General features: G+C 49.0%; 60 protein-coding genes and 1 riboswitch (2 of these 61 running past the window's edge). Of the genes, 31 read left to right on the forward strand and 29 right to left on the reverse strand.

Annotated elements, in window-relative coordinates; all coding sequences use genetic code 11:
• On the reverse strand, window positions 1-96 hold the start of the coding sequence (locus tag ACWJJX_RS00965) for a DUF3311 domain-containing protein (RefSeq protein WP_454022660.1). It extends 105 nt beyond the left edge of the window; 96 of the gene's 201 nt are visible here — the first part of the coding sequence; its start codon is at window positions 94-96; the stop codon falls past the left edge of the window.
• Between the two features lie 120 nt (window positions 97-216).
• A complete protein-coding gene (locus tag ACWJJX_RS00970; RefSeq protein WP_012117241.1) occupies window positions 217-576 on the reverse strand; it encodes a hypothetical protein in 360 nt (119 codons plus the stop codon).
• 153 nt (window positions 577-729) lie between these two features.
• Between ACWJJX_RS00970 and ACWJJX_RS00975 the strand changes: the two genes are divergently transcribed.
• The 4 genes from ACWJJX_RS00975 (at window position 730) to ACWJJX_RS00990 (ending at window position 4105) form a co-directional block, all read left to right on the forward strand.
• The gene (locus ACWJJX_RS00975) at window positions 730-1356 is read left to right on the forward strand and encodes a TVP38/TMEM64 family protein (protein ID WP_003155159.1); all 627 of its coding nucleotides are present in this window, start codon (window positions 730-732) and stop codon (window positions 1354-1356) included.
• A complete protein-coding gene (gene lepB / locus ACWJJX_RS00980) occupies window positions 1353-1868 on the forward strand; it encodes a signal peptidase I (protein WP_003155158.1) in 516 nt (171 codons plus the stop codon). The genes ACWJJX_RS00975 and lepB overlap by 4 nt, the downstream gene beginning before the upstream one ends.
• A gap of 96 nt (window positions 1869-1964) precedes the next feature.
• A complete protein-coding gene (locus tag ACWJJX_RS00985) occupies window positions 1965-3494 on the forward strand; it encodes a monooxygenase (protein WP_454022661.1) in 1530 nt (509 codons plus the stop codon).
• 89 nt (window positions 3495-3583) lie between these two features.
• A complete protein-coding gene (locus ACWJJX_RS00990; protein WP_012117244.1) occupies window positions 3584-4105 on the forward strand; it encodes a MarR family transcriptional regulator in 522 nt (173 codons plus the stop codon).
• A 36-nt stretch (window positions 4106-4141) separates the two neighbouring features.
• On the opposite strand, the gene ACWJJX_RS00995 is transcribed toward ACWJJX_RS00990, so the two are convergent.
• The 5 genes from ACWJJX_RS00995 to ACWJJX_RS01015 all read right to left on the reverse strand — a co-directional run bounded on the left by ACWJJX_RS00995 (window position 4142) and on the right by ACWJJX_RS01015 (window position 8856).
• On the reverse strand, window positions 4142-5299 hold the full coding sequence (locus ACWJJX_RS00995) for an AbrB family transcriptional regulator (protein WP_014304750.1): 1158 nt from the start codon (window positions 5297-5299) through the stop codon (window positions 4142-4144).
• A gap of 167 nt (window positions 5300-5466) precedes the next feature.
• On the reverse strand, window positions 5467-6663 hold the full coding sequence (locus tag ACWJJX_RS01000; RefSeq protein WP_003155154.1) for an MFS transporter: 1197 nt from the start codon (window positions 6661-6663) through the stop codon (window positions 5467-5469).
• Between the two features lie 15 nt (window positions 6664-6678).
• Window positions 6679-7299 (reverse strand): TetR/AcrR family transcriptional regulator, encoded by a 621-nt coding sequence (locus ACWJJX_RS01005; protein ID WP_070081597.1) that lies wholly within the window; start codon window positions 7297-7299, stop codon window positions 6679-6681.
• Window positions 7300-7549: 250 nt separating this feature from the next.
• The gene (locus ACWJJX_RS01010) at window positions 7550-8068 is read right to left on the reverse strand and encodes a ferritin-like domain-containing protein (RefSeq protein ID WP_454022662.1); all 519 of its coding nucleotides are present in this window, start codon (window positions 8066-8068) and stop codon (window positions 7550-7552) included.
• Between the two features lie 74 nt (window positions 8069-8142).
• On the reverse strand, window positions 8143-8856 hold the full coding sequence (locus tag ACWJJX_RS01015) for a DUF421 domain-containing protein (RefSeq protein ID WP_077722028.1): 714 nt from the start codon (window positions 8854-8856) through the stop codon (window positions 8143-8145).
• Between the two features lie 141 nt (window positions 8857-8997).
• Between ACWJJX_RS01015 and addB the strand changes: the two genes are divergently transcribed.
• From addB to ACWJJX_RS01040, 5 genes are all read left to right on the forward strand, one after another.
• The gene (gene addB / locus ACWJJX_RS01020) at window positions 8998-12498 is read left to right on the forward strand and encodes a helicase-exonuclease AddAB subunit AddB (protein WP_454022663.1); all 3501 of its coding nucleotides are present in this window, start codon (window positions 8998-9000) and stop codon (window positions 12496-12498) included.
• Entirely contained in the window at window positions 12485-16189 is a 3705-nt protein-coding gene (gene addA, locus ACWJJX_RS01025) for a helicase-exonuclease AddAB subunit AddA (RefSeq protein WP_454022786.1), read from the forward strand. The genes addB and addA overlap by 14 nt, the downstream gene beginning before the upstream one ends.
• 64 nt (window positions 16190-16253) lie before the next feature.
• Window positions 16254-17426 carry an exonuclease subunit SbcD gene (sbcD, locus tag ACWJJX_RS01030; protein ID WP_094247088.1) on the forward strand — a complete coding sequence of 391 codons (1173 nt, stop codon included), beginning with the start codon at window positions 16254-16256 and terminating at the stop codon, window positions 17424-17426.
• Entirely contained in the window at window positions 17423-20815 is a 3393-nt protein-coding gene (sbcC, locus tag ACWJJX_RS01035; RefSeq protein WP_454022664.1) for an exonuclease subunit SbcC, read from the forward strand. The genes sbcD and sbcC overlap by 4 nt, the downstream gene beginning before the upstream one ends.
• Window positions 20816-20830: 15 nt before the next feature.
• Window positions 20831-21124, forward strand: a complete 294-nt coding sequence (locus ACWJJX_RS01040; RefSeq protein ID WP_003155144.1) for a hypothetical protein — start codon at window positions 20831-20833, stop codon at window positions 21122-21124.
• A 43-nt stretch (window positions 21125-21167) separates the two neighbouring features.
• On the opposite strand, the gene ACWJJX_RS01045 is transcribed toward ACWJJX_RS01040, so the two are convergent.
• The 7 genes from ACWJJX_RS01045 to ACWJJX_RS01075 all read right to left on the reverse strand — a co-directional run bounded on the left by ACWJJX_RS01045 (window position 21168) and on the right by ACWJJX_RS01075 (window position 23516).
• Entirely contained in the window at window positions 21168-21386 is a 219-nt protein-coding gene (locus ACWJJX_RS01045) for a spore germination protein (protein ID WP_003155143.1), read from the reverse strand.
• A 39-nt stretch (window positions 21387-21425) separates the two neighbouring features.
• The gene (locus tag ACWJJX_RS01050; RefSeq protein WP_007409166.1) at window positions 21426-21821 is read right to left on the reverse strand and encodes a spore germination protein GerPE; all 396 of its coding nucleotides are present in this window, start codon (window positions 21819-21821) and stop codon (window positions 21426-21428) included.
• The gene (locus tag ACWJJX_RS01055) at window positions 21821-21997 is read right to left on the reverse strand and encodes a hypothetical protein (RefSeq protein WP_003155141.1); all 177 of its coding nucleotides are present in this window, start codon (window positions 21995-21997) and stop codon (window positions 21821-21823) included. The genes ACWJJX_RS01050 and ACWJJX_RS01055 overlap by 1 nt, the downstream gene beginning before the upstream one ends.
• Entirely contained in the window at window positions 21994-22611 is a 618-nt protein-coding gene (gerPC, locus tag ACWJJX_RS01060) for a spore germination protein GerPC (protein ID WP_031378472.1), read from the reverse strand. Before gerPC ends, ACWJJX_RS01055 begins: the two co-directional genes overlap by 4 nt.
• A gap of 35 nt (window positions 22612-22646) precedes the next feature.
• Window positions 22647-22883 carry a spore germination protein GerPB gene (locus tag ACWJJX_RS01065; RefSeq protein ID WP_003155138.1) on the reverse strand — a complete coding sequence of 79 codons (237 nt, stop codon included), beginning with the start codon at window positions 22881-22883 and terminating at the stop codon, window positions 22647-22649.
• 12 nt (window positions 22884-22895) lie between these two features.
• Complete coding sequence (locus tag ACWJJX_RS01070) at window positions 22896-23117, reverse strand: spore germination protein (protein ID WP_003155135.1); 222 nt, start codon at window positions 23115-23117, stop codon at window positions 22896-22898.
• Window positions 23118-23306: 189 nt separating this feature from the next.
• The gene (locus tag ACWJJX_RS01075) at window positions 23307-23516 is read right to left on the reverse strand and encodes an aspartyl-phosphate phosphatase Spo0E family protein (protein ID WP_025649564.1); all 210 of its coding nucleotides are present in this window, start codon (window positions 23514-23516) and stop codon (window positions 23307-23309) included.
• 215 nt (window positions 23517-23731) lie between these two features.
• Between ACWJJX_RS01075 and ACWJJX_RS01080 the strand changes: the two genes are divergently transcribed.
• Together ACWJJX_RS01080 and ACWJJX_RS01085 are read left to right on the forward strand one after the other, a co-directional pair.
• A complete protein-coding gene (locus ACWJJX_RS01080) occupies window positions 23732-24637 on the forward strand; it encodes a fumarylacetoacetate hydrolase family protein (RefSeq protein ID WP_454022357.1) in 906 nt (301 codons plus the stop codon).
• Between the two features lie 93 nt (window positions 24638-24730).
• Window positions 24731-25087 (forward strand): YisL family protein, encoded by a 357-nt coding sequence (locus ACWJJX_RS01085; protein WP_003155128.1) that lies wholly within the window; start codon window positions 24731-24733, stop codon window positions 25085-25087.
• Window positions 25088-25123: 36 nt separating this feature from the next.
• Here the strand turns inward: ACWJJX_RS01085 and ACWJJX_RS01090 are convergent, their stop codons facing one another.
• Window positions 25124-25303: a hypothetical protein gene (locus tag ACWJJX_RS01090; RefSeq protein WP_229873590.1), complete on the reverse strand. Its 180-nt coding sequence runs from the start codon at window positions 25301-25303 to the stop codon at window positions 25124-25126.
• A 35-nt stretch (window positions 25304-25338) separates the two neighbouring features.
• Window positions 25339-25881, reverse strand: coding sequence for a DUF2777 family protein (locus tag ACWJJX_RS01095; RefSeq protein WP_326360331.1), 543 nt, complete (start codon window positions 25879-25881; stop codon window positions 25339-25341).
• Between the two features lie 175 nt (window positions 25882-26056).
• Here ACWJJX_RS01095 and asnB point away from each other — a divergent pair, with 175 nt between their 5' ends.
• Together asnB and ACWJJX_RS01105 are read left to right on the forward strand one after the other, a co-directional pair.
• On the forward strand, window positions 26057-27898 hold the full coding sequence (asnB, locus tag ACWJJX_RS01100) for an asparagine synthase (glutamine-hydrolyzing) (RefSeq protein ID WP_165408886.1): 1842 nt from the start codon (window positions 26057-26059) through the stop codon (window positions 27896-27898).
• An 85-nt stretch (window positions 27899-27983) separates the two neighbouring features.
• Window positions 27984-28724, forward strand: coding sequence for a squalene/phytoene synthase family protein (locus ACWJJX_RS01105; RefSeq protein WP_173612630.1), 741 nt, complete (start codon window positions 27984-27986; stop codon window positions 28722-28724).
• Window positions 28725-28759: 35 nt separating this feature from the next.
• Here ACWJJX_RS01105 and ACWJJX_RS01110 read toward each other — a convergent pair whose 3' ends face one another.
• Window positions 28760-30127, reverse strand: coding sequence for an MATE family efflux transporter (locus tag ACWJJX_RS01110; RefSeq protein WP_003155121.1), 1368 nt, complete (start codon window positions 30125-30127; stop codon window positions 28760-28762).
• A gap of 122 nt (window positions 30128-30249) precedes the next feature.
• On the opposite strand from ACWJJX_RS01110, the gene ACWJJX_RS01115 reads away from it, so the two are divergent.
• The 3 genes from ACWJJX_RS01115 (at window position 30250) to iolG (ending at window position 33431) form a co-directional block, all read left to right on the forward strand.
• Window positions 30250-31113: an AraC family transcriptional regulator gene (locus ACWJJX_RS01115; protein ID WP_025852008.1), complete on the forward strand. Its 864-nt coding sequence runs from the start codon at window positions 30250-30252 to the stop codon at window positions 31111-31113.
• 35 nt (window positions 31114-31148) lie between these two features.
• A complete protein-coding gene (locus tag ACWJJX_RS01120) occupies window positions 31149-32174 on the forward strand; it encodes a LacI family DNA-binding transcriptional regulator (protein ID WP_454022665.1) in 1026 nt (341 codons plus the stop codon).
• A gap of 225 nt (window positions 32175-32399) precedes the next feature.
• Window positions 32400-33431: an inositol 2-dehydrogenase gene (gene iolG / locus ACWJJX_RS01125; RefSeq protein WP_156735216.1), complete on the forward strand. Its 1032-nt coding sequence runs from the start codon at window positions 32400-32402 to the stop codon at window positions 33429-33431.
• Between the two features lie 45 nt (window positions 33432-33476).
• Here the strand turns inward: iolG and ACWJJX_RS01130 are convergent, their stop codons facing one another.
• Together ACWJJX_RS01130 and ACWJJX_RS01135 are read right to left on the reverse strand one after the other, a co-directional pair.
• A complete protein-coding gene (locus ACWJJX_RS01130) occupies window positions 33477-33971 on the reverse strand; it encodes a DinB family protein (protein ID WP_454022666.1) in 495 nt (164 codons plus the stop codon).
• 54 nt (window positions 33972-34025) lie between these two features.
• A complete protein-coding gene (locus tag ACWJJX_RS01135) occupies window positions 34026-34634 on the reverse strand; it encodes a LysE/ArgO family amino acid transporter (RefSeq protein WP_058906696.1) in 609 nt (202 codons plus the stop codon).
• A gap of 125 nt (window positions 34635-34759) precedes the next feature.
• On the opposite strand from ACWJJX_RS01135, the gene pdxR reads away from it, so the two are divergent.
• A complete protein-coding gene (gene pdxR, locus ACWJJX_RS01140) occupies window positions 34760-36202 on the forward strand; it encodes a MocR-like pyridoxine biosynthesis transcription factor PdxR (RefSeq protein WP_278071718.1) in 1443 nt (480 codons plus the stop codon).
• Window positions 36203-36209: 7 nt separating this feature from the next.
• On the opposite strand, the gene ACWJJX_RS01145 is transcribed toward pdxR, so the two are convergent.
• The 4 genes from ACWJJX_RS01145 to ACWJJX_RS01160 all read right to left on the reverse strand — a co-directional run bounded on the left by ACWJJX_RS01145 (window position 36210) and on the right by ACWJJX_RS01160 (window position 40202).
• Window positions 36210-36836 (reverse strand): pentapeptide repeat-containing protein, encoded by a 627-nt coding sequence (locus tag ACWJJX_RS01145; protein WP_454022667.1) that lies wholly within the window; start codon window positions 36834-36836, stop codon window positions 36210-36212.
• 198 nt (window positions 36837-37034) lie between these two features.
• The gene (locus ACWJJX_RS01150) at window positions 37035-37475 is read right to left on the reverse strand and encodes a GNAT family N-acetyltransferase (protein ID WP_007409151.1); all 441 of its coding nucleotides are present in this window, start codon (window positions 37473-37475) and stop codon (window positions 37035-37037) included.
• Window positions 37476-37556: 81 nt separating this feature from the next.
• Window positions 37557-39398: a bifunctional homocysteine S-methyltransferase/methylenetetrahydrofolate reductase gene (locus ACWJJX_RS01155; RefSeq protein ID WP_046559476.1), complete on the reverse strand. Its 1842-nt coding sequence runs from the start codon at window positions 39396-39398 to the stop codon at window positions 37557-37559.
• Window positions 39399-39487: 89 nt separating this feature from the next.
• Window positions 39488-39610, reverse strand: a riboswitch (SAM riboswitch).
• A 100-nt stretch (window positions 39611-39710) separates the two neighbouring features.
• The gene (locus ACWJJX_RS01160; protein WP_012117263.1) at window positions 39711-40202 is read right to left on the reverse strand and encodes a YajQ family cyclic di-GMP-binding protein; all 492 of its coding nucleotides are present in this window, start codon (window positions 40200-40202) and stop codon (window positions 39711-39713) included.
• A gap of 99 nt (window positions 40203-40301) precedes the next feature.
• On the opposite strand from ACWJJX_RS01160, the gene ACWJJX_RS01165 reads away from it, so the two are divergent.
• The 3 genes from ACWJJX_RS01165 (at window position 40302) to ACWJJX_RS01175 (ending at window position 43993) form a co-directional block, all read left to right on the forward strand.
• The gene (locus ACWJJX_RS01165; RefSeq protein WP_169539338.1) at window positions 40302-41198 is read left to right on the forward strand and encodes a CvfB family protein; all 897 of its coding nucleotides are present in this window, start codon (window positions 40302-40304) and stop codon (window positions 41196-41198) included.
• A 171-nt stretch (window positions 41199-41369) separates the two neighbouring features.
• Window positions 41370-42347, forward strand: a complete 978-nt coding sequence (locus ACWJJX_RS01170) for a BMP family lipoprotein (protein ID WP_265210065.1) — start codon at window positions 41370-41372, stop codon at window positions 42345-42347.
• Window positions 42344-43993 (forward strand): methyl-accepting chemotaxis protein, encoded by a 1650-nt coding sequence (locus ACWJJX_RS01175; RefSeq protein ID WP_077722043.1) that lies wholly within the window; start codon window positions 42344-42346, stop codon window positions 43991-43993. Before ACWJJX_RS01170 ends, ACWJJX_RS01175 begins: the two co-directional genes overlap by 4 nt.
• Window positions 43994-44053: 60 nt before the next feature.
• On the opposite strand, the gene ACWJJX_RS01180 is transcribed toward ACWJJX_RS01175, so the two are convergent.
• Both ACWJJX_RS01180 and ACWJJX_RS01185 read right to left on the reverse strand, forming a co-directional pair.
• Window positions 44054-44176: a hypothetical protein gene (locus tag ACWJJX_RS01180; protein ID WP_003155105.1), complete on the reverse strand. Its 123-nt coding sequence runs from the start codon at window positions 44174-44176 to the stop codon at window positions 44054-44056.
• 48 nt (window positions 44177-44224) lie between these two features.
• A complete protein-coding gene (locus ACWJJX_RS01185; protein ID WP_024085110.1) occupies window positions 44225-45076 on the reverse strand; it encodes a DegV family protein in 852 nt (283 codons plus the stop codon).
• A gap of 125 nt (window positions 45077-45201) precedes the next feature.
• On the opposite strand from ACWJJX_RS01185, the gene ACWJJX_RS01190 reads away from it, so the two are divergent.
• A complete protein-coding gene (locus ACWJJX_RS01190) occupies window positions 45202-46044 on the forward strand; it encodes a YitT family protein (protein WP_003155101.1) in 843 nt (280 codons plus the stop codon).
• 14 nt (window positions 46045-46058) lie between these two features.
• Window positions 46059-46520, forward strand: coding sequence for a BsuPI-related putative proteinase inhibitor (locus ACWJJX_RS01195; protein WP_025851989.1), 462 nt, complete (start codon window positions 46059-46061; stop codon window positions 46518-46520).
• A gap of 37 nt (window positions 46521-46557) precedes the next feature.
• Here the strand turns inward: ACWJJX_RS01195 and ACWJJX_RS01200 are convergent, their stop codons facing one another.
• The 3 genes from ACWJJX_RS01200 to ACWJJX_RS01210 form a co-directional block, all read right to left on the reverse strand.
• Window positions 46558-46755, reverse strand: a complete 198-nt coding sequence (locus ACWJJX_RS01200; RefSeq protein WP_003155097.1) for a DUF3813 domain-containing protein — start codon at window positions 46753-46755, stop codon at window positions 46558-46560.
• Window positions 46755-46904 carry a hypothetical protein gene (locus ACWJJX_RS01205; RefSeq protein WP_003155094.1) on the reverse strand — a complete coding sequence of 50 codons (150 nt, stop codon included), beginning with the start codon at window positions 46902-46904 and terminating at the stop codon, window positions 46755-46757. Before ACWJJX_RS01205 ends, ACWJJX_RS01200 begins: the two co-directional genes overlap by 1 nt.
• Before the next feature lie 85 nt (window positions 46905-46989).
• The gene (locus ACWJJX_RS01210; protein WP_014304770.1) at window positions 46990-47802 is read right to left on the reverse strand and encodes a Cof-type HAD-IIB family hydrolase; all 813 of its coding nucleotides are present in this window, start codon (window positions 47800-47802) and stop codon (window positions 46990-46992) included.
• 120 nt (window positions 47803-47922) lie between these two features.
• On the opposite strand from ACWJJX_RS01210, the gene ACWJJX_RS01215 reads away from it, so the two are divergent.
• Entirely contained in the window at window positions 47923-48690 is a 768-nt protein-coding gene (locus tag ACWJJX_RS01215; protein ID WP_007409140.1) for a prolyl oligopeptidase family serine peptidase, read from the forward strand.
• A 62-nt stretch (window positions 48691-48752) separates the two neighbouring features.
• On the forward strand, window positions 48753-49061 hold the full coding sequence (locus ACWJJX_RS01220; protein WP_003155088.1) for a metal-sulfur cluster assembly factor: 309 nt from the start codon (window positions 48753-48755) through the stop codon (window positions 49059-49061).
• Window positions 49062-49169: 108 nt separating this feature from the next.
• On the opposite strand, the gene fosB is transcribed toward ACWJJX_RS01220, so the two are convergent.
• Entirely contained in the window at window positions 49170-49592 is a 423-nt protein-coding gene (gene fosB / locus ACWJJX_RS01225) for a metallothiol transferase FosB (RefSeq protein ID WP_454022668.1), read from the reverse strand.
• A 342-nt stretch (window positions 49593-49934) separates the two neighbouring features.
• Between fosB and ACWJJX_RS01230 the strand changes: the two genes are divergently transcribed.
• The 7 genes from ACWJJX_RS01230 to ACWJJX_RS01260 form a co-directional block, all read left to right on the forward strand.
• Window positions 49935-51371, forward strand: coding sequence for an FAD-binding oxidoreductase (locus ACWJJX_RS01230; RefSeq protein ID WP_454022669.1), 1437 nt, complete (start codon window positions 49935-49937; stop codon window positions 51369-51371).
• Entirely contained in the window at window positions 51368-51910 is a 543-nt protein-coding gene (locus ACWJJX_RS01235; protein WP_071392004.1) for an MFS transporter, read from the forward strand. The genes ACWJJX_RS01230 and ACWJJX_RS01235 overlap by 4 nt, the downstream gene beginning before the upstream one ends.
• 166 nt (window positions 51911-52076) lie before the next feature.
• Window positions 52077-53114: an N-acetyl-gamma-glutamyl-phosphate reductase gene (argC, locus tag ACWJJX_RS01240; RefSeq protein ID WP_454022670.1), complete on the forward strand. Its 1038-nt coding sequence runs from the start codon at window positions 52077-52079 to the stop codon at window positions 53112-53114.
• A 22-nt stretch (window positions 53115-53136) separates the two neighbouring features.
• The gene (argJ, locus tag ACWJJX_RS01245) at window positions 53137-54354 is read left to right on the forward strand and encodes a bifunctional ornithine acetyltransferase/N-acetylglutamate synthase (protein WP_232213419.1); all 1218 of its coding nucleotides are present in this window, start codon (window positions 53137-53139) and stop codon (window positions 54352-54354) included.
• Window positions 54355-54368: 14 nt separating this feature from the next.
• Window positions 54369-55145, forward strand: coding sequence for an acetylglutamate kinase (gene argB, locus ACWJJX_RS01250; protein ID WP_167860044.1), 777 nt, complete (start codon window positions 54369-54371; stop codon window positions 55143-55145).
• Window positions 55142-56299, forward strand: coding sequence for an acetylornithine transaminase (locus ACWJJX_RS01255; RefSeq protein WP_173612639.1), 1158 nt, complete (start codon window positions 55142-55144; stop codon window positions 56297-56299). Before argB ends, ACWJJX_RS01255 begins: the two co-directional genes overlap by 4 nt.
• A 68-nt stretch (window positions 56300-56367) precedes the next feature.
• Window positions 56368-56484, forward strand: partial view of a carbamoyl phosphate synthase small subunit gene (locus ACWJJX_RS01260; RefSeq protein ID WP_070081617.1) — the start only. 942 nt of this gene lie beyond the right edge of the window; only the first 117 of its 1059 coding nucleotides appear in the window; it begins with the start codon at window positions 56368-56370; the stop codon falls past the right edge of the window.

Consider the following 56484-nt stretch of genomic DNA (forward strand, 5'->3'; position numbering starts at 1 on the left):
CATTCCGAAAACATAAGGCGTCACCCGGTTGGCAAATGGAATGCCGGCGAGAATTCCGAAAAAGGGCAGGGCGGCGAGAACATGAATCAGTTTCATAACATTCCTCCTTTTCATTGAAAACAGCGTGTCCCGATTATAAAGAAAATCATGTCGAATGTATAGTGTGAATAGTCTGAAATTTATCAACTAAAAAGGAAAAGCAGTCCCGGCTGCTTTTTAAATGGTCGCAAGAGACAGGTAATATTCCAATAAGGCGGTTACCTGTTCCCGTATTCTCGGGTTGAAATAACGGTGTTTTTCTTCATAGCCGTTAATGGTGCATATATAAAGCGTAAATGCTTCGTCTCTTTCCGCTTCGTATATTTTAATTTTACGCTTTCTTAACTCTTTTCGAACATCACTCAAATCCTTTTGTGCTAATTTTAAAGAGCAGCTGATAAGCTGTTTATAGGGTTGTTTTAATTTGAACGGGCACGAATCAAGCGCTTCGAGGTCCCGGTTCAGGATGGCAGCCGCCATGGGCAGAAACAGCCCTTTTTCGATGAGATCGCGGGTGCCGCTCCGAATGTCAGGCATAAATACTCCTTCTTTCTTAAAAAAAGAGAACGTTTGTTCTTATTTTATACTCGCTTACACGATATTTCAAGTCGGAAAATCTCGTAAACATTTTCGTTTTTTGGAGATAATGTGTAGAATAAGGATAGACAAACTCGTTAAGGAGTATAAACGTTGGAGCAATTTTTATCATATTTGACTGAGGAACAGCTGACGGAATGGTTCCAAAGCTATAGAGCTTTCGGCCCGGCGGCTGCGGCTGTACTGCCTTTTATTGAAGCGTTTCTTCCGTTTTTGCCGCTCGTTGTATTTGTGGTGGCGAATACGAATGCATTTGGTTTGTGGGAAGGTTTTTTTCTGTCATGGCTCGGGTCTGCGTCAGGATCGATGCTGATGTTTTATGCCGTCCGCCGTTTCGGACAGAAGAGAGCTTTCGGTTTCATCCGCAGGCATCAGACCATAAGGCGGATGATGCTCTGGGTTGAGCGGCACGGTTTCGGTCCGCTGTTTATTTTACTTTGCTTCCCCTTTACGCCGTCCGCTGCGGTTCATATCGTTGCCGGTCTGTCACGGGTAGGGGCGCTGCAGTTTATATCAGCAGCCGCTATGGGGAAAATGGTTATGATCTTTATGATCAGTTTTATCGGGTATGATCTTCACGCACTCATTACACAGCCTTTCAGGATGGCGGGCGCCATAATGGTGATCGCGGTGCTGTGGTATGCCGGAAAGCATATCGAACGGCGTTTACAGACGAGAATCAGTCAGCATGAGAAAGACGGAGGGAGACAGGAATCTTGAAAAAACGATTTTGGTTTATAGCCGGCGTGCTTATCGTTGTTTTGGCCATACAATTAAAGAATGCCATTTTTATTGATTATAAAGTCGAAGGAATCAGCATGAATCCGACCTTTAAACAAGGAAATGAGCTGATGGTCAACAAGTTTTCCCATCGTTACAAAACGATCCGCCGTTTCGATATTGTTCTGTTTAAAGGCCCGCACCGCAAAGTGCTGATCAAACGTGTCATCGGGCTCCCCGGCGAGTCAATCGCATACAGGGAGGATCAGCTGTATGTGAATGGAAAACGGGTGGCGGAACCGTTTTTAAAACCGTTAAAGTCATCATTGTCCGCCGGGAGCCATGTGACCGGTGATTATACGCTGAAGGAAACGACCGGGCGCAAAAGCATACCGAAGGGACAATACTTTGTTATTGGCGACAACCGCATATACAGCCTCGACAGCCGTCATTTCGGTCCGATTAAGGATAAAGACATTGTCGGAGTCATCAGTGAATCAGACGCCAAGTGAACGGCGTCTTTTTTTCGGAAATGATTGTAAAAAAACAGAGGAAAGACTATAATGAAAATTGTTACGCACGAAACAAAAAAGGAGGCGTTTTATTTTATGTTTTTTGTTACGTGTGCAACAAAAATACGAAAGAGGGCTGATGAAATGAAAACACAGGCTGCCATTATCGGGGGAGGTCCGGTCGGGCTTATGCTTGCATCAGAACTGGCGCTGGCCGGAGTGAAAACGACTGTCATTGAACGATTGAAGAAGACGGTGCCATATTCCAAAGCGCTTATCATGCATCCGCGCACACTTGAGCTTTTTGCCATGAGAGGCATATTGGAACGCTTTGCGGATCAAGGGACGAAGGTGTCTTCCGGCCATTTTTCCATGCTGGATACACGGCTGGATTTTTCTCGGCTGGATACGAAGCAGAATTATTCGTTAATGCTGCCTCAGGCAGAAACGGAGCGGATTTTGGAGGAGTATGCATCAAGTCTCGGCGCAAATATCATCCGCGGGGCGGAAGCGGTGGCTGTCACCCAGACGGATGACGGAGTGGAGACGGTGTTCCGGGACGAAAGCGGAATCCGCACTCTTCACAGCTTATATGCCGCGGGTACAGACGGAGCGGGGAGCATTGTCCGGAAACAGGCGGGCATCGCTTTTTCGGGCACTGATGCCGACTTAACAGGAACCCTTTGTGATGCCGCTTTGAAACATCCGCCCGAATCTTCCTTTTTTTCAACGTGCCGCCTGGAGGGATCGGTTGTGATTATCCCTCTTACGGACGGACTTTTCCGCGTCCTCATCGTTTCTCCGCACGTCCTGCAAAAGCGGAAGGAAGAGCCGGTCACCGAAAATGAGCTGAAAGAAGACCTGCGGCGGATATGCGGCACTGATTTCGGATTGAGTGATCCGGTATGGATGTCGCGGTTCGGCAATGCCGAGCGTCAGGCTGAGCAGTACCGCTCCGGCCGGGTTTTTGTGGCTGGGGATGCGGCGCACATTCATTTTCCCGCAGGCGGCCAAGGCCTGAATACGGGGCTTCAGGATGCCGTCAATCTCGGCTGGAAGCTGGCGGCGCAAATGAAAGGAAAAGCGGCGCCTCATCTTCTGGACAGCTATCATCAGGAAAGGCACAGCACAGGAAAAGAAGTGCTGCACAATATCAAAACGCAGATCAAGCTCATGGATTTTACCGAGTCGGGGATGGCATTAAGAGAAACGATGACCGCTTTGCTGGATTTTCAGGAGTCCAACCGTTTATTGGCGGGAAAAGTATCCGCGCTTGATCTGCATTATGAACCGGATGCGGAGCTGCCGCCGCATACCCTGAACGGAAAACGCCTGCCGGATATCGAACTGACCCTTCATGACGGGCGGCCGGCCCAGCTCTATGATTTTCTCCGCGAGGGCGGCTTTGTGCTTCTGTCATTAAGAGGGAGCATTCCCGCCGGTATTGATACGGACAGCGTGGCAGCAGTCAGGGCGGAGCTTGCTGAAACACGTGCCGATTGGAATGATGTCCACACCGTTTTAATCCGGCCGGACGGCCATGCGGCATGGGCAGCCGGCGGCTCGGGACGTGAAGCGGAAGAAGCCGTTCTGGCCGGTTTGGAAAGATGGGGATTATTCATCTGATAACCTTTTTATGCGCCTGTGTGATTGTTTCTTGTGTAACAAAACGTTATAGTAAAAGAAACAATCAATACGGAGGGGTGACTCAGCAGTTGGACAGAAGACAGCCAGACCATGCAAAACACATGATTCTTGAAGGGCTGACAGATATTTTTCACGAGCAGGAGAGGTGTCAGGAGGATATCAGGGCGTCGTTGGCCGGACGGATGGATGAACTCCGTGAAGAAAACGGAAAAAAATTACAATTGACCTTGACGGAAATTCACATTTTGTCGTGTATCGGAGATCATGAACCGATCAATGTCACGTCAATAGCGGAAAAAATGAAGACGACAAAGCCGACCGTGTCGAGAAGCTGCGCGAAGTTTTTGGAAGCCGGCTTCCTGCGCAGAACCCGGCTGAGCGACAATAAAAAAGAAGTCTATTTCCGGCTGACTCCTGCCGGGAAAGAGCTGCATTCCCTTCATCATGAATATCATGAATTGATAAAAAAGCGGCTCTTGGCGTTTTTAGACCGCTATACAGATGAAGAACTGTTATTTGCTGAACGGCTGTTCCGTGATCTTTCAGCAAACTGGCGGTCTGTAAATGGCGGCGGAGAGCTGTTCAAATAAAAAACACGCATATGGATGCGTGTTTTTTTATTCGGATCATGTTCCTCTTTCTGCCCGGCCTCTTTCGCCGTGTGCCCGTTTCAGCTGAGAAAGGTGGTGCAGCAGCCGATAGAAGGGCGGAAGCATGGCGATGACGAGAACGATCCGGATGACCTGAACCGCGACGACGAAAGTCGAGTCTTCGTGCAGGGTGATCGAAGTCGCCGCCATCTCGGCGATCCCGCCGGGAGAAAAGGCGAGAACAGATGTAATCATGGAGATGCCCGTTAATTTAGAAACCGCAACCGCGCTCAGAATCATGGCGGCGATTAATCCGACGGAAGAAATAAATCCGACGGTCAGCACTCTCGTCACGCCGGTGAACATGCTTTTGTACATTTTTGATCCGATTGTGGCGCCGAGAAAAATTTGTGACAGCTGGTTCGCTTCCGGCGGCCACCAGGCCAGCATGTCTTTGCCCGCCAAGGCGGACACGCCGATTTCCGCAGCAGCAACGCCGATCATGCTGCCGAGCAGCCAAGGGGCGGGAAATTTCAGCCGTTTTGCGCCTTTACTTGCAAGCCAGGCAGCCAAAATAAATCCGGCCGTTAACAAGACGGGAATAAGGCCCGGATGTGAAGCTCCTGCTGAAACGGCTCCGGCTGATGTCTGAGCCGCACCGTTTTGTTTGGTAAATAAGAAAATAACGAGAAACGGTATTGTCATGACGACCAAAAGGACGCGCGTCAGCTGAATAAGGCTTACAATCGCGGTGTTTGCGCCGACTTCCTGGGCGATACCGGGCATGGCGGATAAACCGCCCGGCGCCGTGCCTACAAAGCTTGTCATCATGTCCGTCCGGCTGAACCGAAAGAGCACATATCCGGAAACAAGCGCCATCACGATAGAGAAAATCAGCATGAAGCCTACCGGAAGCCAATGCTCCCGCAAAACCGACAGAACGGACAGGTTCAGTTTCTGGCCGAGTTCGATGCCGAGGATCATTTGTCCCGCCGCAAGCCATCTGCGGTGAATCCCTCTTCTGTCAGGCGCCATGAACAGCCAGCGGGGCCTCGTCATGGAGAGGATGCAGCCGGCGGCAAGCGTTCCGAGCATCCAGGCGATCGACATCCCTGTAAGCGAAAGAAGAAACCCCCCTGCCGCACTGATGAGAATAAACCAGATATCTGTAAGGAGATGTTTGTCTTTCTTCAATGAAAACCCTTCTTCCTGAAACATTCATATTAAATTGTTAAGCTCGTTAACCTTACTATTACTATAGTATAGATTTTGAGATAAATAAATAATGAATTATTTCTCATAATCCATTCATTTTTCTTATCACAAACATAAAAAAAGCTCCGGAGATGGGTGAGTGCACACTACTCCGAAACCTCGCCCGCTTTTCCTTTCCACACAAGCGTCAATCCCAGACCGAGAAATAAAACTACACCTGCGAACAGAAATGGGAAGTGAATATTCATATCAAATAAAATACCGCCCAGAGCCGGGCCGAAAATGGTGCCCAAACTCGTGTATGTTGAGTTCATACCGGCAACAAACCCCTGCTGATTTCCTGCGATCTTCGATAGATAAGTAGTCAGTGCCGGGCGCAGTAAATCAAACGCAAGGAAAATGATGCAGGTGACAGCGAGCACGGGCAAAAACCCTGACATCACCGTAGAAACGAAAGCCAGCACAGCGCCGATGATCAGACAAAGCTGAATGACTTTTTTCTCTCCGAGGAAGTTGACAAGTCTGCCGAACGCGAGCACTTGAATGAGGACCGCCACAATGGAGCTGAACGTAATAATAATGGCGATATCCTTTGGCGTGAAGCCGAATTTATGGTTTGTAAATAAGCTGAATACCGTTTCGTACGCCGACAGCCCGAATGCCAAAACAAAAACGATGATAAAGGCGATCAAGTAGCTTGGATGAATCGACTTTTTCAAATCTTTTAAGAAGGTTGATTCTTTGGCGCTTTCCATCTGCTTTGCGCGTTCTTCTTTAGTTAACGGCTCTTTCAGCATAAAGACAGAGGAAATCACTGCGATAAATGCAATTCCCGCCGCAAAGAAAAACGGCATACGAACGCCGTGATCGGCAATAAATCCTCCTATGCCGGGCCCGATGATAAACCCTGTGCTGATGGCGGCAGATACATAGCCCATCGCCTTCGATCTTTCCTGCACCGTCGTAATATCTGCGACATACGCTGTAACAGCGGGCATGATAAAAGCGGCACTGATGCCCCCCAGCACCCTTGCGAAATATAAAATGGAGACATGTGTGCCCAATCCGAAGGTCAGTTCGGATAATGCGAACAAAAACAGTCCGGCGAGAATCATGATTTTTCTGCCGAAGCGGTCAACCCATCTCCCCGCAATGGGGGATGCAATTAATTGCGCGACGGCGAAGGCAGCGACAAGGTATCCCATTGTGCTGCCCGTCAAGTGCATCACATTCATAAACAGCGGCATAACGGGAATGATCAATCCGATGCCTAAAAACGCAATAAATATGTTGCTTAATAAGATGATGAGTACAGCCTTTTGTTCTCTGATCGGTTTTTGCATGTTGTTTCTCCTTTGTCAGCTGTCATTCTGTTTATCAGCGTTGATCGACCCGTGAATAAACACGGAGATGGCTTCTTTTTGCAATTCGATTCTTTGCTGAATGGTATCGTTTTTATATAACACATCTAAACCGTAGAAGACGGATAGCAGGATTTTTACTTTTGATTCGACATGAGGAATGGACCAGCTGCCGTCTTGATTTCCCTCTTCTAAGATCTCTCTCATCACATCGTCATATTCAATATCAATTTTGTTGAGCCGCTTTACGACCTCCTCTGACGTAAACGCACTCGCATAAAACTCTTCACTTGCTCTCATAAGCGGGTAATTGATGCTCATCCGGCTCAGCAGCTCCGCAAAGCCCGTCAGCTTTTCGGCAGCATCTTTCAGATCGGATTCCATTTCCCTCCACGTCTCGATCATCACGCGGTGATCCTCTTCCATGATATGAAGAAACAGAAACTCTTTTCCTTTAAAATGGTGATATAGATTGCCTTTACTGATCTCGGCCGCCTCTAAAATATCCCGAATCGATGTTTCTGAATATCCTTTTTTTGCAAATAAGTCACGCGAAGCGGATACGAGCCTGTTCTTCGTCTTTTCGCTCTTTCCGGCACCGCCTTTTGTATTTGTCACTTCACACAGATCCTTTCCGCCTCATTCATATCGTTGTCCCGGCAAAGCGGGTTCGGGTCGTTTAAAACCGACCAGTTGGTTTATTTTATTATAAAGGGTTTTTGCTGACTATACAATGAAGAAGTTATCCATTGTTTAGTGGAAGTATAAAAACGGCTCGAAAAATAAACCCCATTCTCTCCTGTTGAAAGAACGGGGTTTGTCAGCCGTCTGAAGACTCCCGGCGGGGGAGCGTGATCTGCCTGAATCGTTATTTTCCGGTATTTACCTCGGTGTAGCTTGTGTTCGGCGCGTTTGATACCGTTCCCCCTGTATGGTGGAAAGGAGAGTGGGCAGAGTGGGCCATATCGTATAAAAACCAGACGGCATGACGCTGCTCGTCAATTGCCGTGCGGGCAAATAACCGTTTCGCTTCCGGATGCACCGCTCTATCGGATGCCTGCAAATAAAAATCATTCGTTTTCTGCTCATCATAAAACGCCGCCCTCAGTCCTTCTCTGTATGTGTGCGGACAATGCTCCGTCTGTTTCGGCGTCAACTGTTTTCCGGTAATTGACGTATACAGTGAAGAGAAAGCGTGCATGTGGCGCACTTCTTCCTCTCTGATATGTTCGATTCGTCTTCTGATTTCTGCGGTTGGCGCTTTTTCGGCTAATATTGAGTAGCAAATCACAGCGCTGTATTCACCGTTTATGGATTTTACCAGATCCTTTATAAGCACAGAATCGTCACTGCAGATGGCTGTATAATGAAAAAAATTCTCGTGCATTGGACTCACCCCCGGATGTTTATAGGGTATTATACGGCGGCAGCCCGTGACATGTGCGGATGTCATTCTTATTCTTATTCTTGATCCAGCGGCGATGTAATATGGTCGTCGTATGTGTCGACAAAAAGCCGGCCGTTGCTTCCGCGCACAGCGTATACGACGTCTTCCGGTTTGAGGTTTCTCTTGTCCAATTCTTCTCTCAGCCATTTTTCCGATACGTGGTTTTCTTCCAGATTTTTCATCACCAGCCGGCCGTCCATAATCAGCTCAACGGCAAAGTTCTTTTCATGTCCGGCAAAGATGCCGAGATCCTGTCTTGTAACGGGCGCAAATTCCGGTTTGACCTCCACTGACATGCTGCCGTTTGTTTCAATGATGGCAGTCTGAACCTGAGAAATGTCAAATACATCATTTTCACGAAGCTGCTGGTTCAAGTAGTCGAGGGTATAGCGCATCGTTTTCATATTATGCTCAAGTATTTTTCCGTTTTGAATGATAATGGTCGGTTTGCCCGCAAAGAAACCCCTGGCGGTTCTGTTTTTCATAGAAAGATATGCGACGAGATAAATAATGACCACGAAAATCGTGTAAGCACTGACAGTAAAATGAATCGGCAGTTTTGTATTAAACGACAGATTTGCCGTGATGGCGCCGAGGGAGATGGCCGCAATGAAATCAAAAAGCGTCATCTGTGAAATGGTTTGTTTTCCGAGTATACGGGCGCCGATAAACAGAATGCTGAACGACAGAATCGTTCGCACAATCACTTCGAGATATTCTGACATCATATTTAATCCTTTTTTTCTTTAATTTGGTCAAAAACGATATATTTTAAAACAGTCATCCCGTTTTTACCAGCAGATGAGATTGGTCATTTTCGTCAACTTTCGATAAAATGTAGAAAGATAAAAAGAGAGGGGTCTTCTAATTTGGGTGTTGAGTTTTTAGTAGGCAGATCGGGGAGTGGGAAAACGAGGCTGATTATCGACAGCATTCAAGATGAACTGCGCCGGGAGCCGTTCGGGAAACCGATCATTTTTCTAGTCCCGGATCAAATGACGTTTTTAATGGAATATGAGCTTGCTAAAACGCCGGATATCGGCGGCATGATACGCGCTCAAGTGTTCAGTTTTTCGCGTTTGGCGTGGCGCGTGCTTCAGCATACCGGGGGCATGAATCGCCCGTTTGTGACGACGACGGGTGTGCAGATGCTTTTAAGGAAACTGATTGAAGAACATAAGCACGATTTTAAAGTGTATCAAAAAGCGAGTGACAAAGCCGGATTCACTGAGCAGGTGGAACGGATGCTGACAGAGTTTAAGCGATACTGTATTGAGCCTGAAGACGTCCGCCGCATGGCGGAAAGCGGAACGGCGTCAGAATATCGCGGAGAGCGGATGCTGTCTGAAAAACTTCATGATTTAGGGATTTTATATCAGCAGATGGAAAGAAGCCTCGCCGGACACTATTTGCATTCAGAGGACTATTTGACGCTGCTCGCTCAGCAGATTCCTTTGGCGGACGTTGTAAAAGGCGCCCGTGTTTACGTCGACGGATTCTATCAATTTACGCCGCAGGAATTAAGGGTGCTGGAGCAGCTGATCATGCATGCTGAACATGTCACATTCTCGCTGACGGCGGACAGCCCTTCGGCGGAACAGGCACCGGATGAGCTCGATCTGTTCAGAATGACGGGAAGCACATACTATAAGCTTTATCAGACGGCAAAGGAATTGAATGCCGATATTTCCTGCAAGGAACTGCATGGCACGAAGCGGCATCGGCATGTGCCGGAGCTTGCCTGTATAGAGTCGCAGTACGATGTGCGTCCCGCCGCGGCATATACCGGCGGACAGGAAGCTTTTACCGTCATGCAGGCGCAAAACAGAAGAGCTGAGCTTGAAGGTATTGCCCGGGAAATTCAATCGCTTGTCCGGGACGGAGGATACCGGTACAAAGATATGGCGATTCTCATCCGCCAGCCGGAAGATTATAAAGATTTGCTGAAGGAAGTGTTTGCCGATTACGGGCTTCCTTATTTTATTGACGGAAAAGCTTCTATGCAGCATCACCCGCTTATTGAATTCATCCGTTCAAGCCTGGATGTCGTGAAGGGGAACTGGAGATATGAAGCGGTGTTCCGCTGTGCGAAAACCGAACTGTTATTCCCGCTTGATCAGCCGGAGCAGAACATAAGAGAGCAGGTAGATCAGCTTGAAAATTACTGTATCGCCTACGGCATTAAAGGGGAGCGCTGGACGAACGGCGAGCGGTTTGTATACAGGCGCTTCGTATCGCTCGATGAGGATTTCGCGCAGACGGATCAGGAAATCGAGATGGAACACATGCTGAATGAGACGAGAGAGTGGATAGCTGCACCCCTTGTCCGGCTTCAAAACCGGATGAAAAAAGCGAAAACGGTTCAAAGTATGGCGGAGGCTCTTTATCTCTTTTTGGAAGATACCGATGTTCCCCTGAAGCTGGACCGGAAAAGGCAGCGGGCCGAAGAGGCCGGAAACATGATCGAAGCGCAGCAGCACGGCCAGGCGTGGGACGCCGTTATCCAGCTTCTCGAGGAGTTTGCCGGCATGATGGGTGAAGATGAAATATCTTTGGCGCTGTTCCAGCAAATGCTTGAAACGGGAACGGAATCGCTTCATTTTTCTTTAATTCCTCCTGCGCTTGACCAAGTATTTGTAGGGAATATGGATCTCTCAAGAATATACGGCACGTCCTGCACATTCGTCATCGGGGCCAATGACGGCGTTCTTCCGGCGCGCCCGGATGAAAACGGCGTGCTGTCTGATGATGACCGGGAGTGGCTGAAAGCAGTCGGAGTGGAGCTGTCTTCCGCGGGGCGTGAGCGGCTGCTTGATGAGCATTTTCTCATCTATATGGCGCTGTCGAGTCCGTCTGACCGTCTTTATGTGTCATACCCGATTGCCGATGCGGAAGGAAAAACGCTCCTGCCGTCAATCGTTGTAAACAGGCTTGGCGAGCTGTTTCCCGATCATCAGGAAAAGCTGTCAGCGGCTGATCCCGAGCAGGTAAGCGAAGAAGAGCAGCTTCAGTATCTCGTCAATAAACAGGTGGCTCAGACGTATACGGCAAGTCAGCTCAGGCTGTGGACAAGAGAGTACGAGATCAGTGACGTATGGTGGAGCGCATACAATGTGCTGATGAAAGAGTCTGATCACCGGCGTGCGAAAAAGCTGTTTTCAAGCCTGTTTTTCCGAAATGAGGCGAAGCGTCTTGAACGGCCTGTTTCGCGCCAGCTTTACGGCGAGCATATTAAAGGAAGCGTCTCCCGGATGGAGGCGTTTAATGCCTGCCAGTTTTCTCATTTTGCATCTCACGGGCTGCAATTAAAAGAGCGGCAGTTTTTCAAGCTGGAAGCGCCGGATATCGGCCAGCTGTTTCACTCCAGTCTGAAGCTGATTTCAGACCGGCTTCGTGAGCAGAAGCTGGAATGGCGCGATCTGACGAAAGATCAGTGCCGGCATTTCTCCTATGAAGCGGTGGAACGGCTTGCGCCAAAGCTGCAAAAAGAGATTCTGCTCAGCTCAAACAGACACTTTTATGTGAAGGAAAAACTGCAGAAGATCGTCACGCGTGTTTCTGGCATATTAAGCGAGCATGCGAAGGCGAGCGGTTTCGTCCCGGTCGGTCTTGAACTCGGTTTCGGCGGAAGCGGACCGCTGCCTCCGCTCACTTTCACGCTGAAAAACGGCTGTACGATGGAACTCGTCGGACGGATCGACCGCGTGGATAAAGCGGAAAGTTCAAAAGGCCTGCTGCTGAGAATCGTTGATTATAAATCAAGCGACAGGGGGCTTGATCTGGCTGAGGTGTATTACGGGCTCGCTCTGCAAATGCTCACATATCTTGACTTATCGATTACACATTCTGCGGATTGGCTCGGCATGAAAGCGACCCCGGCAGGCGTTTTGTATTTCCATATCCATGATCCGATGATTCAGGCCAGTCTGCCGATGGGGCTTGATGAAATCGAGCAGGAAATTTTCAAGAAATTTAAAATGAAAGGCCTTCTCCTCGGTGACCGGGAGGCGATCAGCCTGATGGACACGACTTTGGAGGAAGGGCGTTCAAATATCGTCAATGCCGGTTTGAAAAAGGACGGGTCTTTAAGATCCGACTCAGCCGCGGTCAGCGAACAGGACTTTCATCTGCTGACAGACCATGTGCGGCGGACATTTGAACAGGCGGGCGAAGCGATAACGGACGGGCTTGTGTCCATTACCCCGTATAAGCTGAAAGATAAGACGCCTTGTACGTACTGTGCGTTTAAATCGGTGTGCCAGTTTGATGAGTCGCTTAAGGAAAATGAATACCGCAGCCTGAAAGCGGAAAAAGACGGCACCATACTGGATTGGCTGAAAAAGGAGGCGGATGATGATGCAAATTCCTAAACCGAAAGACAGCATATGGACGGATGACCAATGGAGCGCCATCGTTTCTTCGGGCCGCGATATTCTTGTCGCTGCCGCAGCCGGATCAGGTAAAACGGCCGTGCTCGTGGAACGGATGATCAGAAAGATAACCGCGGAGGAAGATCCGGTTGATGTTGACAGGCTCCTTGTGGTGACCTTTACAAACGCCTCAGCAGCGGAGATGAAGCATCGGATCGCTGAAGCATTAGAAAAAGAGCTCGCCAAAAATCCGGGATCTCTGCATATCAGACGGCAGCTCTCTCTATTAAATCGGGCGAGCATTTCGACGCTTCACTCTTTCTGCCTGCAAGTGCTTAAAAAATATTATTATATGATTGATCTTGACCCCGGTTTTCGCATGGCTGACCAGACGGAAGGCGAATTGCTCGGAGACGAAGTGCTTGATGAGCTGTTTGAAGATGAATACGCAAAAGGGAATCAGGCGTTTTTTGAGCTTGCGGACAGATATACGACAGACAGGCATGATCTGGATCTTCAAGACCTTGTCAAACGGGTGTACGAGTATTCCCGGTCGCATCCTGACCCGGAAGCGTGGCTGCAAAGCTTTGTCCGCCTGTATGACGTGACGGAAGAAAGCAAAATGGAAGAGCTTCCGTTTTACCAATATGTGAGAGAAGATGCTGAAATGGCGCTCTACGGGGCGAAACAAAAGCTTGAGAAGGCGCTTGAACTGACAAAAGCGCCCGGCGGGCCGGCCCCGCGCGCTGGTGATTTTCTGGATGACCTTCAGCAGATAGAAGAGCTGATCAGCTGCCGGCATGACTTCGATGCGCTGTATGAACGGGTCCCCGCAGTCTCATTTAAGCGGGCGAAGCCGGTAAAGGGTGATGAATTTGACAAAGCGCTTTTGGACGAAGCGACCGATTTGCGAAACGGCGCGAAGAAACTGATCGAAAAGTTAAAGACCGATTACTTTACAAGAAGTCCGCAAGATCACTTGAAGAGTTTAACAGATATGAAGCCTGTCATCGAAACGCTCGTTCAGCTCGTGATATCGTACGGAAAACGATTTGAAGCGGCGAAACAAGAAAAATCAATTATTGATTTCTCAGATTTGGAACATTACTGCCTGGCGATTCTAACTGCGGTTGATGAAGAAGGCCAGCGGGTGCCGAGCGAAGCGGCCGTTTATTATCAAGACCAGTTTCATGAAGTTCTGGTTGATGAATATCAAGATACCAATCTTGTGCAGGAGTCTATCCTGCAGCTTGTGAAAAGCGGGGATGAAGAGGCGGGAAATCTGTTTATGGTAGGCGACGTCAAACAATCGATCTACCGTTTCAGACTTGCTGAGCCGCTGCTGTTTCTCGGGAAATATAAAAGGTTCACAGAAAGCGGGGAAGGCGCGGGGCAAAAAATTGACCTGAACCAAAATTTCCGCAGCCGTTCCGATATTTTGGACAGTACGAATTTCTTGTTTAAGCAGCTGATGGGCGGAAAAATCGGCGAAGTGGACTACGATGAACAGGCGGCATTGAAGCTCGGCGCATCGTATCCGCCGAATGACGCGGCAAAAACGGAACTGCTGCTGATTGACAGCGCTGATGACGCAGACAGCTCCGAGGATGCCGAAGACTTTGAAACCGTGCATTGGGAAGCGAAAGCGATAGCCGGGGAGATCCGAAAGCTTGTCTCATCTCCGTTTAAGGTCTATGACGGGAAAACAAAAACACACCGGAATATCCAGTACCGGGATATCGTGATTTTGCTGCGCTCCATGCCGTGGGCGCCGCAATTAATGGAAGAGCTGAAAAACCAGGGCATTCCGGTGTACGCCAATTTGACGTCGGGTTACTTTGAAGCCGTGGAGGTGGCTGCGGCGCTTTCAGTCTTGAAGGTGATTGATAATCCGTATCAGGATATTCCGCTTGCTTCCGTGCTGCGCTCGCCCATCGTCGGCTGTGACGAAAATGAACTTGCGCTGATACGCCTTGAAAAGAAAAAAGCGCCGTTTTATGAAGCGCTGAAAGCATATATAGCGAACGGTGACAGGCATGATGAACTGTATCAAAAACTGAGAACCTTTTATGACAGTCTGCAAAAGTGGCGGTCATTTTCGACGAATCATTCGGTGTCTGAGCTGATTTGGGAAGTATACCGCGATACCGGATATTTTGACTATGCAGGCGGCATGCCCGGCGGAAAGCAGCGCCAGGCCAATCTGCGCGTCTTGTATGACCGGGCGCGCTCGTACGAAGCGACGGCGTTCCGCGGGTTATTCCGCTTTTTGCGGTTTATTGAACGGATGCAGGAGCGCGGCGATGATCTGGGAACGGCCCGGGCGCTCAGCGAGCAGGAGGATGTCGTTCGGCTGATGACGATCCACAGCAGCAAAGGACTTGAATTTCCCGTCGTTTTCACCGCCGGACTCGGCAGAAGTTTTAATATGATGGATCTCAACAAATCATACCTGCTTGATAAAGAGCTCGGTTTCGGCACGAAGTATATTCATCCGGAACTCAGAATCAGCTATCCGACTCTTCCGCTTGTGGCGATGAAGAAAAAGATGCGCAGAGAGCTCTTATCCGAAGAATTGCGCGTATTGTATGTGGCGCTGACCAGAGCGAAGGAAAAGCTGTTTCTCGTCGGTTCCTGCAAAAACCGGGAAAAACAGCTGGCCAAATGGCAGGCGCAAGCAGACCGGGCCGATTGGCTTCTTTCTGAATTCGACCGCTATCAGGCGTCATCTTATTTGGACTTTATCGGGCCGGCGCTCATCCGCCACCGTGACATGGAGGCGCACAGGACGCCGGGACTTTCTTCGACTGAGGATATCGCGCGCGACCCGTCGCGTTTTCACATCCGGATGCTTCAGCAAAGTGAATTGCTGGAAGAGAATCCAAAAGAACGTGCTGAAGAAAAGAGCAAACGTCTCAAAGCGATACAGCAGGGCGAGCCGATTCCTGGTTCGTTTTCATTTGATGATGAGGCGCGCCGTCTGCTTGAATGGGAATATCCGTACCGAGAGCTGACGGCTATCAGAACGAAGCAGTCAGTTTCTGAGCTGAAGAGAAAGCAAGAATACGAAGATGAATACAGCGGCCGCTCTCTCATCAAACCGTCAGGAGACACGCTTTTATACAGGCGTCCCGGTTTTATGATGAAAAAAGGGCTGACAGCCGCCGAAAAAGGGACGGCGATGCATACGGTGATGCAGCACATACCGCTGACGCACGTTCCGACTGCCGAAGAAGCGGAGCGGACGGTCAGGATGCTTTACGAAAAAGAGCTGCTGACAGAAGAGCAGCAGGAAGCCATTGATATAGAAGAAATTGTCCGGTTTTTCGGAACTGAAATCGGTAAAGACCTTCTCGGGGCGCTGCGGATTGACCGGGAAGTGCCGTTCAGTATGGCGCTTCCGGCCGGCGAGGTGTACAAGGATGCCGAAACGGCCGGTGAACCGCTGCTCGTGCAAGGGATTATTGACTGCCTCTACGAAACTGCGGACGGTCTCTATTTGCTGGACTATAAAACAGATCGGATAGAGGGGAAATTCCGGAACGGATTTGAAGGCGCGGCTCCGATTCTGCAAAAAAGATATGAAACACAAATCGAATTGTATACAAAAGCGGTTGAACAAATTACAAAAACGAAAGTAAAAGGGCGTGCGCTCTATTTCTTCGATGGAGGTCACGTTCTTACACTGTAACAAGATCCGAAGCTCCTTTTTGGAGCGGATCTTTTTTTCTATCAAAAAGTGAGGTGAATGCGGTATGCGCATTTTACATACAGCTGACTGGCACCTCGGCAAAACGCTGGAAGGCAGAAGCCGGCTGAGCGAGCAGGCCGAAGTACTGGAAGAGCTGAATACCATTGTCAAGGAAGAAAACATTGATGCGGTCATTATGGCAGGAGATGTATTCGATACGGTCAACCCGCCTGCGCTCGCTGAACAATTGTATTACGAAAGTCTTTCCGCGCTTTCTGACGGCGGAAAACGCCCGGTTGTCGTCATTGCCGGAAACCATGACAATCCCGACAGGCTGGCGGCGGCTTCTCCGTTAACAAATGAGCGCGGCATTCATTTAATCGGCTATCCGCGGACAGAACCCGTGCATATTGAGGTGCCGTCGGCGGACGAGCTGTTAGCCGTAGCCGCGCTGGCATATCCGTCAGAGGCGAGATTAAACGAAGTGCTTTCTGATACGTTTGAGGAAAAGCTTCTTCGCGATCATTACGATGTGAAAATCAGAGAGGCGTTTGCTCACATGTGCGGACTGTGCCGGAACGATGCCGTGAAAATCGCGGCGAGCCACATTTATGTCGCGGGGGGAAATCAGACTGATTCAGAGCGTCCGATTGAAGTCGGGGGCGCTTACACGGTCGCCGCTGACAGCCTGCCGGCTGATGCGGCTTACGTGGCTCTCGGCCATCTCCACCGTCCGCAAACGATCAAGCGCGCCAAGACGGCTGCCCGTTATTCAGGCTCTCCGCTCGCATACAGCTTTTCGGAAGCCGGTTATGCCAAATCGGTGACGGTGGTAGAAGCGAAGCCCGGCGGAGAAGCGAAGTGGGAAGAGATTTTCCTGTCTTCCGGTAAACCGCTCGTCAAATGGAAAGCGCAGGGGCTGGGCGAGGTTCACGGCTGGCTTGATGAAGGGCGTGACCGGAATGCCTGGATCGACCTTGATATCCATTTGACGGATCAGCTTTCTCTCGAGGAAATTCATCGGCTGAGAAAGGCGCATCCCGGTTTTATCCATATCAGGCCGGTTTTTGAAGAAAAAGAGACCGAAAATGACCGGATTGAAGTGAAACACACATCAATTGAGGATCGATTTAAGAAGTTTTATGAAAAACAAACGGGCGGCGGCGTGCCGGATGAGGAGATGGTCAAGCTGTTTTTAGAGCTTGCGTCAGCAGATGATGAGGAGGATGCGACATGAAGCCGATTCTGTTAACGATAAAAGGGCTCCACAGCTTCAGGGAGGAACAGACCATTGATTTTGCCGGACTGTCAGGAGCCGGGGTGTTCGGGATTTTCGGGCCGACCGGAAGCGGAAAATCGTCGATCCTTGATGCCATGACACTCGCTTTATATGGAAAAGTGGAGCGCGCCGCAAATAATACGCACGGCATTCTGAATCATGCCGAAGATCAGCTTGCCGTCTCATTTACATTCGCGCTTCAATCCGGCCACCGGGTTTCCTACAAGGTCGAGCGCGTTTTTAAGAGAACGGATGAAACGAAAGTAAAAACCGCCCTCTGCCGGCTGATTGAAATCAAAGACGAACAAACGGTGCTGGCCGATAAAGCGAATGAAGTGAACAAAAAGGTGGAGGAGCTTCTTGGCCTGACCATTGACGACTTTACAAGAGCCGTCGTGCTGCCGCAAGGAAAGTTTGCCGAGTTTCTGTCGCTTAAAGGCGCGGAAAGAAGACATATGCTCCAGCGCCTGTTTAATCTGGAACAGTACGGGGACAGGCTTGTCAAAAAATTGCGGCGGCGGGCGCAGGAAGCGGCAGCGAAAAAAAATGAAATGCTGGCCGAACAATCCGGCCTCGGAGACGCAGGAGAAGATGCGCTGAAGCAGGCTGAACAGCAGTTTCACGAAGCGAACGAACGGCTTGAAGCAGCTGAGAAGAAACGGGTCCGGGCAAAAGCGCGTTTTGAAAATCACCAGGAAATTTGGAACTTGCAGACAGAAAGAGATGAATATGAGCGCCGGGAGAAAAAGCTTGAGGAAAGACGCCCGTACATCACGGATTTGACTGAGCGTCTTAAAGAGGCGGAAACAGCTCTCGCCCTTGAGCCGTACGCAGACCGCTGCACCGAAGCCGTCCGCCGGAAGCGGCGCGCCGAACAGGAACACGAACTGGCCAAACGGAAATCAGAGGCGGAAACCGTTTCATTTACCCGGCAAAATGAAGCCTATGAAGCATGGCGGGCCCATAAGGCCGAACAGGAGCCGAAGCTTGTCAAGGAAGAAGAGCTGTATCAAAGACTTTCAGCCATTGAACAAAAACTGCTTGAAGCGAAAAAAGAAGCGGAAAAAACAAATGCGGAGCACAGCAAAAAAGAGGAAGAATACGAAGCCGCCTCGAAACAGCTGGCCGCAGTGAAAGACCGCCTGACCCGCGGCCAAAACAGGCAGAATGAGCTGAAAGAAGAGCTGAAAGCAGTTCAAGTGACCGCCGATGAACGGAAAAAATGCCAGACCGCAGCACAGCTGGCGGCAGGCTTTCAGCAGACACAGGAACAAATCACGAAAGAGCGGGCCAATCTGACAACGCAGCTGAAAAACGTGGAGAAGCTCAACGGAGAAAGCGAGTCGCTCACAGCGAAAGCGAAAACGGAAGAGGAAGACATTACGCGCGCTTATCAAACGCTGCAAACCGTTTACCATATGGTCTGTGAAACGGAACGTTCACTGAAAGCCGCAGCCGAACGGGCTGAAAAAACGCAAGCCGATCTCCGCAGGCGCTCAGAGGAAGCGAGAACGGCCGCATTAACAAAAGAATTATCGGAAAAACTGATCGAAGGAAAGCCTTGTCCTGTATGCGGCTCGACGCAGCATGACCGCCCGCGTTCCGCTCATGAAACATTCTCGCCTGATACCGCTGTGCAGGAACATTTGCAGCAGGTGGAAGCACTGCTTTCTGAGGCGGCGGCTCTTTCTCAGGAAGTGCTGACAGCCAAGGTTGCATTAGAAGAACAGTCGGGACGTTTTACCGAAGAATGTCCGTTTCTGCAAAGCGCCCGGGTTCCGGAGCTGGAAGCCGCTTCTTCCATCAGCGGACGTCCGCTTGATGAAGCGTTCAGCGCCGTCCGCTTGGAATGGAAACAAATGAAACAGGATATGCTGTCGGTAAAAGAGAAGGTCACAAGACTGATCAGCGCGCATCAGCAGACGGTAAAACAAGCTGAGCAGCTTGCCGAACGAATCCGCTATGAGGAAAAAGAAGCCGGCCGTCTCAGACATTCATTAGAAGAGCTTGAATCGCTGTCAGAAAGCCGATTGAATCAGTACAACGAAGTCTGCGGTGATATTCCGCCAAACCGGATTGACGCCTGGCAGGCTTCGATAGATGAGAAGGACAGGCAGGCAGAAGAATGTGAGAAGCGCATTGAAACAAGCATCGCATTCCTCAAGGAACATGAAGAGGAGAAAGAACGCCTGCAGGAGATGAAGCATCGGCTTGAACGGGAACGGCTCGAGCTTCACTATGCGTCTGAGCGCCTGCAGCAGGTGATTGACGGATATGAACAAGAGCTCGGAACAGCAGCTGAAGAAACATCAATTTCCGCAAAGCTTGAAGCGGTGCGGCAGGAATTACAGCTGTTAAAATCGAAAGAACAGTCCCTATTCGATGCGCTGAAGCAGGCGCAGCAATCACTGAATGACGCAAAAGGCAGGGAATCCGGGAGTCTCATGTCACTCAGGGATGCTGAGACCTCCCTTGAGAAAGCGCAAAACGACTGGCGCGTGAGGTCAAAAGACACCGGGTTTACCGAGCCGGACCAAGTTAAAAAAAGTCTGCTTCCGCAAGGGCGTGCAGAGGAAATGAAAAAAGAAATTGATGAGTTTCTGGACACCTCAAAACAGCTATCGGCAAATATCAGCCGTGTTACTGATAAATTAGCCGAGCGCCGGATATCGGAGGAAGAATGGACAGCATCGGTTTCTCTGCTGAAGCAGGCAGAGGCTGAGTCAGGCGCCGCCATGGAGGAAAAAGGGGCACAGGCAAAAGCCTTCGCGGTTATGCAAAAACAGCATAAGCGCTTTAAAGAAATTGAAGCCGAGCTGAAAAGCTGGCAGACACAGATTGACAGGCTTGATAAGCTCCAGTCTGTATGTAAAGGCAATACATTCGTCGAATTTTTAGCGGAAGAACAGCTGGAAAGCGTGGCTCGGGACGCCTCTGCCCGTCTCGGAGCGCTGACAAGGCAGCGGTATGCCATATTAGTCGATTCAGAAGGCGGTTTCGTCATGCGTGATGACGCGAACGGAGGCGTCAAACGGCCCGTATCAAGCCTTTCCGGCGGGGAGACGTTTCTGACATCGCTGTCGCTTGCGCTTGCCTTGTCCGCCCAGATTCAGCTGCGGGGGCAATACCCGCTGCAATTCTTTTTCTTAGATGAAGGATTCGGGACTCTTGACCAAGGGCTCTTAGACACCGTTGTCACAGCGCTCGAAAAGCTGCAATCGGACAACTTATCCGTCGGAGTGATCAGCCATGTGCAGGAGCTGAGAGCGCGTCTGCCGAAAAAATTAATCGTTCATCCGTCCGAACCGGGCGGGAAAGGCACCCGGGTCACATTGGAGATCATGTAGAAAGGAGAAGGAATTATGGCCGATTCTGCCGAGGGCACATGTGAATTATGCGGCCGCCATCATGTGCGGCTGACGGAGCACCACTTAACGCCTAAGGAAGAAGGCGGGACATTCCTTCCGACCGCAATGCTCTGCATCCCTTGTCATAAACAGGTTCACGCGCTCTATACGAATCAGGAGCTTGCGGCAAGGCTCGCGGGAATAGAAGAACTGCGGCGTGACCCGAAACTCGCGCGGTTTGTGAAATGGATCAGAAAACAGCCGCCGGAAAAGCTTGTAAAAACAAAAAAAGCAAATGAACGAAAATAACGCTGAACCAAAAGCAGCCCTCTTCTGAAAGAGCGGCTGCTTTTTAGGCGTTTCCGACCACATTTTGATCGCTGACATCGGGGTCTATATAGTTTGTCGCATTGACAACGTTGTTTAATAACAGGAAATCTCCGGTATTGCCTGCTCCCGAACCGAGCGCAGATTTAGAAGAGCTTTTTGGAGAAAGGTAAAAGGAATCACCAAAGTTTACGACTCCGCCCGATATGGAATTGATAGCTATAGGTCCGGTAATTGCTGGCATAAACGACACCCTTTATAGAAGTCTCACCGTCATTATATGTCAGGGCTGCTGTGATTGTGAGCTTGGCGTGAAGATCTGCCTAATATGTTTCAGCCGCGAATCTCCCAGAACGATCGACGTCGATCCGATTTGAACCACGGACGCTGACGATACCCCTTGAACTTTCACATTCCTTACTCGAATTGAAGGGTTTTCATGGCAGAATGCGCTTTGGACTCCCGTTTCCGGTAACGGCATGACGGCCGGCTGCCGAAAGATCTGGTACTCTTTTTTGTTAAATGAGCCTTCATCATCTCTGTATACAGCAAGACTGCGCTGATCGGCCAATACTTTGATCCGCATATTGATTTCATTCGTATCGCCTGCTTGAAAGACACTCGCAATCCCGACTGAATTGATTTTGGCGTTCCGGAGGCGTGAAATGCGCTTTAACATTATTCCGGCGCCAGCGGCACATAAGGCCCGATAATAAGAGATTCCGGAGGCGTGTCAAAGATGGAAGACAGATAGACGGAATCGGTGTCGCCGATTAATAATAAGGAAGAACTGGATACACCGGTAGACCGGATGTCGCCGACTTCAATATTCCGGTTAATCACTGTAAAAATCATGACGGATCATCACCTTTCATTTCACCAGGTATGTGTTTAATAAAGTGCTCGACGGCCCTGACAATATCACGCTTTACATGTTCGGCAATCTGCTCGGCATATTGCGCGGGCGCCGTATTTTCTTCTTTCGGGACATGGGACAGATAATACTGAATCCGGCTGTCCATCTGCTTTCTGATATCTTCAATAATATGATATTTGTTCGCTTCGTCCAGCCTGCTCTCATACTGAGTTTCGAGCTGCTCTAAAAGCGCGGGGATTTCTTCATTCAGGTACATATCGACGTTTTGACGGATTTGCTGCATTTGCTGGCCCGCCTGTTCCTGCTGCATCATTCCGACCTGCGGAGATGTCTGGCCGACTTCGAAGTTTTGCACGGCATTCGGATCAGTCGGATTCAACCCGATATTCAGCGTTCCTTCCAGCCGTTCAATTTTCAGCTGATCAAATTTATACTCGAGCCGATCGATTCTTGTAGAAGGCTGCTGCTTCAGCGTTGAAATTTCATTTTGGAATTCTTTCAGCTGCCGTTCGAGCTCCTGAATCTGCTGCGCCTGCTGCTGGACGAAAGAATTTAAATTCTGCAGGTAGGATGAAACGGATTGATCATACATGACATTCACCTCGCGTCTCGTTTCCTTCATTAAAACTACCGGCTTGGCGGCTGGAGCGGTACAAATGATGAGGTGCCGGGACCTCCCCCTGTTGTTACAGCCTGCTGCCCCGCGGTGACAGGCGGCGCCGGCTCAACATAACTCCCTGTGTTGTACAGATTGGAAAGAGATTTAATTGAACCGGCGCTTCCGATTTGCAGTATGGAGGAATTGCTGACAGATTCTACACGCATGTAATTGATATGGATCGACTGATTGACGTAAAAATTCATACGGCGCCTCCTTTATGCGTTTCCTGCCATCGGCTGATCGATTACATCATTATCGTACACATTCGTTGAATTCCTGTAATTCGTCAGTGTGAGATTGTCTCCGGTATTGAAGCTGCCCGCTCCGGCAAATGTCTTAACCTCTGCTTTTGGAGAAATGGTGATGCAGTCGCCTATATGAACGACTCCGCTCGTACCGACGGCATTAATTTTAAACGCTCCGACAATTGCGGGCATACGAGCACATCCTTTTCGTGAAGATTTTCATGACTGCACTCCAGGAGCTTATCTGGGCTGCCTGCCTAAAATAGCTTATGACAAATGCACATTTTTGTGAGCGGAAAAAACTTTAGACGTAAAAACACCGGCGCTTTACGCATGCCGGGTCTTATACATAAATGATACAGATTTATATACATATCACGTTTATGAGAAAGCCTCTTTTTTTTCGCGGCCGTGCTGAATCTGTGCGGCCGGGTTCGGCCCGCTGTCTTTCGTTTGTTGGATGAGCCCGCCCCGGCACCCGTTTAAAAGGCTGTCCAGCTCCTGGCTGCACCTGATGGTCTCCGTCGCATTGATTCCGAATTTTTGCGCTGTCTCGAATAAAGTTAATCTTTTTTCTTCAATTTTGTTCATCGTGTGATCTCCAATTCTCGATTATTTTGGAAAACATAGGATGATAATAGTATAACCCATTTTGGCCAAGAAGGTTTTATTTCGTCAATATGACTAAAAAAGTGACAATTTTTGATACTCTTTTACACTTATTTTCAGCCTGTTTAAAAGAGGGATTTCCCGTTCGGAGGAAGAATACATAAAGGAATGCCATTTAAAAATGATGGGGGATTAACATGAAATTTGCGACAGGGGAACTGAACAGCCGAAAATTTGTCGGTCTGATTATTGATGATAACAAAATTTTAGATCTGCAAAAGGCTGAAAAAAAATTGTTTGAACTTGAGACGATTCCGGGTTCGCTGATCGAGTGCATTCAAAAAGGAGATAAGTTTGTCGCGCATGCCGGACAGCTTGCGGAATGGGCGAAAAAACCGAATGACGAGTCGGGTTCATTTATGTATGCGCTGTCTGACGTAAAGCTTTGCGCGCCTATTCCGAGACCTTCAAAGAACGTGATCTGCATCGGGAAAAATTATCGTGATCATGCCGTTGAAATGGGGAGTGAGGCGGATATACCGGAGCATCCCATGGTTTTTACGAAAGCCCCGGCTGCCGTTACAGGACACGGAGAAACAGTGAAGAGCCACTTGGACGTAACGGAGCAGCTTGATTATGAAGGGGAGCTTGCGGTAATCATATCAAAAAGCGGATCGCACATCTCCAAAGAACATGCGCTTGATCATATATTCGGCTATACAATTGTAAATGATATCACAGCGCGCGATCTGCAGAAAAAACATAAACAGTTTTTTATCGGCAAAAGCCTCGATACGACATGCCCGATGGGCCCGGTCATTGTACATAAGTCGGCCGTCAGCGATCCGCAAAGCCTGAAAGTTGAAACGCGGGTGAACGGTGAACTGCGCCAATCAGGATCAACGGGTGACATGATATTTCCGATAGCTGAATTAATCGAGACGCTGTCAAAAGGAATGACGCTTGAAGCCGGTGACATTATAGCGACGGGGACGCCGTCCGGTGTCGGAAAAGGATTTAAGCCGCCGAAATTTTTAAAGCCGGGGGACCGTATTGACATTACAATTGAACCGATCGGCACGCTGTCGAACCAAATCGGATAATTGTGTGTCTTTCGCACGATTGATAATGCTCCGATCGGCTTGTTGTGGTACCATAAGTGAGGCAGATTGATCTGATAGGGGGAATTGAACATAATGACACATTGGCATATTACTTCATGGGTCGTTGCGCTTATCCTGGTGTTTGTCAGCTACGGGCTGTACGGTGCCGGAAAAGCGAAGGGCGCAAAAATTACGCATATGATTCTGCGCTTATTCTACATTATTATTATTCTGACCGGAGCTGAGCTTTTTGTCCGTTTTGCGAATTGGAACGGAGAGTACGCCGGAAAAATGCTGCTCGGCATCATTACCATCGGACTGATGGAAATGCTCGTCATCCGTAAGAAAAAAGGCAAATCAACCGGCGGACTGTGGATCGGTTTTATTATCGTGCTCGTCCTGACGGTGCTGCTCGGCCTTCACTTGCCGATCGGCTTTCACGTATTTTAATCAATCGCTTGAAAAACCCGGATGCATCCGGGTTTTTTAGTTGCGCAACTGTGCCGCTGAATGAGAAATGCCGTGACAGGGGGATGTTGATGAGGCGAAGGAGATGTGCAGGATGCCAAAAGCATCAATCACTCTTGTTGCCGTAAAAGCTACGGCTGTGAAGGGTAAAAGCAAACGCCGTTCGTCAATCAGCGTGAAAAACAAAGCTGGATACATCAGGCAGCACCTATTTAAAAGGTGCCGCCTGTTTGTTACGCGGTGCCGTCTTGTCTTGCCGCTGAATACATAATGGAGCGCCGCCCGTCAGATGCCGTCCATTCAAATCTGTCGTGTTTACCCGAGCTGCCGCGGTGATGCTGCAGGGCGCATTGTGCGTCATCCGCCGAGAAGTGATAAAACGAAACGCCTTCACCGGAAAACAGCGCCTGATTGTAGGAAAATACGCAATCATATACAGACAGGCCGAACCCGTGCAGATGGCTGAGAAACAGCAGAAACGTTTCATCGTCCAGCGAATCGAGCAAGGTTAACAGCGGCCGTTTGACCGCTTTTTCATAACGGATTTCTTCCCCGCCGAGCAGGGGGATGGTGTCTGCGCCGATTTCGGCCGCACCGCCGCAAATCCGTGCCGGCTGCCATCGGCCGTCGTGTTTCATCAATACGGCTGCGTTTCCTAGACTGTCTGCAAGCAGGATATCGCCTTCATCGTTTTCGACGAGGCAGATGCCGTCCTCTATCATCAGGGTGCCGCGCCCCCATTTGTTTTTTTCTGAGAAAAGCTGTTTTCGTTTCATAACCGTGCCGGTCTCCTTTGTTTGTTTCTTCTCTTCCGTTCTTTCCAAATCGGGCTTGTCTCATACAAGTCTTAGTGGGACAAATCAACTATCTGCGTTTCTTTGCATAAACTGGGTAAAGTGCTGATAGAAACGAATTTGAAACCGACAGAAACGGGATTGGAGCTGATATCACATGTGTGGAATTGCGGGTTGGGTCGATTTTCAAAAGCAGCTCGTCCAAGAGAAACATATTATGAACAATATGATAGACACTCTTTCAAAACGAGGGCCTGATGATTCAAACGTCTGGGGAGAGCCCCATGTTTTATTCGGACATAAAAGACTTTCGGTCGTTGACATTGAAGGCGGCCGCCAGCCGATGGCCTGCACGCATCAAGAGGAAACGTACACCATCATTTATAATGGCGAGCTGTATAACACGGAGGAATTGCGGAAGGAGCTTCAGGCGAGGGGCCACCGTTTTGAGAGGACCTCTGATACAGAAGTGCTGCTGCACAGCTATATTGAGTGGCGGGAGGAGTGCGTGGACCGCTTGAACGGTATTTTCGCTTTTGCCATCTGGGATGAAAAGCGCAAGCGGCTCTTCGGGGCAAGAGACCGGCTCGGCGTCAAACCGTTTTTTTATAAAGAACACGGCTCTTCCTTTCTGTTTGGGTCGGAATTGAAAGCCATCCTTGCTCATCCTGATGTGAAAGCCCGCACAGACAGCGGCGGACTTGCGGAAGTATTCGGACTCGGGCCGTCCAGAACTCCGGGCTGCGGGGTGTTTAAAGGAATTTACGAGGTGCGTCCCGCCCATGCGTTCACTTTCTCAAAGGACGGTTTGTCCATATGGCGTTATTGGAATGTAAAGAGCGAAAAGCATACAGACAGCTTCGATGAAACCGCCGCTCACATTCGGTACTTATTTCAGGATGCAGTGACACGCCAGCTCGTATCTGACGTGCCGGTTTGCACGTTTTTATCAGGGGGGCTTGATTCGAGCGCGATAACCGCGATAGCCGCCGCTCATTTTGAGAAACAAGGAAGAGATCCCCTTCATACTTATTCAATTGATTATGAGGAGAACAGCAAATTTTTTAAAGCGAGCGCCTTTCAGCCGAATGATGACGGCCCGTGGATCGATAAAATGACAAATGCATTCGGCACACAGCATCATAAGTGCGTGATTACGCAGGATCAGCTGGTTGAACATCTGGAGGAATCCGTTCTCGTCAGAGACCTGCCGGGCATGGCTGATGTTGATTCATCGCTATTATGGTTCTGCCGGGAAATTAAAAAAGATTTTGTCGTGAGTCTTTCCGGAGAATGCGCGGACGAAATTTTCGGCGGATATCCGTGGTTTCACACCGCGGCAGAAGAAGACGGATTTCCTTGGATGAGGTCGACTGAGGAGAGGGTCACGCTCTTGGATGAAAAGTGGCAAAAACGGCTGAATCTTAGAGAATACGTGAATGCGAGATATGAAGAAACCATTGCGGAAACGCCGCTGTTAGACGGTGAGACGGGAACAGATAAAGCGAGACGGCAGCTGTTCTACTTAAATATGCTTTGGTTTATGACCAATCTGCTCGACCGCAAAGACCGCATGAGCATGGGCGCAAGTCTTGAAGTACGGGTGCCGTTCGCCGACCACAGACTTGTGGAATACGTTTGGAATATTCCTTGGGAAATGAAAATGCATGGCAGCCGGGAAAAAGGCATTTTGCGGAAAGCGCTTGAAGGACTGCTTCCTGAAGATATTTTGTACCGCAAAAAAAGCCCTTATCCGAAAACGCATCACCCGAAATACACGCAGGGGGTCACAGAATGGCTGAAAACGATTTTGCAACAGAAAGATTCCGTGCTTCACACCCTGCTTGACAGAAAGAAGCTGGAAATGCTGCTGGAGACAGAAGGTTCATCTTTTCAGGTGCCGTGGTTCGGCCAGCTGATGAAAGGCCCGCAGCTGATCGCCCATCTTGCCCAGATCCATACATGGTTTGAGGCGTACCGTATCGATATAGAAGAATAACAGTGCCGCGACCGGTTTCCGCTGAAGGATATCGGTCTTTTTATTGTGAAACATATGGTACACTAAAAAACAGAGGAGTGATACCATGACCGAATATGAAACATGCGCCCAGCTTGCCGAGGCGCACTTTCCTTTATATAAACGGACTTTCTCATCCCTGCCGCCAAAAAACAGGCGGGCCGCATGGGTGGTGCTTGCTTTGTTTCACGAAGCTGATCGGCTTGATGTGCAGGAACTTGGAGGATTTGAACAGGCGGCACAAGACTTTCTGAACGGGGCACGCGCCGACGGCTTTTTGTGGGAGGCGCTCACCGATGTGCGGCAGCAATTTGCGCTTGAAGAAGAGCCGTTGCGTGAGTTTATCGCCGGCCACATCTCTGACAGAGAAAAAGTAACGTATCAAGAGTTTGATGACCTGCTGATGTACGCGGGCCAAACAGGCGGAGCCCTCGGCCTGCTTCTGCTGCCGGTTTGCGCGCGCCGGAACCAAGAGAAACTCCGCCATGCAGCCGTTTCATTAGGAGCAGCCATTCAGCTGACCCGGGTGCTTCTGGGGGTCCATACGGATGAGCGGGCGAAAAAGCGTCTCCCGCGCCAGGTGATGAAGCAATTCGGCTATACGGAAGAAGAGCTGGAGAGCCATACCGTCAACAAAGCTTTTATGAATGTATGGGAGTACATCGCATTTGAGGCCGAGGCGTATTTCGAGGAGGCGTCTGAAGAGCTGGAGCTGTTTCCGTTATACTCAAGGCCTGCCGTTACCGGTTTGCTGGCACATTACCGGTCAGAGCTCGGTGACATGAGAAAACGGCTTTCGCAAGCATAAAAAAACGCCCGGCTTCTTAACGAAGCTCCGGGCGTTTATGCAATCCCTTTTTGAATCCAAATCCGCGACCGCCATCTTCTGTACATAAGAATGCCTCTGACCCATTCATCCGCGATAAATGAAATCCAGATGCCCATAAGCCCCAATCCGAAATGGATGCCGAACAGATAAGCGAGAGGCAGTCCGATACCCCACATGGAAATCATCGCCATGTAGACGGGGAATTTTGCATCTCCGGCAGCCCGCAGCGAGTTGATGATAATGACATTAAATGAACGGCCGGGCTCAAGAATGATCGTCATGGCGATCAGCATGCTCGCCGTCGCAATAATGTCAGGGCTGCTTGTGAAAATTCCGATCAGCTGCTTTGAAAACAAGGTCATGATCACGGATGTCAAAGCGGCAATGCCAAGCGCCCAGTACAGACTTTTCATGCAGCGGTCATAAGCGTCGTCAAACCGTTTGGCGCCGATATATCTGCCGATCAAAATCTGTGTGCCCTGGCTGATCGCTGTTCCGAACAGCAGGATAAACATGGTGATGTTTTGTGTATAAACCTTTGTTGTAAGCGCCTGAGCGCCCATAATGGCGATAAAATAAGTGACAACCATTTGTGAAATGTTGTAAGACAGCTGTTCGCCGGCAGACGGAATCCCGATTTTCAGGAGTTTCCGCAAGTGCTCTTTATGGACGTGAAAAATCTTTTGCCATGTCAGACCGAGTCCGATGCGTTTTTTGACGATCACAATCATCGCGATGAGCCCGATGATCCGCGCAAAGGACGTTGACATCGCAACACCGGCGACGCCTAACACCGGAAGGCCGAGCGGCCCGAAAATGACAAGAAAGTTTCCGGCAATATTTAAAATATTCATCCCGATCGTAACGAACATCGTATCCTTCGTATGACCGTAGCTTTTTAAAATGGCGCTGAACGTCATAATCAAAGCCTGAATGAAGGACAGCCCGCCGACCACCTGCAAAAAGACTTTGGCATCCGGCATCAATTCATTGGAAAGACCCATCACATGAAGCAGCGGAACGGCCGCAAAAAATATGGCGGCGCTGATGGCGAGACTGATGACAAAGTTCGCTCCTATTGATACATAAGCCACTTCCTGCGCCTCTTTTTTCTGTTTAGATCCTAAAAATTGTGAAATCACAATTGTCGTACCCGTAGCGATAAAGCTGAACATCACGATAATTAAATTTAAAATCTGATTACTGACACCCACGGCCGCCACACTGTTGTCAGAGTATTGGCTAAGCATAAGAGTGTCGGCGTTTCCCATAAACATATATAATGAAACCTCAATAAATATCGGCCAAGTCAGCGCGTATAATGAGAGTTTGTGATCAGAGGATTGTTTGAATGCAGCCCGTTTTAAAATCGCTTGTTTCATTTCTTTTAACCCCTTTCCTGAAAAAATCAACGTTTAAAAGTGTACCTCCATTTTCTTATAATAAAAAGGGAGAGAAACGAAACTTCTTGCAAAAATCCGACTTAAAAAGGAGGGCCGGAAATATGTCCTTTCTCGAGTTCACAGTCCCTCCGTTCCCGGTCTTTATCGCTGCGGGAGAAGGAGTGTTCAAAAAAGGCGAAACCCATGTGAGACGGGTCTTCCCGGTGTTTGATCTGCTGTATGTGAAAGAAGGCGTCCTCTACATTACAGAAGACGAAAACGCCTTTTCCGTTGAAGCGGGAGAATATATTCTGCTTTCTCCCGGGCTTGAACATTACGGAACAAAAGGCAGTGAAGAAACGACATCCTATTCGTGGCTTCATTTTGAAGGAGCGGATTATGAGGTGACGGAAACCACCGGGAACAACTGGTCGGAGCTGAGGCGAAAAAAAGGGAGCTTTGAAGAGCCGTCCCGCTACCGCTTGTCCCTGCCGCAAAAAGGGAAGGTGAGACGCCCGCAGTTTATGGCCGGGCAATTCAGTGTGCTGACAGATGAAAGCGCCGAGAACTCCGACCTGCCGCTCAGAAAGCAGATTCTGTTTGAAGAGCTGCTGCTCCATCTTCAGAAAGAAGCGTTCCAAATCCCGTCCGCAAAGGAAAGAGTCGCATGGGAGGCCGCCCGGTACCTGCAGGAGCACTATCAGGAGAAAACAACCATCAAAGCGCTCTCTTCGGCTCTTCATTACAACCAAGACTACGTGACCCGCTGCATGCAGCAGGTGCTCGGCGTCACGCCCGGCCAGTATACGAACAAAGTCAGAATGACGGAGGCGAAACGTCTTTTGTCCGCAACCAATGACAAAATGGGGTCGATCGCGGACGCCATCGGCATGGAGGACCCAACCTATTTTTCCAAACTGTTTAAACAGATTGAAGGCATTTCGCCGCTTGAATACCGCAAATTCGTAAGCCGGAAAACGGACTGACCTAATACCAGAGAACAGAAGAGGGATCGGTAAGCATGAAAATGACAATTTACGACGTGGCCGAAAAAGCGGGCGTCTCCATCTCGACCGTCTCGCGGGTCATCAACAATACGGGGAGGATCAGTGACAAAACCCGCCGGATGGTGCTCCGTGTCATGGAGGAGATGGACTATCATCCGAATGTTCACGCATCCGCTTTGACGGGCAAAAAGACGAATATGATCGGCCTGATCACCCCGGACATTTCAAACCCGTTTTTCGGGGAACTGGCGAAAAGCATTGAAGACAGCGCCGGTGTACTTGGGTTTCATATCATTATCTGCAGCACCGATTATCAGCCTGAAAAAGAAACGAAGTATTTTTCGATGCTGCGGCAGAAGCAGGCGGACGGCATTATATTCGCGACGGGACTTGATCATGATGACAGCGTCACGGCGCTTGATGATATTGTGAAATCGGGCATCCCGCTTGCGATGATTACGCAGGATAAACCGCTCGCGCCGATGGACGTCGTCATTATCGATGACTTTCTCGGCGGCTATACGGCGGCTGAGCATCTCATATCTTTAGGCCATGAAAGAATCGCCTGTATCGTCGGAAACGGTTCGACCACGGGTGAAAGAGACAGAATCAAAGGTTTTCAAAAAGCGATGCGGGAAGCGGGGATGACACTAGATGAATCGCTGGTCATACCGACGGAATATTCGCTGGAAAGCGGAAAACAGGCAGCGGGCGAGCTGTTTGACAGAGACCTTCCGACCGCCGTTTTCGCCTTTAATGATGTCTTGTCATGTGCGGCGATACAGGCGGCGCGCTCCCGGGGCATTCGGGTGCCGGAAGACTTGTCCGTCATCGGCTTTGACAATACCATTCTCGCTGAAATGACGGCACCGCCGCTCACGACGATTTCTCAGCCGATCCACGAAATGGGGCGGCGTGTCGTTGAACTTCTCATTGATGAGATTCAAGGGAAGAAAAAAACAAAAAGCAAAATCATTTTATCTCCGGAACTCGTCATCAGGCATTCTACGGCACCGGTAAAAACGCGCCCTCAGCGATAAGGCGCGTTTTTTTCTGTGAAAAACATTGTCAAACGAGCGAAAAGCATTGTAAAATTAAAACAGCTTTTGAGAAAGCGCTTGCGCAAATACTGCGGATTGCAAGCAAAGAAAGCAAACAGCTTGAGTTGTAAATAAAGCGCTTTCAAAATAATGATTTCTGTTTAATAAGAGAAACCGCTTGCGCCATTGCGGCATGCGGCCTCAAGAAAAAAGGAGCGGTGATAGATGACAGATCAAGTCAGGTGTGCGGTGCTGGGATTAGGACGATTAGGGTATTTTCATGCGAAGCATTTAGCCGGCGAAGTGCGGGGAGCCGAGCTTGCGGCCGTCTGTGACCCGATGAAGGGGAAGGCGGAAGCGTGTGCGAAAGAATTAGGAATCGCCAAATGGACGGAGAGCCCGTATGAACTGCTGGAAGATCACACGATTGACGCCGTCATCATTGTCACGCCGACAAGCACACATGCGGAAATGATCATGAAGGCTGCTGAAAACGGCAAGCATATCTTTGTTGAAAAGCCGCTCACCCTGAGTCTTGAGGAATCGATTAAAGTCATGAAAAAAATCGAAGAAACGGACGTCATCTGCCAGGTCGGTTTTATGAGGCGGTTTGATCCGGCATACGCCGACGCGAAAAGAAGAATCGACGCCGGGGAAATCGGCAGACCCATTTATTATAAAGGATTTACAAGAGATCAAGGCGCACCGCCCGCGGAATTTATCAAACATAGCGGAGGGCTTTTCATTGACTGCTCGATTCATGATTACGACATCGCAAGATATCTCATGAATGCCGAGGTTACGTCCGTGAGCGGGCACGGGAGGGTTTTAAAGCACCCGTTCATGGAGGAGTGCGGCGATGTCGATCAGGCATTAACGTATCTTGAGTTTGATTCAGGCGCGGCCGGCGATGTGGAGGCAAGCCGAAATTCTCCGTACGGCCATGACATCCGCGCCGAAATAATCGGGACGGCGGGAAGCATTTTAGTCGGCACGCTGCGGAACAGCCATGTCACCATTTTAACGGAGTCAGGCAGCAGCTACGAAATTATTCCGGATTTTCAAGCCCGCTTTAAAGACGCTTACCGTCTGGAGCTTGAGCACTTTGCCGAATGTGTGAAAAAAGGGGAAACGCCGATTGTGACAGACATCGATGCCGCGATTAACTTAGAAATCGGGATCGCCGCGACGGAATCTTTTAAAACCGGAAGGCCTGTAAAGCTTACCCCGGGCGCCCCCAACTATGCCGGATTATGATAGATTCGAAGTGAAAAAGCAAAGGCACGGGAGGCCTTTGCTTTTTTATGATTCGTATGAGAAAAAAATGTAGTCAGTCGGCACACCTTTATAGCCCATTTGGTGAAGCATCGCGCTTATATTGCCGCGATGGTATGTGCCGTGGTTCACAATATGCCGGATCACATCGGCATATGTCGTCTGGAGCGTTCCCATGCGCGGATGAGAAATGGAGATCGGGCCTTCCGTGTTCTCCAAGTCTCTTAAAAATTCGCTGTATTCTTTGTCCAGTTCAGTCATTCTATGTTCAACCGCCTCAAAATCTCCGTCAAGCTTTTCAAATTGATCAAACTGCGAGACGATTTGTTCGTAAGTTTCTCCGTAAAGCACGTGAAGCCAAATGTAATCCGCCCGGTATATATGCACAAGCACGGCGTTCACAGTCGGAAAAACACTATCCAGTTTCTGCTGTAAGCTTGCCGCGGGCAGGGTCTTCAGATGCTGAATAACTTGCTCATTTGCCCATCTGTGGTAGTGATACAGCTTTAAAATGTCTGACATTCCAATTCCCCCTCTTCCTACCGGTACATTCAACATGACCTGGCCGAATTCCTTTTATCGAAACAAAAGCGCCGCAAAATAAAAAGCAGCACCCCACATCACCAATGCCGAGCATTGATTCAGGATGCCGAGGAGCCGGCCGCCTGTATCCGCCGTTTGGACGAGCCGTCCCGCGAATGCCAGTCCGGCGAACCATACCCAGGAAACCATGATACAAGCACCGGCAAACAGCCATTTATCAATTCCCGGATAGGCGGCGGAGCTTGTGCCGATGACACTGACAGTATCCAAAATCGCATGCGGGTTCAAAAGGGATACCATGGCGGCCGTGACCGCCTGTTTTTTTGCCGTGAAAACTGTTTTTTTCGCCTGTTCGGCCTGCGGTTTGCTTCTCCAAGTCTGCCAGCCTAAAAAACTGAGAAACAAAAAGCCGCCTATAAGCATGACGGTCTGAAAAACGGGAATCTCTGCAATAATCATTGACACGCCTGCGACGGCCGCGCTGATGAGAATCGTATCGCATACCGCCGCGGCAATCACTGCGGGAAACGCCTGCCACACATGTTTTTGCCAGGCTCCCTGCTGAAAAATAAACACGTTTTGCGCGCCCAATGGCAAAATAAGGCCGAAAGCGAGCATCACTCCGTGAAGAATGGCATTCATATCGTAAAACCCTCCAATCGTCAACTACATCTCATTGTAGCCGCACTGTGTGCTGATGTCTCCGGCCATTTGGCTGGTACTTAAACCAGCCAAATGTATAATAAATAAAGAAGGAGGGATGACGTATGAACAGCTGGCGTCCGGATCGGGAGTCGCACATACCGCTTTATCTCCAGATCGAACAGCATATAAAAGAAAAAATACTTCATGGCGAATGGACCATTGGCACGAAAATTCCCTCACAAAGAAAGCTCGCCGAGGAGCTTCAGGTCAACCGAAGCACAGTGACGGCAGCAGTTGATGAGTTAATCGCCCAAGGTCTTCTGGAAGGAAAAAGAGGGGGAGGCACAAAGGTCGTCAACAATACGTGGAGCATCATGGCAGCGGCTAAGCCCCTTGATTGGAGCACGTACGTTACATCGGGGAGTCATCAGCCGAATTCATCCTTGATTCAGGCCATTAATCAAAACGAGCCGCGTCCGGATCTGATCAGGCTGGGGACGGGTGAGCTGAGTCAAGAGCTGCTGCCTGAGCAGGAGATGGGCGAACTGTTCCGTGAAGCGGGAACTAACATTTTTGCGCTCGGCTATGAAGAACCGAAGGGCAGCCTGCAGCTTCGGCAAAGCGTCGCGGAACATTTGAAAACAAAGGGGATTCACGCGTCCCCGGCATCCATCGTAATCGTCTCAGGCGCGCTGCAGGCGCTTCAGCTCATTTCAATCGGGCTGCTAAAACCAAACTCCGTCATGCTGACTGAAAACCCGTCGTATCTCCATTCCCTGCGTGTGTTTCAATCAGCGGGCGTCAGGCTTAAGGGAGTGCCGATGGATGAGAGCGGAATCAAAACGGATCATCTTCCCGCTTACCGTCGGCAATACGAAGCGGGGCTGCTGTACACCATTCCGTCATTCCATAATCCGACCGGAACGGTAATGTCACTCAAGCGGCGGAAGGAACTCATCGCGCTCGCAAGAAATCACCGTCTGCCTGTCATTGAAGATGACGCATACGGTGATATATGGATCGATAAAGAACCGCCGCCTCCGTTAAAATCCATGGACGGTGAGGGGAATGTACTGTATATCGGCACGCTGTCAAAAACCGTAAGCCCGGGTCTGCGCATCGGATGGGTCGTCGCCCCTGAGCCGGTTGCAGACAGGCTCGCCGATATTAAAATGCAGACGGATTACGGCTCCAGCGCTTTATCTCAATGGGCGGCATGTCAATGGCTGTCAAGCGGCCGCTGTGAAGAGCGTCTTTTGCGTCTCAGAAAGGAACTCAAAATCAGGAGAGATGCGGCATTGCGTTTTCTTGAAAGATACGCGGGAGATATTGCGGAGTGGCGTGTGCCGGAGGGGGGCTTTTATATTTGGGTCACCTTCCATAAAGCATTCACCGTTCAGACGCTTTTCATCCGTGCCTTGGAGGCCGGCGTGCTGATCAATCCGGGAGCTCTCTATCTTCCCGAAGACCGGCAAAGCCTGCGTCTTTCCTATTCGTACGCATCTTTACCGGACTTGGAAAAAGGCATTCAAACGATAGCGGACATTGCCCGCCGTTTCGTTTAATAAAAGATCACGTCACAATGGCGCCGAGCGCTTCTGCGAATGTAACGGCATGCGCCGGAGAGATGCGGCATCCTTTCAGCTTATCAAGCGAGACATGCAGATGATCAAATGTGCACGTGCTGATATCCATATTAAAAAGAGACGTGCCGATGAAGTTTGCGCCGTTCAAATCACAGACGTCAAGATCTGTGTATTCAAGAACGGCATCATTCCACTCACTTTCTGAAAGGCCGCACGAGTCAAAACGGACATGCTTCATATTGGAATAGCTGAAGGAGCTGTAATTTGCGAGGCAGTCTTCAAACCGTACATGACGCATGGCGGAATCCGCCAGATTCAAGCCGAGAAGTTTTGAATGCTGAAACGCCGTTCTATGGATGATGCTTCCGCTGAAATCAGCGTTTGAGACATCGCATTTCTCAAACAGGACATCCGTACATTCCATATGTCTGAAAGAGATATCCGTAAAAACGATGTTTCTGAAAATGACTTTTTCGGCACGCAGGCCGTCCAGTTTGCCGTTTACGATGCCGTTTTCAATGATGACTTCTTTGAGCTCCTCATCCTGAAGCGCTTCAGTGAAAGAAAGCACCGGCAATTCTTTCGGGATTTTCGGTTTTTGGATCGTATTCATCTCATACTCCCTTTTCTAAACATAATAGCTGAAATCGGCAATTGGCAGATATCGCTTTCTGCCTGCCAACCTTGCTGTTGCGTGATGTACAAAGGGTATTAAAAAAGCGGGAGGGCGTCAATAGTGTCGCATATAAAAGCAGACGTGACATTCAAGGTAATACCCTTAGAGACATGTCCCCAAGGGCTTTTGTCTGTTTCAGGCGAGTTCTTTATACATGATCACATGCGGGCCGATGCCGGGTATGTCAAAGGGGCTGCCCGTGCTTTTCCAGCCGAGCTTTTCGTAATATCCCTTCACGTGGCATCTGGCGTTGCACCAGACAAGCGCAGCCCCCATATCTGCCAGTTTCCGTTCCGCATAGGCGATTAACGTGCTTCCCGCTTTTTGCGTCCGGTATTCTTCAAGCGTTGCCATGCCGCGCAGCTGGTAGGCGGGCGCCGCCTGTAAAGCCTGCTGGTTCTGCGGGTAGAAAGAAGCGATGCTGATCAATGTCCCGTCGTAAAAACCTCCGAGATGAAATGCTCCTTTGACGCTGTCCTGATCATATTTACAATCCTCAATCGTCTGATGGGGGCGCAGCACGCTGTGTCTGATGGCGTATGTGTCTTCTGCGGTGATGGGTTTTACTTCAACCATAAAAAATCCTCCTTTGTTTGATTCTTTTTCTGTATCGTACCATGAAAAAGCCGCCTGTCATATCAGGCGGCCTCTTCCGCGTCAATGCAAATATACATCAGCCCGCTTTTCATCCTTTTGCTTAATATAAGCTGCAAGCTCTGATGTCAAATCAGAACGGAGAAACGGGGTGATTAAATAAATTCCGTTAAACAGTTCGCACGCCGTGTCGAGAAGCGACTTGGCGATGGCGAGGCCTTCGGCTTTCTGCTTTTGCTTGTCTTCGCCGGCGAGCGCCATTTTTTCCCGGATGCTGTCTGACAGCTTAATGCCCGGGATCTCATGATGAATGAACTCTGCATTGCGGCTGCTCGTTAACGGCATAATTCCGATATACACCGGTGTTTTGAGGTGTTTCGTTTCATGATGAATGTCAATGAGCTGCTGCTCCGAGTAGACAGGCTGGGACACGAAGTAGTCAGCTCCGCACTCGATTTTTTTCTCCAGCCGTTTTACTGCTTTATCAAGATGGCGGACATTCGGATTAAATGCTCCGGCTACGGAAAAGTTCGTTTTCTTGCCGAGCGGTTTCCCTGATAAAGAAATGCCCTCGTTGAATTGCTTAATCAGCCTGATCAAGTCAAAGGACGTTAAATCATAGACGGAGGTAGCCCCCGGAAAGTCGCCGATTTTTGAAGGATCACCCGTGATGGCTAAAATGTCGGTAAGCCCGAGCGTATCCAGCCCCATTAAATGTGACTGAAGGCCGATGATGTTGCGGTCTCTGCATGTAATGTGAACGAGAGAACGGATATCAAGGCGCTCTTTCAGCAATGAACCGCAGGCGGCATTGCTGATCCGCGGTGTCGCCAATGAATTGTCGGCAAGCGTCAGCGCTTCTATGCCGGTTTCTTTTAATTCAGCCGCCGCTTGCAGAAATTTGTCAAAATTCAATTTTTTCGGCGGGTCAAGCTCTACGATAATTGACCGTTTTTGAGCGGCGATTTCGTTTAAACCCGGCTCGGTCCGTTCGTTCCGGACGGAGATGACTTCTTCTTCCCGTCTGATTTTCACTTCTTTATCAGTGACGGGAGAAAGTCCGCGGACCGCTTCAGCCATGGCTCTGATATGGTTTGGCGTCGTACCGCAGCAGCCGCCGATAATGCGCGCGCCCTGAGTGCGGAACTGTACGGCGCTCTCCCGGAAATAGGCATCGTCCGTATCATACACAAGCCGGCCTTCTTCTAAAGACGGAAGGCTGCTGTTCGGGTAGACCGATAAATAAGCGTCACGGAAAATCGGCACTTCGGTGAGCGCTTCAATCATGTGGTACGGGCCGAGCCGGCAATTGATTCCCGTTATGTCAGCGCCGAGATCGGCAATTGACCTGAGGGCTTCCCGAAGCGGCGTTCCGTCCTGCAGCACGCCCTGTTCGTGCATGGATACGTTCAGCATAATCGGAAGTTCCGTTTCTTTTCTCGCTATCTTCAGCACTTCGCGCGCCTCTTCTAAATCATAGTATGTTTCCAGGAGCAGACCGTCCGGCTCTTCGTGAAGCAATAAATAAAGCTGCTCCCGAAAGCTGCGTTTAATCTCCTCCAGGCTGTAGGCGTTTTTGTTAAAGGTGCGGATGCCGCCCATCGTTCCCAATACATAAGCGCCGTCTGAGGAAGCGCGCGCGATTCTGACCGCCTCCTGATTGATTTTTTTCGTTTCATCCTCAAGTCCGTATCTTGAGAGCTTAATAAAATTCGCGCCGTACGTATTTGTCTGGATGATGTCTGCCCCGGCTTCGACGTAAGCCTTATGTATCCGCTTGATTTCCTCGGGCTTTGATACGTTCAGTTCCTCAAAACATCTGTCAATGCCGTAGGAATAGAGGAGAGTGCCCATCGCGCCGTCTCCGATTAAAATCCGTTCTTTTAAGTCTTGTAATAGTCCCATTGTTTGCCTCCTTCGTCACATTCAGCAAGGAAAAAAGAGAAATAAAAAAAGTCTTCTTAAGAAGAAGACTTTGTAATCATTTGTCTCTCTTCTTATCTTCCAAGCTGTTTTTAGCTTGCTGGATTTAGCACCTTGGTCATGGTTTGGGTTAAACCATTACACCGGTTGCTGAAGCGTCGTCGGGCCAGTCCCTCGGCTTCTCTTGATAAGAACGTTCATATAATTGTCATGGGTTTCCAAAACTTAACTGTGAAAATCCCTTTCTCCAAATTTACCGAAAATAGAGACAATAATCAATAGGAATCACATAATTTATCTAAAATTAATAAATTGAACGTCAATCGGCAGGTCTGCCCCGCGGACGGCTGCAATAATCTGCTGCAGATCATCTTTATTTTTTCCGGTGACGCGCACTTGGTCGTCCTGAATCTGCGACTTGACCTTCAAGCCGGAGTTTTTAATCACAGCGTTGATTTTTTTGGCGTTGTCTTTATCAATGCCCTGTACAAGCTTCGCGCGCTGGCGCACCGTGCCCCCTGAGGCATTTTCGATTTTACCGTATTCAATGTTTTTCGTCGGCACGTCCCGTTTGATCAGCTTGCCGCTCAGCACATCTTTGAGCTGATTCAGTTTAAACTCGTCATCAGAAATCAGGACAAGTTCTTCCTTTTCTAAAGTTACATCGCTTTTCGATCCTTTAAAGTCATAGCGCGTGCCGATTTCTTTCAGCGTCATCTGAATCGCATTCTGCACTTCGGGAAATTCAACTTTGGATACAATATCAAAAGAACTTTCTTTTGCCATGAGAAAACCTCCTATAACATTTCACTTATGAGTTGATTATAGTAGAATAAAGAGAAATGTCCAACTGCATAAAGCATGAATTTATGCATATTGGAAAAAATGAGAAAAACATCAGCCCCATACGGGCGAATCAGGAAGGACGATAACATGAGACCAGGGCAGCAGCTCACGCTTAGTATAGATCACCAAACCGATTTCGGTTATTTTTTAACCGACGGCGAGGATACGGTTCTTTTACATAACAGTGAAATTACAGAGGATATTGAAGACAGAGATGAAGTGGACGTATTTATTTACGTCGATCATCAGGAAAGACTCGCGGCGACGATGAAAAAGCCGCTTATCAGCTTTTATGACTACGGATGGGTGGAAGTGACGGACGCTGTGGAGGATATGGGCGTATTCGTCGACGTCGGTCTGTCAAAAGACGCGCTCGTCGCAACGGAGCACCTGCCTCCGTACAAATCCGTCTGGCCGCAAAAAGGCGACAGACTGTATTGCATGCTGAAGGTGACAAGCCGCGGACGCATGTTTGCCAAGCCGGCGCCTGAGGATATCATCAGTGAATTATTTACGGATGCAGAGGAAGACGTCATGAATAAAGACCTGACAGGCACGGTGTACAGACTGATCGCATCAGGCTCTTTTCTGATAACCGATGAAGGCATCCGCGCGTTTATTCACCCTTCAGAAAGAAAAGAAGAGCCGAGACTCGGCAGCCGCGTGACGGGGCGTGTCATCGAGGTGAAGGAAGACGGCTCCGTCAACATGTCCCTGCTGCCGAGAAAGCAGGATGCGCTTTCGGTTGACGCGGAGGAGATTCTGACCTATCTGAGATCAAGAAACGGCGCGATGCCTTACGGAGACAAAAGCGATCCTGACGATATCCGCGAACGGTTTCATTTAAGCAAAGCCGCCTTTAAGCGGGCGCTCGGGCACCTGATGAAAAACGGCAAAGTGTATCAGAAAGACGGCTGGACATACGAAAAACAATAAATTTTCTGCAAAAACATCGGTGAACCAAAACCGGTGTTTTTTATTTTCTCAAAAGCTCCTATATCCCTCATTTGTTTATCACCCTGCCGAACATACATATTTTATTGAAATAAAATATTCTGACATCCGAACCGATATATAACTATAGAAAAAAACAAAAGGAGAGTTTCAATGAGAAAAATGGCGATATTTGCGGCTGTACTGCTGCTTGCGCTCAGCACGGCGGGATGTGCCGGCAAATCCGAGGAGACGGCGGCCGAAAAAACGAAAACAATCGGCATCATGCTGACAGACAACGGCCTCGGCGACCAATCATTTAATGATTCAGGCTTTCAAGGTTTGATGAAAGCAAGAGACGAGCTCGGCATCACATTTGATTACAGAGAAATAAAAGACACCGGTACGTACGAAAAAGGACTGACCCAGCTTGTCCGGGAAGGCAATGATGTTGTTGTGGGGCTCGGTTACAGCATGCAGGCGGATTTAGAAAAGGTCGCCAAAAAATATCCGAAGCAGCGGTTTGTGCTGATTGATTCCGTATCAGACCTGGATAATGTCACCTCCGTCACGTTTAAAGAGGATGAAGGAAGCTTCTTAGCCGGAGCGCTGGCGGCTATGACGAGCAAAACCGGCACGATCGGATTTATCGGCGGTTCAGATGCCGATGTCATTAAACGGTTTAAGAAAGGCTATCTGAAAGGCGCGGAATCAGTCAAACCGAACATCCGCGTGCTGTCGGAAATCAGCGGTACGTTTGATGATGATAAGCTCGGGAAGCGCATCGCCCAAAACATGATCCGAAAAAAAGCCGATGTCCTGTTTACGGCGGCCGGCTTCACGGGTGTCGGCGCACTGAAAGAAGCGGAGGCGCGAAAAGTATACGCCATCGGTGTTGACAGCGATCAATATTACACCGCCGAGCACGCCGTTATCTCTTCTTTAGTGAAAAACGTCGACCATGTCATCTATGAATTGGCGAAAGATTTAAAAGACAACAAGGAGATCAAAAGCGGTGAGATCGTTTACGGACTGAAGGAAAACGGCATGGACTTAGCCAAGATCAGAGTTGTCAAAAACGCAGGCGGGCTGACGAAAAAGATCACGGATATGAAAAACAGTCTGATTGAAAAAGGAGGCGATTTGAAGTGACATTACGGACAAGGCTGCTCGTTAACGCAGCCGTTACGATGATTTGCTTCGCCGCCGTCATCGGCTTTACCATCGTAAACATGATGAAGATTCAGGCTTCAAATGAAGATGAAGTGGACACGCTGTTAAACGTCCAGGAAGCAAAAGCTGACCTTAATACGTTAAAAGAAAGCATCACCGGCTATTCCTATACGCTCGCAGACGCCCAGAAAGAAGATGTACGAAGCTATATGAAAAGCAGCTCAGACAAACTGGCGGCGCTCAAAAAAACGATGAGGGACGATGCGGACAAAGCCGCTTATGACAAACTCGCCAAAAAATACGAATCGTGGCAGGCGGAGGCGGACGCTGCTCTTGATTCGAAAAGCCCGGCTGAAGCGACAAGGACGGCGGCCCGCATCAACGGTCTTCTGAATGATATTTATATGCTGAATCTGAAAAGCCGGGATCACTATGAAGACATGCAGAAGCAGACGGCTGACCAGATTCAGTTTATCGTTTACAGCGCAGCCGTGCTGACCATCGTGATACTTGCCGTCACCGTCATATCTTCCATCAGGCTGACGAAGAGAATTGCAGGGCCGATCCGCCGCATGGCTGAAAATGCCCGCCGTATTGCAGGAGGGAACCTTGCTGTTGAAATGCTTGATTATAAAGGGAAGGACGAACTGAAAGAGCTGAATGACTCATTCGGAATGATGGCTGAACAGCTCCGCACCTTAATTCAGGCGATCGGAGAGGTCGGCCGTGAAGTCGAGACTTTTGCGGAAGGTTTGACGAAGGAAAACCAGACGCTGAAGGACATGACCGAGCAGGTGTCCGTATCGACGGAAGAAATGGCGCAAGGCTCCCAAACCATTTCAGAAGATCTGCAGCATGCGGTGCAATTCATTGAACAAATGGATGAACATTCAAAGGCGAACGCCGAACGTTCCAAACAAACGACGAGAAGCAGCGAAGAGACGATTGCGGCGGTGGCTGCGGGGCGAGGTGCTTTAGCCGAGACCAAGCAAGCCATTGATAAAAGCAATGAGACATCAAAAGAGATTTCCGAAGCCGCCGATCTCTTCATAGAGCATGCGGCAGGCATCAGTATGATGGCGCAGACCGTTTCCGACATTGCGGGCCAGACCAATCTGCTGTCCTTAAACGCCGCAATCGAGGCGGCCAGAGCAGGCGAGGCCGGAAAAGGATTTGCCGTCGTTGCCGAGGAGATACGGAAGCTCGCAGACGGATCAGCCAAAGCGACCGCGCAGATTTTCGATATGGTAAAGCAAATTGAAGACGGCATCACATCTATTACCGGAGCTGTCACGACCGGCGTCGCTTTAGCGGACAGACAGCAGGAGCTGATGGAGAAAACGTCAGAATCATTCGCCCATATTGAACAAAAAGCCGCCCATATTAAGGCGGAGCTTACTCAATTGGACGGACGGATCATCGAATCGAAACAGCTTGGTGAGCAAGTGCTGCATCATGCCGAAAGCATCAGCGCCGTCGTTCAGGAAACGGCTGCAGGAAGCGAAGAGATTTCTGCCTCCGCGCTTGAGCAGCTGTCTTCTTTTCATAAAATGGCGGAAAGCGTCAATAATCTGGTGAGCCTGACAGAGCGGTTAAACGATCAGGTCCGCCGGTTTACTTTGTAACAGACATCCGTGCGCAAAAAACAGCCCTCTTTCTTCTAAGACAAGAGGGCTGTTTTGCTTTTACAGATGGTCCGGTTTTTTGGAATTCTGGTTTTTTCCCGCCTGCCGGTTTTTTTCGGCAAGCCGGTTCTTTTTCTGATTTACGGCGTTATTGTCCAACGGTTTTTTGTCATCATCTTTCATGCGGCAAAGCCTCCCTTCTGTCCGTTAGGATGCCCGCCCGCATTGAAATTATGGCTTCAGGAAAAAAATCGCGAGCGTGCCCGGCCCGGAGTGGGCGCCGATCGCAGAGCCGATTGAATGAAGAATGATCTCTTTCGGATGGAACGCTTCTTCAATCATTTCCTTCATCCCAATCGCCGTCTCTTCATTATCTGCATAGCTGATTCCCACGGTTTGATCCGCCCAATCGCCGCCTTCTTCCTTCATCATTTCTATAATCCGTTTAAACAGTTTCTTCTGTCCGCGCAATTTTTCGAGCGGCACGAGCCTGCCGTCATCCACATGCAGAATCGGTTTGATGTTCAAAAGCCCCCCGACAAAAGCGGACGTTTTTGAAATTCTGCCGCCCCGCGCGAGATAGGCGACGTCATCGACCGTAAATATATGTTTCATCCGTGCGCAAAAGTTCTTTACAGACGTTTCGATTTCTTGTATTGTATTCCCGTTAACACAGAGTGTTTGCGCGTGCATCACCGCGAGGCCGCAGCCCAGTGAAGCGCATTTGGAATCTACAATCCGTAAATCAAAATCGGGAAATTCCTCTTTTACTTCATTGGCGATCATTACGGCCGTCTGATAGGTGCCGGAAAGACCTGAGGAAAAGGAGATGTATATCGCCGGTTCTCCCAGTTCCGCGTATTGTAAAAATACTTTTTTTATCGTATCCGGTGATGCCTGGGATGTTTTCGGAACTTTCCCTTCCCGCATCGCTTGAAAGATATGATCCGCCTGAATGGTGACCGCGTCCTCATATTCGTTTCCGTCAAGTGTTACGTGCAGCGGAATGAACCCGATCCGGTTTTCTTCAATATAAGATTTCGGCAGGTCAGAGGCGCTGTCAGCAATAAGGTGAACTGTCATCATAATTCCCTTCTTTCCGGTTGGTGAGAGTGATGCCAACTATATCATATAAATTTGGCAAAATAGTGTTCAAAACTTTATTTTAAGGGAAAAGCTAATAATGAAAATGAGCGGAGGAGCAAGCCATGGTACTAGAACAAGTAAAAAAATTAGCAATCGTCGTCATCGGCGCGTTTCTGTATGCGGCGGGACTGAATTTATTCCTGATACCGGCGAATGTATATGCCAGCGGTTTTACCGGTGTCGCCCAGCTGCTGTCAAGCGTCGTTGATCAATACGCCCCCTTTTATATTTCGACAGGAGTTCTCATGTTCCTCTTAAACATTCCCATCGGTGTGTTAGGGTGGCTGAAAGTCGGCAGATCATTCACCGTGTACAGCATATTAAGCGTAGCGCTGACGTCCGTCTTTATGGGGATTCTCCCGGAAATGAGACTGTCACACGATATTCTTCTGAATACCGTATTCGGAGGAGTCATCTCAGCTATCGGCATCGGTTTAACGCTGAAATTCGGCGCTTCGACAGGCGGTCTTGATATCGTGTCGATGGTGCTGGCCAAATGGAAGGATAAACCGGTCGGCACATATTTCTTCATTTTGAACGGGATTATCATTTTGACGGCAGGATTATTGCAAGGATGGGAGAAAGCATTATATACCCTTGTCGCTCTGTATGTCACAACAAGGGTGATTGACGCCATTCACACGCGCCACATGAAACTGACCGCCATGATCGTTACAAAAAAAGCTGATGAAATCAAAGAAGCGATTTACGGGAAAATGGTCCGAGGCATTACGACGGTGCCGGCAAAAGGCGCTTACACAAACGAACAGAAAGAAATGATGATCATCGTCATCACGCGGTACGAATTGTATGACCTTGAGAAAATCGTGAAAGAAGTCGACCCGAAAGCCTTCACAAACATCGTGCAAACGACGGGGATCTTTGGTTTCTTCAGAAAAGACTGATAGGAGCGGATAGAATGAAGTGGCTGTTTGGCCTGTTATTACCGGTCATTTTATTGATCGGATGCAGCAGTCAATCCGGGCAGAAGGAGCCCGCTGAGGAGGTATCCGGAGAGATGAATGAACAGCAAGCGGAATTAGCCGTAAATCCTGTGCAGACAGATCAGCAGATCGAATTTCAAATGTCTTTAAAAAACAAAAGCGAAAGCCCGATCGATTTCACATTCAGCTCAGGGCAGAAATTCGAACTGACCGTACATGACCAACATTACAAAGAACTGTACCGCTATTCAAAAGACAAAATGTTTACCCAGGCGTTTCAGACCGTGACCTTAATGCCGAATGAAACGTATGACTTTTCAGATGTGTGGAAGAACGTGCCCGGTCCGGGAACATACACGGTGACGGTGACATTTTTAGGGAAGTCCGATCAGATCGGAAAAAGACTGAAAACGGTAAAAACATTTGAAGTAAAATAAAAAAGCGGCGCCCTCATCTCAAACGGGGCGCCTTTTTTTATTGCAATTTCTCCAGCTGATCCTGAAATTGGTGCAGCTGCTGACGTTCTGCATCCGTCGAATTGGCGTACGCGGAAGACACGGCATTTTTGGCGCGTGAGACAGCTTTTTCCTGGTCGCCGTCCTCGAAACCGTTAGCAATCATGACGGCCTGCTGGACAAATGACTTGGCTTGAGAAAACAGTTCGTTTCTCATTAAAAGTCAACCTGCCTTTCAGCCGAATCTTTTGCTGCATCATGCTGTGCTTCCTCTAATGTAGACCGATATGGAAATCTTGCGTCATGAAGACTGACAGAGTCCTTGCCTTGCTGAATAAACCGTTTTGATTTGTTTCGTTTACCCATTGCAATGTCCCCCTTCCATATTTAGACGAGATGAGTCGTCTGTTTTAGTATGGGCGGAAGGCTTTGTGTTATGAGCGGGAAAACCTCACAGGGAGAAATAGGATTTTAAAAAATCGGCGATTCCGTCCGCTTCATTTGAACCCGTGACGCGATCGGCGGCCTGTTTGACTTCATCCGTGCCGTTTTCCATCGCTACGCCGCACCCGGCAAATCGAAGCATTTCAAGATCGTTGTCTTCGTCGCCGAACGCGATGATCCGTTCTCTCGGCACTTGGTAATAGTCGCTGATTTTCTTCAGGCCGACCGCTTTATTCATCCCGTGTTTAATAATTTCAATCACATGCCAAGGAGCCGCCCATCTTCTGTGGTCAATGACCTCGGCGTGCACATCGGATAAATGCGCGCGTATGTCCGCGACGTCCTCTTCCTTCGCGTGAATCAATACGGACGTCACATCCTCTTGGACCGTTTCGCGCAGATCGCCGAATGTGACATTCGCCGTATTCATATGAAACGCCTCAATTAAATGCTCATCATGATAATGGAAGTACACATCATCAATGATCTCAGCGAGCACATTATGTATTTGGTAGGTCTCTGTAAGTTCGGCAAGCTGTCTGACCACATCGACAGATAAAGACGTGTGGTATCGTCCCCATGACTCGTCTTTCGGGTGGTGGACAAACGCTCCGTTAAAATTGACAATCGGCGTTGTCAGCCCAAGCTCGTCATAATACATCGAACTGGAACGGAAAGGGCGGCCGGTTGAGATGCAGACATGATGGCCCGCTTCTTTCAGCGTCTGAATCGTCCGTGCCGTTTCAGGGGAAATGGTTTTATCATCTTTTAATAAGGTTCCATCCAGATCTAAGGCGATGAGGTAAGGTTTTGTCTCCATAAATAACTCCTTTTGTCATATAATTTGCTGTTTTTCTCTTATGTACAGTGTAGCTTTTTACCATCTTTATTGTCTACATGTTACACTTATGATTATGGTTATCCTAAGGAGGGAGTCAACGTGATTCTTATTGATCATCAAACCGTATCAGGCATTCCGTTTTTACATATTGTAAAAGAAGAAAATCGGGACCGTCCCGCTCCCCTTGTTTTCTTTATTCACGGTTTTACAAGCGCGAAGGAGCATAATCTTCATTTCGCTTACCTGCTTGCTGAAAAGGGTTTCAGAGCCGTGCTGCCGGAAGCTCTTTACCACGGTGAACGCGCTGAACAGCTGTCAGCAGAAGAGCTCGCCGTCCATTTTTGGGACATTGTCTTAAATGAAATCGAGGAGCTTGACGTGCTGAAAAAGGATTTTGAAGCGCGCGGTCTGATTGAAGACGGGCGGATCGGTCTTGCGGGGACGTCAATGGGCGGAATTACGACATTCGGCGCGATGGCCGCGTATGATTGGGTCAAAGCCGGCGTCAGTCTGATGGGAAGTCCGAACTATACGGCATTTTTTCAGCAGCAGATTGACCACATTCAAAAGCAGGACATCGACATTGACGTCACAAAAGAACAGGTCGATGAACTGTTTGCGCGGCTCAAACCGTTCGATCTCAGTCTGGAACCGGAAAAACTCCGCAGCCGCCCGCTGCTGTTCTGGCACGGTGTTCAAGACAAAGTCGTTCCGTATGCACCGACCCGCGGATTTTATGAAACGATTAAACCTCATTACAGCAGCCGGCCCGACCATCTTCAGTTTCTGAAAGACGAACGGGCTGATCATAAAGTCCCGAGATACGCCGTTTTAGAAACCGTCGCCTGGTTCGATAAGCATTTATAAAGCACAAAGGTGTTAACAAAAGCCGCTTTTACGTTATACTGAGGAAAAAGGAGTGATGGAACGTGGAAGAAGCATTAAAAGAAAACATCATGGGCGCCTTGGAGCAGGTTGTTGACCCTGAGCTCGGCGTCGATATCGTCAATCTCGGCCTTGTATACGACGTTGATATGGATGACGACGGCCTGACGCACGTTACGATGACACTGACATCAATGGGGTGCCCGCTCGCTCCGATCATCGTCGACGAGGTGAAAAAAGCGCTCGCCGACATTCCGGATGTAAAAGAGACGGAGGTCCACATCGTCTGGAATCCGCCGTGGACAAGAGACAAAATGTCACGCTACGCAAAAATCGCATTAGGGATTCAGTAATAAGAAAATGCACCCCGGATTTTAGGTACATCCTAAAGTTTGGAGGTGCTTTTCTTTTGTCTGCATATAAGCGACAGTGAGGGCTTGTTTTGGATTGCAAACAAACCTTTATATATAAAATTTCATATGAGGTTTATCTTTTTTGTAATAGGACAGTCTGTCCTGGAGTGTACCTGTGCGGAATTCAAATTTATGTCCATCGGGATCAGTAAAATAAATTGACTTTTGATCTTGCTTATCCCTAGGACGCCCATTTAATATATTTACATTTAGATTTTTTAACCTTTGATGTATTGCATCAAAATCTTTTGGGTCAATTGTAAAGGCTGTATGCGTATAGGATTTATGTATTTCATTTCTTGGTATATCCGCCTCTAAGTTAAGTGCAAGCCAAAGCCCGTTCAGATCAAAATATGCTGTCTTTTGTCCTTTAACCAGGAGTTGTGCATGAAATACTTTCTCATAAAATTCTATAGATTTTTCCAAATCTGAAACAGAAAAAAGAAGATGATTGATCCCTTTTATGTTCATTTTCCCCACCTCATTTAACATCTTTGCTTTAAATAATCCCTTTGGTAATACATCTGCATATATATCGATTATATACTGACTAAAAAATCATTTTTAGGGATTTCTGTGTATTTTTTATGCCTGGTGTTTTCCGGATGACCGTTTTGAACTGTACTAAACATGATTCTGCCGGGCGCCGTTTTGTCTGCTTTGTCGCTGCAGACCGGCGTGCGGAAAGAAGGGCAAGTCACTAAAAAAACCAAGTTTCCCGCCATTCGGGGTTTTTTGCGGTATCGGATTAAAAAGGAAAAAAACGGACGGAGGCATGATATAATAGACCGGCTGCATGCGAGGGAGGAACCCATGAAGAAAAAATTACTTCTCATTATCCTTAGCATTCTTGTTTATACGGCGCTGTTCGCTGTTTCCGCCTTTCACAAAGAGCCGGAGCGGCAGGCAGGGACAATGACGGATGTCAGCCGTCTCATGCCCGTGAAAATTAAGCAGACGGTCAAAGGAAAAGAGAAAGAAACATTGGTCGAAACGATTAAGGAAGCAAAGAGAAAGCATTTGAAGATCTCAATCGCAGGCGCCCAGCACTCAATGGGCGGCCAGACGTATTATGAAGATGGTATCGTTCTCGACATGACGGGCTACAACAAAATACTCGGTCTCGACCGAAAGAAAAAAATCATCAGAGTGCAGGCGGGAGCGACGTGGAATGATATTCAGCGCTATGTCAATCCGTATGGGCTCGCGGTAAAAGTCATGCAATCGCAAAACATTTTTACGATCGGGGGCTCACTGAGCGCCAACGCCCACGGCCGGGATATCCGGTACGGTTCGCTGATTGATACGGTCAAATCGTTTCATCTTTTAAAGGCGGACGGCAAAGTCATCACCGTTACTCCGAAAGATGACCTGTTTTCAGCCGTCATCGGCGGCTACGGCCTGTTCGGCGTCATCCTTGACGCGGATATTGAGCTGACGGATGATGAGCTTTATGAAATGAAAACGAAACGCATGAACGCTGATACATACAGTCAATATTTTACGCAGCATGTTCAGCGCAACCCCGCCGTGCGCATGCATCTCGCGCGGATCGCAACAGGGGATAAAGGCTTTTTACACGATATGTATGTGACTGATTACACACTCTCAGACAACCAGAAAGAATTAAAGCGGCACAATGAACTGAAAGAAGATGAGCATCCGGCGCTGACGAAATTCGCGCTCGGCCTCTCCCGCCGGTATGACTGGGGAAGAAATTGGTTCTGGTCCACCCAGCAGTCTTATTTTCTCAGCCAAAACGGCGTGAAAGTCTCCAGGAACAATGTCATGCGGTCAGAATCGAAGTTTTTGGAATATGAAAACACGGACAACACCGACGTGCTTCAAGAATACTTCGTGCCCGTCGGCGAATTTGCGCCGTACATTCATGATTTACGCAAGACGCTGTCACATGAAGAGCTCAATCTCGTAAATATTACGATCCGCTACGTGCAAAAAAATGAAAAAGCCGATCTGTCATACGCAAAGGAAGACATGTTTTCACTCGTTCTTTTAATCAATGAAGGGTTTTCAAAAGACAGCCAGGCGAGTACAGCGCGGATTGTCAGAAAAATGACGGATACGGCATTGCGCCACCGCGGCAGTTATTATCTGCCGTATATGCTGTATCAAACGAAAGAGCAGATGCGCGAGGCATATCCGAAAAGCGATACGTTCTTTCGGAAAAAACACAAATATGATCCCGATGACTTGTTTATGAATTATTTTTATCAGAGGTACAAATCATGAAACACAACCATTTAAAATGGCTGATCCTGTCTCAGAGCAGTGTCTTTTTTGCCGGCAGCCTGATCTTTCCGTTTTATATTTTATTTATTAAAAACATCGGTTCCAGCTACACGCAATTCGGTCTATCATACGGCTTGTTCGGCCTGAGCGGCGCATTGATTCATCCGCTGCTCGGCCGGCTGTCGGCAAGACTGGATCCCCGCTGGTTCCTGATGGCGAATTCGTGGGGGATGTCGGTGCTTCTTCTGACGCTCCCGCACATTACCGGCGTACACCAGGTTTATGTTGTGCAGGTACTTTTGGGCCTGTTCGGCGCCATGCAAAAACACGGCGAGAAAATCATGATCGCCGATTACACTGACGGCGGGGAGCGGGGGAAAAAAGTCGGCAGCTATCATTTCTGGACAGCCGTATTTTCAGCTGCCGCCATTATTCTCGGCGGGTTTCTCGCTGATTTCTTTACGGTTTATATTATTTTTTACGCCAGCTCCGTGCTGTTTTTTATAAGCGGGCTGATGATGCTGAAAAAAACAGGCTGATCCGATCAGCCTGTTTTTCTTATGAACCCCCCTCGATCGACAGGGGGTTTTTTGTCAGCGAAAACCGATGGAAAATGAATGAAAAAATATTAAATATACAATTGAATTAATTTTTATTCATGTTATAATGTTAAATAATTTCACAAAAACCAAGAAGGTGAACCCGTTGAAAATAGGTATTATAGGCGCGACTGGTTATGGAGGCGCCGAACTTGTCAGGATTCTTAACCATCACCCTTATACAGAAGATTGTATATTATATTCATCGAGCGACGAAGGGAAAGAATATGTCGCTTCATATCCGCATTTGAGGAATATAGCGTCACAATCACTTCAGCCGCTTCATATAGAAACGATTCGAAACGAAATTGATGTCATGTTTATAGCCGCGCCGCCCGGCGTTTCCGGAGAGTGGTCGCCCAAGCTGGCGGAGGCGGGCATCCCGGTCATTGATCTATCCGGCGATCTGCGGATTCAAAACCCGGCCGTGTATGAAAAGTGGTATAAGCGGAAGGCCGCGTCGAAAGGAACGATTCAAAGCGCGGTTTACGGTTTAGCCGAACTGCAAAAAGAAGAGATTCAGACTGCTAAGCTGATTGCCAATCCGGGATGTTTTCCGACGGCTGTGCTGCTCGGGCTCGCCCCGCTGGCGAAGAATAAGCTTTTACAAGATTCATTTCTGATTGTTGATGCGAAAACAGGCGTATCCGGTGCCGGCCGAAAAGCATCCATGGGCACTCATTATTCTGAGCTGAATGATAATTTTAAAATTTATAAGGTTAATGAGCATCAGCATACTCCGGAAATTGAACAGCAATTAGCGGCTTGGCAGCCCGGCACAGGTCCGATCACGTTTTCCGCACATTTGGCGCCGATGACAAGGGGCATTATGGCGACGATATATACGGAGGCTCCCCCTGGTATGTCTGCTGCACAGGTAAGAGAATTGTATTCCGAATTCTACAAAGATTCATATTTTGTCAGAATCAGGCCGGAAGGTGAATTTCCGGCGACGAAAGAGGTATACGGCAGCAATTTTTGTGATATCAGTGTCACCGTGGATGAGAGAACAAACCGTGCCACCATCGTTTCTGTCATAGATAATCTGATGAAAGGCGCCGCAGGGCAGGCGGTTCAAAATTTAAATATCATGAATGGCTGGCAGGAAGAAACGGGACTTACGATGACGCCAGTCTATCCATAGAACGAAAGAGGGATTCGAAAATATGATTCAGCTGAGTGAGGAAATCACGAAAATAAAAGGCGGCGTATCCTCGCCGAAAGGGTTTGAGGCAAAGGGCGTGCACTGCGGCCTGCGCTATTCAAAAAAAGATCTCGGAGCGATTATCAGCGAAGCGCCTGCAGTCAGTGCGGCGGTATATACGCAGAGCCATTTTCAGGCAGCGCCCTTGAAAGTGACGCAAGAGAGCTTAAAAAAAGAGGCCGTGCTTCAGGCGGTTATTGTCAACAGCGCGATTGCCAACGCCTGTACGGGAGACCAAGGATTAAAGGACGCCTATGAAATGCGGGACGGCTTCGCGAGCCAGCTCGGCATTGAGCCGGAGCTTGTTGCGGTTTCGTCAACCGGGGTGATCGGCGAGCTTTTAGACATGAAAAAAATTCAGGCGGGCATTGAACAGCTCGGTCAAGCGCCGTCAGTGTCCGGAGCATTTGAAGAAGCCATTTTGACGACGGATACAGTGACGAAACAGACGTGTTATGAACTGGTGATCGGCGGAGACATCATCACGATCGGCGGAGCGGCGAAAGGCTCCGGCATGATCCACCCCAACATGGCGACAATGCTCGGCTTTGTCACAACGGACGCGGCCGTGGAAGAACAGGCGCTCAAAAACGCGCTCAGAGAGATTACGGATGTTTCATTTAACCAAATCACCGTTGACGGAGAAACATCGACGAATGACATGGTGCTTGTGATGGCGAACGGCTGCGCGGGGAATGATTGCCTGACGGAGCAGCACCCTGACTGGCCGGCATTTAAAAAGGGGTTAAAGCTTGTATGCGAAGACCTTGCCAAAGATATTGCCAGAGACGGTGAAGGAGCGACGAAATTAATTGAAGCCAGAGTCGAAGGCGCGAAAAATAACCTTGAGGCGAATATTATCGCCAAAAAAATCGTCGGCTCAAGCCTTGTGAAGACCGCCGTTTACGGCACTGACGCCAACTGGGGGCGTATCATCGGCGCCATCGGGCACAGTGCGGCAAGTGTAACGGCCGAACAAGTGGAAGTTTTCCTCGGCGGTCAGTGTCTGTTTAAACACAACGAACCTCAGCCGTTTTCGGAAACTGATGCCAAGGAGTACTTATCAGGTGATGAAATTACGATTGCAGTCCGCCTGCAGGAAGGCTCCGGCAGCGGCCGGGCATGGGGCTGTGACTTAACCTATGATTATATCAAAATCAATGCGAGCTATCGCACATAGCAAAGGGGAGCGGCATGAAGAAAACCATCGTTTTTAAGTGCGGCGGCAGTGTAATCCGCGAGTTATCCGCCGATTTTTTTCAAAATGTAAAAGAGCTTATGCAATCGGGCTGGAACCTTGCCGTCGTGCATGGAGGCGGCCCGGACATTTCAAGAATGCTGAAAACATTGCAGATTGAAACGGAATTTGTCGATGGACAGCGGAAAACGACCAAACCGGTGCTGGAAACAGCGGAAATGGTCTTGTCAGGGACGATCAATAAATTTTTCGTAACCGAACTCGCGAAAAACGGGCTGAAAGCCGCGGGAATATCAGGAAAGGACGGCGGTCTCCTTCAAGCATCTTACCTTAATCAAGACAAATACGGAGAAGTCGGCGAAATACAAAAAACCGATCCGTCAATCATTCACGCATTAATGAAAGAAGGCATCATTCCCGTTATCGCTCCGCTTTCCATGACAAGTGATTTCGAAACGCTGAACGTCAATGCAGACGCCGCGGCATCGGCCGTCGCTTCAGCCTTACACGCCGATAAACTTTTATTTGTCACGGATGTCGAAGGAATTATGGACGGAGAGAGCAGGCTGGATACTTTGACGCCGCAAGAAATTCAGGCCCTTATCGATGACGGCGTAATTTCAGGGGGGATGATTCCGAAGGTAAACTCGGCATTATCGGCACTGAGTGAAGATGTCGCGGAAGTGATGATCGTAAACGGAAAAGGAGCGTTTTTCACCAATCAAGCCTTCCGAGGAACAAAAATCGTCAAAGAAAAGGAGAGCGTGTCATGAGCAGCCTATTTCAAACCTACAGCCGCTGGCCTATCGATATTAAAAAAGCGAAAGGGACAATCGCAGAGGATGAAAACGGAAAAACGTATCTCGATTTTATTCAGGGCATCGCCGTTTCCAATCTCGGCCATTGTCATGATGCGGTGACAGAAGCGGTGAAAGAACAGCTTGACAGCGTATGGCACGTTTCCAATCTGTTTGAAAATGATCTTCAGGAAAAAGCCGCGGCAAAGCTTGCCGGACATAGCGAGGGGGATCTCGTTTTCTTCTGCAACAGCGGAGCCGAAGCGAATGAAGGCGCCATTAAGCTTGCCCGTAAAGCAACGGGAAAAACAAAAATCGTAACATTCCATCAATCCTTTCACGGACGGACCTATGCGGGGATGGCCGCCACCGGACAAGACAAAATCAAGACCGGTTTCGGACCGATGCTTCAAGGCTTTCACTATCTTCCGTTCAATGATCCGTCGGCATTCAGCACGCTTTCAAAAGAGGATGATATCGCCGCCGTCATGCTTGAGACGGTGCAGGGAGAAGGGGGAGTCAATCCTGCCTATCGGGAATTCATCGAAGCCTTACAGACATTTTGCAAAGACAAACAGGCGCTGCTGATCGCAGACGAGATTCAAACCGGAATCGGCCGGACGGGCAAGGCATTCGGCTATGAGCATTTCGGCATTTCCCCGGACATTATCACTGCTGCGAAAGGGCTTGGAAACGGTTTTCCCGTCGGAGCCGTGATCGGCAAAAAGAAGCTTGGCGACGCCTTTACGCCGGGTACGCATGGTACGACTTTCGGCGGCAATAAGCTCGCCATGGCAGCTGTGAAAGCAACTTTGGACATTGTGTTTCAGCCGGACTTTCTCCAGGCGGCGGCAGACAAAGGCTCTTTTTTAAAAGCGCAGCTGAACCGTGAACTGACAGGGCCTTTTGTAAAAGAAATCCGCGGAAAAGGGTTATTAATCGGCATTGAATGCGCAGGTCCCGTGTCCGGCATCATCGGAGATCTGCAGGAACGCGGGCTTCTCGTGCTTCCGGCCGGACCGAATGTCATCAGGCTGCTCCCGCCGCTTACGGTTTCTGAAGAAGAAATGCTGTCGGCCGTCAGTATGCTGAAAGCAGCGATCGAAGCGCATTCGGCAGTGAAACGGTAATTTTTTTCGATATAAAGGTATAAAAATTCATATTTTTAATTAATTATTCATCAAGAGGTGGGCTTTAGATGAAAGGCTATTTAGTATTGGAAGACGGAACATCATTCGGCGGTGAACTTGAAAAAGAGGCCCGCTGTGTTGGCGAAGCTGTTTTTTTCACCGGAATGACGGGCTATCAGGAAGTG

This window comes from Bacillus sp. YH3-2-B2, from assembly GCF_053663335.1.

Bases quoted from the DNA above. Each gene is read 5' to 3' on its own strand.
- ACWJJX_RS01105 (WP_173612630.1), top strand. From the start codon at position 27,984: ATGACCGAATATGAAACATGCGCCCAGCTTGCCGAGGCGCACTTTCCT.
- ACWJJX_RS01045 (WP_003155143.1), bottom strand. From the start codon at position 21,386: ATGCCAGCAATTACCGGACCTATAGCTATCAATTCCATATCGGGCGGA.
- ACWJJX_RS01180 (WP_003155105.1), bottom strand. From the start codon at position 44,176: ATGAAAGATGATGACAAAAAACCGTTGGACAATAACGCCGTAAATCAG.
- ACWJJX_RS01050 (WP_007409166.1), bottom strand. From the start codon at position 21,821: ATGTTAAAGCGCATTTCACGCCTCCGGAACGCCAAAATCAATTCAGTC.
- argJ (WP_232213419.1), top strand. From the start codon at position 53,137: ATGATTCAGCTGAGTGAGGAAATCACGAAAATAAAAGGCGGCGTATCC.
- ACWJJX_RS01095 (WP_326360331.1), bottom strand. From the start codon at position 25,881: ATGAAACGAAAACAGCTTTTCTCAGAAAAAAACAAATGGGGGCGCGGC.
- ACWJJX_RS01210 (WP_014304770.1), bottom strand. From the start codon at position 47,802: ATGGAGACAAAACCTTACCTCATCGCCTTAGATCTGGATGGAACCTTA.
- ACWJJX_RS01235 (WP_071392004.1), top strand. From the start codon at position 51,368: ATGAAACACAACCATTTAAAATGGCTGATCCTGTCTCAGAGCAGTGTC.
- ACWJJX_RS01010 (WP_454022662.1), bottom strand. From the start codon at position 8,068: ATGCACGAGAATTTTTTTCATTATACAGCCATCTGCAGTGACGATTCT.
- ACWJJX_RS01150 (WP_007409151.1), bottom strand. From the start codon at position 37,475: ATGGTTGAAGTAAAACCCATCACCGCAGAAGACACATACGCCATCAGA.
- fosB (WP_454022668.1), bottom strand. From the start codon at position 49,592: ATGAACATAAAAGGGATCAATCATCTTCTTTTTTCTGTTTCAGATTTG.
- ACWJJX_RS01135 (WP_058906696.1), bottom strand. From the start codon at position 34,634: ATGAATGCCATTCTTCACGGAGTGATGCTCGCTTTCGGCCTTATTTTG.
- ACWJJX_RS01070 (WP_003155135.1), bottom strand. From the start codon at position 23,117: ATGCCCGCAATTGTCGGAGCGTTTAAAATTAATGCCGTCGGTACGAGC.
- sbcC (WP_454022664.1), top strand. From the start codon at position 17,423: ATGAAGCCGATTCTGTTAACGATAAAAGGGCTCCACAGCTTCAGGGAG.
- gerPC (WP_031378472.1), bottom strand. From the start codon at position 22,611: ATGTATGATCAATCCGTTTCATCCTACCTGCAGAATTTAAATTCTTTC.
- ACWJJX_RS00970 (WP_012117241.1), bottom strand. From the start codon at position 576: ATGCCTGACATTCGGAGCGGCACCCGCGATCTCATCGAAAAAGGGCTG.
- ACWJJX_RS01170 (WP_265210065.1), top strand. From the start codon at position 41,370: ATGAGAAAAATGGCGATATTTGCGGCTGTACTGCTGCTTGCGCTCAGC.
- ACWJJX_RS01080 (WP_454022357.1), top strand. From the start codon at position 23,732: ATGAAATTTGCGACAGGGGAACTGAACAGCCGAAAATTTGTCGGTCTG.
- ACWJJX_RS01120 (WP_454022665.1), top strand. From the start codon at position 31,149: ATGAAAATGACAATTTACGACGTGGCCGAAAAAGCGGGCGTCTCCATC.
- ACWJJX_RS01165 (WP_169539338.1), top strand. From the start codon at position 40,302: ATGAGAAAAACATCAGCCCCATACGGGCGAATCAGGAAGGACGATAAC.
- ACWJJX_RS01190 (WP_003155101.1), top strand. From the start codon at position 45,202: ATGGTACTAGAACAAGTAAAAAAATTAGCAATCGTCGTCATCGGCGCG.
- ACWJJX_RS01155 (WP_046559476.1), bottom strand. From the start codon at position 39,398: ATGGGACTATTACAAGACTTAAAAGAACGGATTTTAATCGGAGACGGC.
- iolG (WP_156735216.1), top strand. From the start codon at position 32,400: ATGACAGATCAAGTCAGGTGTGCGGTGCTGGGATTAGGACGATTAGGG.
- ACWJJX_RS01040 (WP_003155144.1), top strand. From the start codon at position 20,831: ATGGCCGATTCTGCCGAGGGCACATGTGAATTATGCGGCCGCCATCAT.
- ACWJJX_RS01200 (WP_003155097.1), bottom strand. From the start codon at position 46,755: ATGAGAAACGAACTGTTTTCTCAAGCCAAGTCATTTGTCCAGCAGGCC.
- argB (WP_167860044.1), top strand. From the start codon at position 54,369: ATGAAGAAAACCATCGTTTTTAAGTGCGGCGGCAGTGTAATCCGCGAG.
- ACWJJX_RS01255 (WP_173612639.1), top strand. From the start codon at position 55,142: ATGAGCAGCCTATTTCAAACCTACAGCCGCTGGCCTATCGATATTAAA.
- sbcD (WP_094247088.1), top strand. From the start codon at position 16,254: ATGCGCATTTTACATACAGCTGACTGGCACCTCGGCAAAACGCTGGAA.
- ACWJJX_RS01230 (WP_454022669.1), top strand. From the start codon at position 49,935: ATGAAGAAAAAATTACTTCTCATTATCCTTAGCATTCTTGTTTATACG.
- ACWJJX_RS01130 (WP_454022666.1), bottom strand. From the start codon at position 33,971: ATGTCAGACATTTTAAAGCTGTATCACTACCACAGATGGGCAAATGAG.
- ACWJJX_RS01185 (WP_024085110.1), bottom strand. From the start codon at position 45,076: ATGACAGTTCACCTTATTGCTGACAGCGCCTCTGACCTGCCGAAATCT.
- ACWJJX_RS01205 (WP_003155094.1), bottom strand. From the start codon at position 46,904: ATGGGTAAACGAAACAAATCAAAACGGTTTATTCAGCAAGGCAAGGAC.
- pdxR (WP_278071718.1), top strand. From the start codon at position 34,760: ATGAACAGCTGGCGTCCGGATCGGGAGTCGCACATACCGCTTTATCTC.
- addA (WP_454022786.1), top strand. From the start codon at position 12,485: ATGCAAATTCCTAAACCGAAAGACAGCATATGGACGGATGACCAATGG.
- ACWJJX_RS01110 (WP_003155121.1), bottom strand. From the start codon at position 30,127: ATGAAACAAGCGATTTTAAAACGGGCTGCATTCAAACAATCCTCTGAT.
- ACWJJX_RS01055 (WP_003155141.1), bottom strand. From the start codon at position 21,997: ATGATTTTTACAGTGATTAACCGGAATATTGAAGTCGGCGACATCCGG.
- ACWJJX_RS01015 (WP_077722028.1), bottom strand. From the start codon at position 8,856: ATGATGTCAGAATATCTCGAAGTGATTGTGCGAACGATTCTGTCGTTC.
- ACWJJX_RS01090 (WP_229873590.1), bottom strand. From the start codon at position 25,303: ATGTATCCAGCTTTGTTTTTCACGCTGATTGACGAACGGCGTTTGCTT.
- ACWJJX_RS01115 (WP_025852008.1), top strand. From the start codon at position 30,250: ATGTCCTTTCTCGAGTTCACAGTCCCTCCGTTCCCGGTCTTTATCGCT.
- ACWJJX_RS01075 (WP_025649564.1), bottom strand. From the start codon at position 23,516: ATGAACAAAATTGAAGAAAAAAGATTAACTTTATTCGAGACAGCGCAA.
- ACWJJX_RS00985 (WP_454022661.1), top strand. From the start codon at position 1,965: ATGTTTTTTGTTACGTGTGCAACAAAAATACGAAAGAGGGCTGATGAA.
- ACWJJX_RS01195 (WP_025851989.1), top strand. From the start codon at position 46,059: ATGAAGTGGCTGTTTGGCCTGTTATTACCGGTCATTTTATTGATCGGA.
- ACWJJX_RS01065 (WP_003155138.1), bottom strand. From the start codon at position 22,883: ATGAATTTTTACGTCAATCAGTCGATCCATATCAATTACATGCGTGTA.
- ACWJJX_RS01145 (WP_454022667.1), bottom strand. From the start codon at position 36,836: ATGAATACGATCCAAAAACCGAAAATCCCGAAAGAATTGCCGGTGCTT.
- asnB (WP_165408886.1), top strand. From the start codon at position 26,057: ATGTGTGGAATTGCGGGTTGGGTCGATTTTCAAAAGCAGCTCGTCCAA.
- ACWJJX_RS01000 (WP_003155154.1), bottom strand. From the start codon at position 6,663: ATGCAAAAACCGATCAGAGAACAAAAGGCTGTACTCATCATCTTATTA.
- ACWJJX_RS01085 (WP_003155128.1), top strand. From the start codon at position 24,731: ATGACACATTGGCATATTACTTCATGGGTCGTTGCGCTTATCCTGGTG.
- ACWJJX_RS01160 (WP_012117263.1), bottom strand. From the start codon at position 40,202: ATGGCAAAAGAAAGTTCTTTTGATATTGTATCCAAAGTTGAATTTCCC.